Consider the following 57,063-nt stretch of genomic DNA (forward strand, 5'->3'; position numbering starts at 1 on the left):
ACGTCCTCATGGTTCAGGAGCCCGTCGACGGCCTCCTTGTCACCGTGCAACACGTTGAACACGCCATCCGGCAGACCCGCCTCCTTGAACAGGGCGGCGAGCCAGTTCGCTGCCGACGGGTCTTTCTCGCTCGGCTTCAGCACGACCGTGTTCCCCGCTGCGATCGCGATCGGGAAGAACCACATCGGCACCATGGCCGGGAAGTTGAACGGGCTGATGATGCCCACCACACCCAACGGCTGCTTCGTCGAGTACACGTCCACCCCGGTCGACACGTTCTCCGAATACTCACCCTTCAACAGGTGCGGGAACCCCGTCGCCAACTCCACCACTTCCAGGCCACGCGTGATCTCGCCCGCGGCATCCGACAGCACCTTGCCGTGCTCGCTCGTCAGAATCTCTGCGAGCTCGCCCTTGCGCGCGTTCAACAACTCCCGGAACGCGAACAGGATGCCCTGCCGCTTGGTCATCGACAGATCACGCCAGGCCGGGAAGGCCGCGTGCGCGGCCGCCACCGCCGCGTCGATCTCTGCCTGGCCGGCCAGCGCGACCTGCTTGGTCTGCACGCCCAGAGCGGGGTCGTACACCGGCGCTGTTCGCCCTCCGGTGCCGCGCAGCTGTCGTCCGTTCACCCAATGGGTGACGATCGGGAGCGTCGTCGTCGACGGTGTTTCGGGCATGGGTGATCTCCTTCGTGGTGATCGGTCTCGAGATGGGTCGGGTCGGGCGCGGTGGAAACCGCACCTCACAGGGGAGGTTCTGAGGCGACGGTCGCAACCGGCGCCTTCGAGAGCAGCACGTGATCGGCGCTGATCTGACCAGCCGCGCGAAGCAGCAGGGGGAGACATCGGTCGGTGAGCTCGGTGAGATCCATCTCCGACGCCAGGGCCGCGATGTTCACCGCGGCGAAGATCGCGCCTTCCCCGTTCCGGAGCGGGGCAGCGACGGAGCGCACGCCCGGGTGCAGCTCCTCGTCGGTGAGCGCCCACCCCCGGGCGCGGATTTCGCGGAGCTCCGCACGCAGTTCATCGTGGTCCTGCGCCCGGAACGGAGCGACCGCCGATCGGTGCGGCGTGGCCAGCGCGACGTCGAGCTCGTCGGGATTCAGGGAGGAGAGCAGCACCTTGCCGAGCGCTGTACTCTCCGCGGGAAGCCGCATCCCCACGGTCACCACCAGCGTGACCATCTTCGGCACAGCGACTCGCGCCACGTAGATGATGTCCGATCCATCGAGCTGCGCGATGGAGGCGGCCTGATTCGTGGCCTGAACGAGGTCGATCAGGTGAAGGCGTGCGAGTTCCCAGATGCCCGAGGACAGCGTGTGCGCCGTGCCCAACTCGAGCACCCTCGGCGTCACGGTGTAGCCCTCGGCGACTGCGCGAATGTAGCCCAGATGCTCGAAGGTGAGGATGATGCGGCGAGCCGTCGCCCGTGCCAGGCCGGTGGCCGTTGCGATCTCGCTGAGCGTCATCGGCGATCGGCTTTCGCCGAAGCATCGGAGCACGTCCACTCCTCGAGCGATCGCCTCGACGAAATCCGGTCCTGCGTCGTCTCGAGACACGGTCACCCCTCCTGCACGGGCAGATTGATCATCAACCTGACCATACAGAGTGCAGGCCGGATCAGCAACGGCGAAACGTTCGCATCGCGGTCATTCGCCAATCTCCTTGCGTTCGCTCGATATTTTGGGCTTGACAACCCGTCCATGGACTAAGACACTCGTACTCAACCACAGCGCTGACCGCTAGACGCCCAATCGGGCGCTAGGCGGGCACACTCGATGATGAGGAGTTGTCCACAGTGAAATCGTCCGACCCGGTAGATGTTCTCGTAATCGGAGGTGGTCCGGCCGGCGCGACCGTGGCCGCAGAAGCGGCACGAGCCGGCGCCTCGGTGATCGTTGCGGAGAAGCGCACCGGGGACTCCCCGTCGCGCGCCGGAGTCATCCAGCCTCGCGTGCTGGAGCTCCTGGATGCGCGAGGCTTGATGGGCCGGTTCCGGGCGGCCGCAGCGGAGTGGCGCCCCGACTTCGAGGTGCCGATCTACATGTACGCGGGCCTTGGTGGTCTGCGTTACGACCAGCTCGACAGCGACTTCCCCTATGCCCTGATCCTGCCGCAGACCACGACAGAGCATCTGCTGCGGGCATGGGCGGTCGAATCCGGCGCCGAGGTACGTCGCGGTGTTCGCTACGCCGGACACCGTGCTCAGGGTGATCTCACGGCCGTGGACCTCGTTGATGAGGCGGGCGTCACAGTGACGGTCGAAACCCGTTACCTCGTGGGGGCTGACGGGGCCCGGAGCCACGTGCGTGCGACGGCCGGAATCCCCTTCGAAGGGCGTGAGATCACCATGACGGCGATGTCGGTGGATGCCGACTTGAGTTTCCCCTGGGCCGCTTCGATGCAGATGAAGCGGAACGAGGCGGGCTGGATCCTGACCTATCCCTTCGGCGTGAACACCACTCGATTCATCATCGTCGCCGAAGCCAGCAGGAACGTTCCCACCTCGGTCCCGGTCACCGAAGACGAGGTGCGTGAGAGCTTGGTCGCGATCTTCGGCTCCGACCTCGGATTCACCACCGCTCATCGGATGTCTCGCTATGGCGACGCGCACAAGATGGTGCCCCGCTTCCGGGAGGGGAACGTCTTCCTTGTCGGCGAGGCGACGCGCGTGCACTACCCGGCGAGCGGCATCGGTATGAACTACTGCATCCAGGACGCCTTCAATCTGGGCTGGAAGCTCGGCGCAGTCGCCGTGGGTGCAGCCCCTGACAGCCTGCTCGACACCTACCAGACCGAGCGGTTCCCCGTCTTGCAGAAGCTGATGGACGACGTCGACACCCAGACCAGCCTGCATTTCGACTTCTCGGAAGGCGGCCTCAAGCTCAAGGACTTCCTGGAGCAGGAGATCGTTCCGATCCCGGAGGTGAACGCTGTGCTGCGAGACCGGCTGAGCGGTTTCGGCACCCGCTACCCGGTGGTCGACGGGGATCACCCTGCCGTCGGTTCCCGGGTCGGGCAGATTGTCCTCAGCGGGGGAGGCGCGTACACCCAGGTAGCGGCAGAATCCGACTTCGTGTTCGTCGAGGCCCCCGACAGCGCGGTTCCTCGGGACCTGCCTAGCGCCTTCGGGTACGGAACGAGCACCGATCTGGAGGGAGCGCTCGGCCACGCCGATGTGGTGGCCGCCTTGATCCGGCCGGATGCGTACGTGGCGCAGGCCTGGACATCGGCTCCCACCGATGCCGAGATCCGGACCGCTCGAGAACGAGCGCTCGGCTCCTCGTCGGCCGCCGTTGCATTAGAAGGAGCACGCTGATGGTGAATTCGAGGACCCTGATCCGAGGTGGTCACATCGTGACCGGTGACTCCGTGCTGGGGGAGCTGCCTGGCGGCGACATGCTCATCGAAGACGACTCGATCGTCGAGGTCGGCCGCGACATCTCAGCGCCCGAAGCAGACATCGTCGACGCGACCGGGATGATCGTGATTCCCGGTTTTGTCGACTCGCACAAGCACACCTGGCAATCGGCTATCCGTCACCGCTGCACGAACATCGACCTGAACACCTACTTCGGCGAGATGTTCGGCGCCCGCGGGTCGAGGTACACCCCCGACGACGTCTATACGGGCAATCTGCTCGGCGCGCTGTCGGCCATCGATGCCGGCACCACCACCTTGATGGACTGGTCGCACATCCAGAACTCACCGGCGCACAGCGATCGGGCGATCGATGCTCTCGAGGACTCGGGAATCCGCGCCGTCTTCGGTCACGGCTGGCCGTGCGTCGACCTGTTCGACTGGATCGCCGACAGCTCACGCGATCATAGCAACGACCTAAGGCGCATCCGAGAACAACGCTTGTCTGATGATGCGGGACGGGTCACCCTCCAACTGGCCGGCCGGGGACCGGAACTCTCGACCCGCGACGTCTCGCGGCACGACATCGAGATGGCGCGGGATCTCGGCATCCGCACGTCGATCCACATGGGGTGCGGGCGGGAGCGCGGCGCGCTCGCCGCCATCGCCGCATTGAACGAGCTGGGACTGCTCGGATCCGACCTCAACTTCGTGCACTGCAGTGAGAGCAGCGATGTCGAACTCGATCTGATGGCCGAGTACGGCGTGACGGCGTCGATCGCCCCCCAGCACGAGTTCGCCGTCGGAGGGATCGGCTACAGCCCGATCGACAGGCTGCTGCACCGGGGCATCGTCACCGGCTTGAGCACCGACACCGAGGCCTCAGGCGCTGCCGACCTGTTCGTGCAGATGCGGGCCACCCTGGCGGCGCATCGCAGCATCGTGAACGAGGGTCGCAGCCGCGTGCAGGCGGCGCCGAGCGAACTCACCTCGGCCGATGTCTTCCGGTTGGCGACAGCCGGAGGAGCGGACTCGTTGGGCCTCGGAGACCGGGTGGGAACACTGGCGCCGGGGTATCAGGCCGACATCGTGTTCATCCGGGCGACCGATGTCAACCTCTTCCCGGTCACCGATCCGACGGCTGCGATCGTCGCGGCGGCCCACCCGGGAAATGTCGACACCGTCATCGTCGGCGGCCGGATCCTCAAGCGGGATGGCCGCCTGCTCGGCGTCGATCTCGACGCCATCCGCGCCGCCGCCCAGGAATCGCACGACCGGCTGCTCGCTCCCTGACAGTCCGGCCCGACCATTCACCGCTACCGAGAAATGAGCAGAACATGCCGCTAGACCCCCAGATCATCGACCCGCAGATCAAGGGCTTCCTCGACATGCTCGAGCAAGCAGGCGCGCCATCGTCGTTCGCCGGGGCCCCCGAGGAGATGAGAAGCCGGATGGAGGCGGCCATCACGGGTCATTGGGAGCCGTCGACCTTCGCCCCCGTGGCATCGGTGGAAGAGGCCGTGGTAGGCGCTCGCTCCACCGGCGTTCAGATCGTCCGTCCCGCGGTCGATGGCATCGACTCCACGCCCACGGTGGTCTTCTTCCACCCCGGCGGCTTCCTGATGGGGCGTGCCTCTCTCTTCCTCGATGTGGCCCAGCGGATGTCGAACAGTCTCGGCGCGGTCGTGGTGTCCGTCGACTACCGGCTCGCTCCGGAGCATCCGTTTCCCGCTGCGGTACAGGATGCGATCGACGTCCTGGTGTGGGCGAACGAGAACATCGGCGAGCTCGGGGGAGACCCGTCCCGACTCGCCGTGGCGGGGGAGAGCAGTGGCGCCAACCTGGCCACCGTGGCCGCCCGTCACATGCGCGACCGGGGCGTCCCGATCGCGGCGCAGCTGCTCGCATCGCCGTTCACCGACATGACGAGAGAGTACCCCTCGGTGGAGGAGAATGCCGTGGGCCTGTTCTTCACGCGGGACGACATACGGGTCGTGCGCTCCCAGTACCTCTCGGAGCCCGGCGATGTCGAGTCGCCCGACGTGTCTCCGGCCCTGGCAGACCTTCGGGGCGTGGCGCCGGCTGTCATCGGAGTGGCCGGGTTCGATCCCCTGCGCGACGACGGCACCGCGTACGCGGCCGCGTTGCTGCGCGCCGACGTGCCGACGCAATTCCGCTCCTATCCGGCCCTGATCCATCCGTTCTTCGGCATGCCGGGCCTTTCCCCGGCTGCCGAGCGCGCGGGCGATGAACTGATGCAGTTGTTCCTCGCCGTCATCAACGCCTCAGCATCCGCCACCACCCTCAATCCCTGAACACCCCACCCGAGAAAAGGTTGAAAATGGACTCGATATCACGCTGGCGCAAAGGCGCGTCAACGCTCGTCATCCTCCTGGCCGTCGCCACACTGGCCGCCTGCAGTAGCCCCACCACCGGCAGCGGCTCCACCGCGGCGCCGTCAGGTGCCGGCGAAGTGGACCTCGGTGCCCTCGCCACAGGCGACTACGGCACCCCACCCGACTCGGCGCCAACGCCGGAGACCGGTAAGTCGGTCTGGATCGTCTCGTGCGGCCAGAGCGCGATCGGCTGTTCGGTCGGCGCGGCCGCTGCTCAGGAGGCGGCGGAGTCGCTCGGCTGGGATGCGCAGGTCTGCGATGGCAAACTCAACGACGGCGGCGCCTTCGCCGCGTGTGTCCGCCAGGGGATCGCGGCGGGCGTCGACGGGATCGTGACCGAGGCGATCGATTGCAACGCCATCAAGGAACCGCTTCAGGAAGCGAAGACCGCCGGCATCGCGACGGTCAACTTCTGGGGCTTCGACTGCGACGAGGGAGCGACGGCCGACGGCGCGGCGCTGTTCACGGCGTCGGTGCAGCCCTCGGAGGAATATCCGACCAACGAGGCCTATCAGACGGCGATCGGCAAGGCCCGGGCCGACTGGATCATCGCCCGTTCGGGTGGCGAGGCCGAGGTCATCGAGCTCGATTTCAAGGGCACTAACATCGGTGCCGCCCTCTCCGAAGGGTTCGCCGAGGGTATGTCCGCGTGCCCGGACTGCACCGTCCACACCGTCGACGTGACGCATCAGACCTTCGCCACCACCCGGCAGATCATCGAGTCGGCACTCCTGAAGTACCCGGAGGCGGAGTGGATCTCGATTCCGCTCGACTCGCTGGTGCTCTCGGGTTCGGCGCAAGCCGTGACGTCGTCGCCGAATCGCGAGAACCTCGCGTTGATCGGAGGAGAGGGCCTCGCGCCGAATCTCGATCTCGTCCGTGACGATCAGGGTCAGTCGGCTGCCATCGGCCAGCCGATCGGGTGGTACGGCTACGGCGCGATCGACACGATGAACCGTGTCTTCGCCGGTGAAGTGCCGGTGGCCCAGGGAATGAGCTTCCAGGCCGTCGACAGCGAGAACAACCTGCCCGCCGAGGGCGGCTACGTGCCTCCCGTCGACTACGTCGCCGCCTACCAGGCCGCATGGGGCAAGTGATGACGGTTCCGGACGCCCGAGTGCGAGAGATTTCCCTGCTCGTCTCGGGCGCCCGGAAGTCATACAACGGAACGCCCGCATTGCGGGGCGTGGACCTCGCCGTCGCGCGGGGCACGATCCATGCGTTGGCAGGTGGGAACGGCTCCGGCAAGTCGACCCTCATCAAGCTCCTGGCGGCCGTCGAGTCCGCCGACGACGGAACGGTCGAGGTCGACGGCGCGGCAGAGCAGCTCCACCGCCTCACCCCGAGCGGTTCACACGGCCTCGGGCTCCGTTTCGTTCACCAGAACCCGGGCATCTTCGACGATCTCACCGTTGCCGAGAACTTCGGCCTGACGCTCGGCTTCCCGCGGCGTCTCGCCGGAATCCGTTGGTCGCGGCTGAACAAGAGGGTGGCCGAGAACCTCGAACGGTTCGAGGTGGATGCTCGCCCGACGCAGCGCGCTGGAGACCTGCGCCCCGCGACCAAGACGATGGTGGCCATCGCACGAGCGCTCAGCGATCCGGATGACGCGGACGCGGCGAGCCATCGCGTGCTCGTGCTCGACGAACCAACCGCCAGCCTGCCGAGCCATGAGGTCGACATCCTCCTCGAGGCCCTGCGGCGACGAGCCGACGCCGGGCAGACGATCCTGTACGTCAGCCATCGCCTCGGCGAACTGAGGTCACTGGCCAGCGACATCACCGTGCTGAGGGACGGACTGGTGGTGGCTGCCCGCCCGCTTGCGGCCCTCTCTGAACACGAAATCGTGGAGTTGATGGCCGGCGAACCGCTGGAGGAGTTCTATCCGGTGGTGCCGCAGCGATCCGGAGTCGAGCAGCCGGCGCTCTCCGTGGCCGGGCTCTCCACCGGGCCGCTCCTCGACGTCGAGCTGACCGTCCGCCGAGGCGAGATCCTGGGCGTGGCCGGGCTCCTCGGATCGGGCAGATCGACCCTCCTGCGCTCTCTGTTCGGTGACGCGCCCGCCGAGGCGATCGTGGAGGTCGGCGGCGAGCCCGTCGAGCGCTGGTCGCTCGAGGAGGCGATGAGTCGCGGGGTGGGATTCATTCCCGAGGATCGCGGTCAGGATGCGCTCTTCGCCACGATGTCGGTGCGGGAGAACTCCACCATCGCGAATCTGCCGGCCTTCGTCGCGGGAGGCCGGCTCCGTCGGCGCAAGGAACTCTCGGAGTACGAATCGCAGGCCGGGAAGCTCCGCATCAAGTCGGCCTCGCCGGAGCTCCCCATCACGGCGCTGTCCGGCGGTAACCAGCAGAAGGTCGTGCTCACCCGGTGGCTGCAGCGCTCACCCGGCACGATCCTCCTCGACGAGCCCACCCAGGGGGTCGACGCGATGGCGCGTGCCGAGATCTACTCCGAGCTGCGCACCATCGCGGCGAACGGAACTGCTGTGGTGATCGCCTCATCCGACTTCGAGGAGCTGTCCAATCTGTGCGACCGCGTCGTCGTGCTGCGGGACGGCCGGATCGTGGCGGAACTCGCCCACGCCGAGGCCTCGATCCCCGCTCTCGTCTCGCATTGCTACGCATCCCAAGAAGGACGGCCATGACACTCTCACCATCCACCAAGACCGTCGCGGAGCCCGAAGCCACGATCGCTGCGCCACGGCACCTCGGCGACATCGGGGAACGCTTCGGTCTCGTCGCCCTGGTGGTCGTCGTCTGGCTGCTCTTCGCCGTGCTCCCCGAGAGCTCGGCCGCCTTCACCTCGGCGGCGAACGTGCAAGCGATCCTGGCCAACACGCCGGTGGTCTCGATCATCGCGATCGCGGCGATCTTCCCGCTCATCTGCGGGCATTTCGACTTCTCCGTCGGCGCTACCGCCGTCGCGAGTTCGGTGGTGTGCGCGGCAGTGCAATCCCAAGGGGCCCCGCTGGTCCTGGCGATCGTCGCGGCCGTCGTCGCGGGCGGCCTCGTCGGACTCGTCAACGCTGTACTGGTGGCGCGATTCCACTTGAACGCCTTCGTCGTGACGATCGGTATGGCGACCCTGATCCCCGGACTGGTGCAGTGGTACACCGGAGGGGTCGACATCACGAGCGGGATCGATCAGTCGCTGCGCGACTTCGGGTCGCTGCAATGGCTGGGGGTGCCGCGCGGCATCTGGCTCCTGGTCGTCGTCGCCGGGGTCTGCTGGTTCGTGCTGTCCCAGACCCCACTCGGTCGCCGGCTCTACGCGGTGGGCATCAACCCGTCGGCGGCGCGCCTGGTGGGCATCCGGGTCGACCGCACCGTCTTCATCAGCTTCCTGGCGTCGGGAACGCTGGCGGGCCTTGCCGGCGTCATCCTCACGGCCCGGAATGGGGGCGGGTTGGTGGGGTCGGGAACCGATCTGCTGTTCCCGGCACTGACCGCAGTATTCCTGGGTGCGACGGCCATCACCCCAGGGCGGTACAACGTGCTCGGCGTGATCATCGGCGTGGTGTTCGTGGCAGTCTCGGTGAGCGGGTTGCGCCTCTCCGGTGCCGCGGACTGGGTGCCGGCCGTGTTCAACGGCGCAGCGCTCATCATCGCCGTCGCGCTGTCGACCTTCCTCTCCCGCCGATCGAAGACGGAATGACTGACCTCGCGTGGCGGGAGCGGCGCGCGACCACGAGAGACAGAAGAGGGAGAAACATGGCGCACGACCTGTATGGCCGCGGTCTGACCGAAGAAGTCATCGGGAGCTTCGCGGGAACGCCCGACGCCCGGCTCAAGGAGATCCTCGAGTCGCTCACCAGGCACCTGCACGACTTCATCACCGAGATCCATCCTTCGATCGAGGAATGGGAGCTCGGCATCGACTTCCTGACCCGAACCGGGCAGACCAGCACGGCGGTGCGGCAGGAGTTCATCCTGCTCTCCGACGTGCTGGGGGTGTCCATGCTGGTCGAGACCCTGAACGGGTCGGAGACTCCGGAGGCGACCGCGTCGACAGTGCTCGGGCCGTTCCATCTGGTGGAATCCCCGGTCCGGCGGTCGGGCGATGAGATCTCCCCGCAGAGCGCTGGGGAGGCGTGTGTGGTGGAGATCCGAGTCAGATCCGTCGACGGATCGGTGGTGGGGGGCGCCACCGTCGACGTCTGGCAGGCCGACGCCGACGGGTTCTACGACGTCCAGGTTCCCGAGTCTCAGTCGGTGGGGAACGGCCGGGGACTGTTCGAAACCGATCGGGAAGGGCGGCTCTGGTTCACCACCATCGTGCCCGCCCACTATCCGATCCCGACCGACGGACCGGTGGGAGAACTCCTCGGGGCGACGCATCGCCACCCCTACCGGCCGGCGCATATCCACGTTCTCGTGTCTGCGCCCGGCTTCGAGACGCTCACCACCCATGTGTTCGTCGCGGGCAGCAGCTACATCGACTCCGACGCGGTGTTCGCGGTCAAACGCGACCTGATCGAAGAGTTCGCGGTGGTCGACGACCCCGCCCTCGCCGAAGCGTTCGGTGTGCGGTCGCCATTCCGGCACGCCGTCTTCGACGTCGTCGTCGAGCCCGCGGAAGGGGTGGCACATGCGTGACTTCTTCTACGAGGCCCTGCCGATGCGGGTTCGATTCGCGGCCGGCAGCCGCTTCGCCGCAGCGGAGGAGATCCGGGCGCTCGGACTGCAGAAGGTGATCGTGCTGTCCACCGAGTTCCAGGCGCCGTTGGCCGCGGAGATCTCCGATTCACTGGGGGAACTCAGTGTGGGGGTCTTCGATCAGGCCGAGATGCACGTGCCGGTCGAGACGGCGCGAGCGGTGCAGGAGCTGGCGCAGCGTCTGGGCGCCGACGGCTGTGTGGCGGTCGGCGGAGGATCGACGACAGGTCTCGGCAAGGCCCTTGCGTTGGAGTTCGGGATGCCGATCATCGCCGTGCCGACCACCTTCGCCGGATCGGAGATGACGCCGATCTGGGGTCTGACGGAGAACGGCCGCAAGAAGACCGGACGCGATCGGGCCGTGCTGCCCAAGAGCGTTCTCTACGACCCGGAACTGCTGCTGAGTCTTCCACTCGGTCTCTGCGTCACCAGCGGTTTCAATGCCATCGCACACGCTGTGGAAGGGCTGTACGCCCCCGACGCCTCACCGATCATCTCGCTCATCGCCGCCGAGGGCGTGGGTGCCCTCGCTTCGGCTCTCCCGGCGATCGCCGCCGATCCCGGAGGCATCGGCCCGCGATCGGAGGCCCTGTACGGCGCGTGGTTGTGCGGCGTGACTCTGGGCGCCACCACGATGTCGCTGCACCACAAGCTCTGCCATGTGCTGGGCGGCACCCTCGATCTCCCGCATGCCGAAACCCACACCGTCGTGCTCCCACACGTGATGAGATTCAACCTCCCGGCGGCGCCTGACGCCGAACGAATCCTGCGCGACCGGCTGGCGACCGACGACCCCGCCGCCGAGGTCCAGCGCCTCAGCCGGTCCCTCGGCGCTCCCGTCGGCCTCGCACAGCTCGGGATGGACCTGAAGGACGTCGAGCTGGTGGTGGAACTCGCGATGAAGGAGTCCTACGCCAATCCGCGGCCCGTCACGGCGGAGGATGTTCGCCGCATCGTCCACGGTGCCTGGCTCGGCGTGGAGGTCTCGCCGGTGGCGCGCAGCTGACGCTCACCGCAGCACGGCGACCTGCGAGTGACGGAGCAGGTCCTCGTCCAACCGCACGCCGAGACCCGGGCCGGTCGGCGCCGATACGAGGCCTTGGTCGATGGCCCACGGCTCGGCGAGCCCCCAGTTGAAAGAGTCGAGCGTGTACCGCCCGGGTGCGTCGGCCGACAGGATCTCCACCCGTCCGGCCTTCAGCGCGACGTCGCCGCGGAGTGCATCCGTGGCGCGCCCGGTGATCCACGGTGCGTAGGCGCGGAGGTCGATCGGTGACAGCCCGGTGGCGATGATCGGCAGTCGTGCCTTCTCGCAGAGCTTCGAATACGCGTAGAGATCGTGGGCGTTCAAGGGATCTTCCAGCCAGAGGAACCCGAGTTCGTGCACGGCGTCGGACACCCTCAACGCATCGGCGAAGCTGTAGGCGCCATGGGGATCGAGCATCAGGTCCATCGAATCGCCCACCGCCTCGCGAACCCGTCGCGCGAGTTCGATGCCGCGATCAGTGTCGTTGTAGTACCACGACGCGAAACCGGACTTCACCTGGGTGTGGTGGGTGCCGAGCAGACGATGGATCGGCAGCCCCGCTACCTTGCCTGCGATGTCCCAGAGAGCCACGTCGACAGCTCCGACGGCCTGCGGGTCGGCGAACCGGGTTGCGGCCGAGGAGCCCGGGATCGAGCAAGTTGGCGACCTGCGGGCCCGGAGTTCCTCCCCGGCCGATCAGTGAGCCGAACAACGATTCCCCAACGAGCCCGTCATCGGAGCGGATGCGCACCCTGCCCAGCACGGCCGGCCCAACCGCGGCTCGACGTATCTTCATGAGGTCCTTCCCCGCCGGTCCGCCAGTGGATCGGAGTGCTGCGAAGATTCTGTTGGATACACCGGCGCTCCGACCTCTACCTCGAGGCCTCGATCTGGTCACCGAGGAGAATCGCGCGCCTGCCTAGGTCATCGTCAACGACTACGGCGGCCACTACCTAGTCGTGGGGCCCGCACCAAAGCCCATCGAAGGCACGTGGGATTCGTCCGGATTCGTGGTCATCGAGTTTCCCGACGTGGATCGGATCCGGCAGGGTACGACTCTGCCGAGTACCGGCGGGCCCGTCAGATCCGAACGGACAAGGCGCGGGTGAGCATGCTGTTCGTCGAGGGCGCATCGCCTGAGGCCTTGACCCGCACGGCCTAGCCGCGCGGTGGCCGGAGGGGGCTGCCGCGATCCCCACTCCGCACGTCATGAGGCGCGCCGTCCGACTCTCCGGGTGCGTGACAGCGAACGCCTCAGCCGTGACGGGATCGCGGCCCAAGCGGGCGTCGCACCCCGCACGGTCTCCCGAATCCTGGCCCGTAACGCCCGCCCCCACCTCTCCGCGCTGGACCCCATCACAGGTCAGCTGATCCGCGCATCCAAGACCACAACAATCCGATACGAGCGAGACTTTCCGGGCGAGCTGGTCCATATGGACGTGAAGAAACTCGGTCGCATCCCCGACGGCGGAGGGTGGAAAGCCCATGGCCGCGCGAGCGGATCCATCCAGCGCGACCGGAACACCGTCGTGGGCTTCGACTACGTCCACTCCCTGATCGATGACCACTCCCGGCTTGCCTACTCCGAGGTCCTCACGGACGAGAAGGGCGTCACCTGCGCTGCGTTTCTGGCCCGCGGCATCGCCTACTTCGCCGCTCACGGGATCACCATCCACCGGCTGATCACGGACAACGCCTGGGCATACCGGCACTCACTCCGAGATGTCTGCGCCGACCATGGCATCCGCCAGAAATTCATCAAACCCCACTGCCCCTGGCAGAACGGAAAAGTCGAACGCCTGAACCGGACCCTCGCGACCGAGTGGGCCTACCGCCGGCCTTACACCAGCAACACCGACCGCACCGCTGCCCTAGCGCCCTGGCTCGAGCACTACAACAATGAACGACACCACTCAGCTCCCGGAGGCAAACCCCCAATCAGCCGACTGACACCAACCTCATGACCGGGTACATCTAGTCGCTGCCAGCTGGTGTCGATCGCCATCGCCCCGAAGAGGGAGTTGCCGTTGAGCTCAGCGCGGGGCCGTGGTGGATCCGCGCTGTAGCAGGTGGGGGTTGAGAGAGATCGTCGCCATGGACTCGCTGTCGATCGCCGCGAGCAGCCGCTCCGCAGCCCGCCGGCCCGCGAGCCGCGTCGGCACCGCGATCGTCGTCAGCGGCGGCACCAGGTACGGGGCTGCCGAGGGGTCGCCGTAGCCGATGATGGACACGTCGTCGGGCACCCGCAGACCTGCCATACGCGCGGCTCCGTAGCAACCGGCGGCCGCTCCGCCGTCGGTCACGAAGATGGCTGTGGGGCGATGGGGCCGGGTCAGTAAGCCCTGACATGCTTCGGGGGCCGACGACGGCCGCTTCGGGATGAACGTGGCGTACATCGGGGTGACGTCGCTCGGTAGGCGCTCGACTGCCGCCGCGAACGCCTCCCGGAAGCGCTGTCCGAGCGGGGTCGACGGCGGCTCGGCCAGCAGTGCCAGCCTGCGGTGGCCCAGCCGATGCAGGTGTTCGACAGCTCGCGCGACGCCGTGCGATTGATCGACGACCACGTCGAGACCCTGCTCGTGCTCGAAGCCAACGGTGACCACCGGGTGCACGAACGACGTGCGGTCGACGGCGCGCGCGTCCGAGACGAGCACGATCGACCCGTCGAGCAGACCGTTCGATGCACGGAGGAGACGGCTGTCGTCGCCGAAGTTCACGACCAGAGCCACCCCGCCCCTCCAGAGGCGGTCCTCGACCCCCTCGATGAAGTCGGTGATCTGCTCGCGGAGGGCGCGCGGTACGGAGAGGCTCACGATGTTCGAGCGCTGTCTCCGCAGCCCCTGGGCGAGTGTGTTGGGGCGATACCGCAGGGCATCGGCAGCATCGACCACGCGACGCACCGTCTCGGGCGTGAGCAGATGCCGTCGCTCTGGATCGAGGGCCCGCGACACCGTCGCCCGGTCGACATGCGCTAGCAGAGCAACATCCCGCTGGGTCGCGGTGCGCTCGGCAGCGGGGGAGTCGGATGCGCGTCCGCTGCTCTCGCTCATCTGCTCATCCTCTCCCGGATCGCGCACGGATTACGAATACGGCTTGACATCGCGGCCGGCCATCATCATTATTGTGCACACGAGTGCACGTGCACACGAGTGCAGGGTTCGTGCAGAGAGCAGTCAGGCACGACGGGCGAGAGGCGATATCAATGGAGACGAAGCAGCATTCGGGCACGCGGGGTGCCGCAGCTGCGCCGCGAACTTCTCTCATCCACGCGGCCGGCGTCACGAAGACCTTCGGTGGCGTGAAGGCCGTCTCGGGCATCGACCTCGACGTGCACGAGGGCGAGGTGGTGGGCATCATGGGCCCGAACGGCGCCGGCAAGTCGACCTTCCTGTCCCTGCTCGCGGGTGCCCAGCGCCCGACCAGCGGCGAATTGGTGGTGGCGGGGCGCAGCATGAGATCGGCCGATCGGGCCGCGATGGCACGACTCGGGGTCGGCCTCGCACACCAGATTCCCAAGCCGTTCCGCAGGCTCACCGTTCGCGAGAACGTGCGCGTCGCCGCCCAGACCGCACCGCGCGCACGGCGACGTGACCTCGTCGAGAAGGCACTCGAGATGAGCGGGATGGCGGCGAAGGCCGACAACCCCGCGGGCGAGCTCGGGCTGCTAGAGATGAAGCGACTCGAACTGGCCAGGGTGCTGGCGCTCGATCCGAAACTGGTGCTTCTCGACGAGGTGGCGGCGGGCCTCAACACCCGCGACCTCGACGAGCTGATCGCCCTGGTCGCGCTGATCCGTGACGAGGGTCGCACCCTCGTGATCGTCGAGCACGTGCAGGAGGTGTTCCATCAGCTGGCCGAGCGCATCGTCGTGCTTGAGTGGGGGCAGAAACTCACCGAGGGATCGCCGGCCGAGGTGGCGGCCGATCCGCGGGTTGTCGAGATCTACCTCGGGGAGAGCAGCGCCGCCGACGGGCCTGCGCGACGCGCGCCGAGGCCCGCCGGGGGCCCGGCCCGACTCACCGCGACCGGGCTCACAGCGGGTTACGGGCAGGCGACGGTGCTGCACGACGTCGACCTCGAGCTGCACGCCGGACAAGTGCTGGCGGTGCTCGGCGCCAACGGCGCCGGCAAGTCGACCCTCGCGAAGTCGCTCGCGGGCATGATCCCGATCCGATCCGGTACGGTGTCGCTCGACGGCGCCCCGATCGACCAGCTCAGCTCCTTCCAGCGCGTACGGAAGGGTCTCGCCCTCGTTCCCGAGGGCCGTCGGCTCTTCGCCGATCTGACCGTGCGCGAGAACCTCGAGCTCGGCGTCGGGGCGCGATCGACTCACCAGTCGCTCGACCGGATCCATGAACTCTTCCCGAAACTCACCGAGCTGTCCGGCCGAGCTGCGGGCGCGCTGTCCGGTGGGGAACAGCAGATGGTCGCCATCGGTCGCGCCCTGGCCTCCGAGCCGAAGGTCATCGTGTTCGACGAGCTCTCGCTGGGGCTTGCTCCTGTCGTCGTCGACCGTCTGCTCGAGGCCGTCGACGAGATCGCCGCCTGGGGAACGGCGGTCGTCCTGATCGAGCAGAACGTGCACCGCGCCCTCGCGCTGGCCGACGAGGCGCTCGTCCTCCGGCAGGGTCGAGTGGTCTTCCGCGGCGACCCCGCCGCATTCTCCGACGAAGCCCTACGCCTGGCCTACCTCGGCACCGATCTCTGAACCAGCCGCCCGACCCGAACCACCCGCACCGAGCATCCATGAAGCGACGAAGGAGTCCGCAGATGAAATTCACCACCAGTAGGCTCGCGATGACGACGGCCGTCGTCATGACCGCGAGTGTCGTTCTCGCCGGTTGCGCCTCCAGCGGAGGAGGCGGACAAGAAGGAGGGGGGGACCCAGTGAAGATCGGAGCGAGCCTTCCTCTCACCGGTCCTCTCCAGGCCTTCGGAACCTCACTCCAGACCGGCTACCAGAAGGCCGTCGACGAGGTGAACGATGCCGGAGGCCTCGACGTCGACGGCACGAAGCGCCCGGTGCAACTCGTGGTTCAGGACAACGCGTCGACAGGCGACACGGCCGGTTCCCAGGCGCGCGACCTCATCCTGGACGACGAGGTCGTGGCGCTGCTCGGTCCAGCCACCCCGCCGCTCAGCATCCCGGTGTCGTCGGCGGCGGAACAGGCGGGCATTCCCGCTCTGTTCACCATCACACCGCTCGAAGCCTGGAAGGGCGGCAATCCCGATGGCTGGAAGTGGGCCTGGGACGTCTTCTTCGACGAGGACCAGATGACGGACACGCAGTTCCAGACGGCCGACCTGGTCGAGACCAACAAGAAGGTGGCGCTCTTCACCGATCAGGAGGAGGACGGCATCGTCATGGGCGGACTCTGGGCCGAGAAGGCCGCGGAGTTCGGCTACGACCTCGTGTACCAGGCTCAGTTTCCGGTGGGCAACACCAACTTCTCCAGCCAGGTCGCCGAGGCGAAGGCGGCCGATGCGGACATCATCATCTCCCAGGTCATCCCACCCGACGGCATCGCGCTGTTGAAGGAGTTCAAGGCGCAGAGCTACGACCCCGAGCTGTTCTTCCTCGAGAAGGCCGGCAACACGGGTGGCTACCCGGAGCTCAGCGGGGGGCTTGCCGATGGCACGCTCGCCGCGAACTGGTTCGCCGAAGGAATGGGGCTCGACCGCGAGGGCGAGTTCATCGACGAGTTCTCGGGCGAGCTGGGAGGAGTGAACTCCGACCTCGGAACCATCGTCTACGGCTACTCGATCGCCAAGGTGCTGCTCGATGCCATCACCGCAGCGGGCAGCACCGATCCCGGCGCCATCAACCAGGCCATCGGCGCGACCGACGCCACCTACCCTGCGGGGCACATCGCTTTCGGCGACGACAACGCTGCGGCCACGATCGCCGTGCAGACCCAATGGGTCGGCAACGACGCGGTGATGGTTCTCGATGCTGACGGCAAGGCCGCGGCCGACGTGGTCGTGCCGACGCCCGGGCTCGAATAATCCTGCAGCCGATACCGTGCAACTCATCATCGACGGCCTCCTGACCGGAGGCCTCTACGCGGCGACGGCGCTGGGTCTCTCCCTGGTGTTCGGCACCCTCCGCATGGTCAACCTGGCGCACGGCGAGCTGCTCATGGTGGGGGCCTACCTCACCTCCGTGCTGGTCGTCGCGCTGGGAGCGGACCCGCTGCTCCTTGCGATTCCCGCGGCGATCGTGCTCGGGGCGCTCGCCTACCCTGTGCAGCGGTTCGTGCTCACCCCGATCATGGCCAGAAACGCGGATGCGCCGGTGACCGCCACCTTCGGCATCAGCGTCGCGGTGCAGAGCGTGCTGCTCCTGCTGTTCACCTCCAACCCCCGATCGCTGCCGGCTCCGTATGCGACGGCAAGCGTCGAGGTCTTCGGAGTGACGGTGCGCGTCGCTCTGCTGATCGCCACGGCCATCGGTGTCGCGCTCGTGATCGGCTTGCATCTGCTCCTCACACGAACCGGATTCGGCAACCGCGTGCGCGCTGCAGCGGGCGATTCGGTGGCCGCCGGTCTGGTCGGCATCGACGTCAACCGCACCTTCGCGATGGTCTTCGCCATCGCGGCCGCCGTGGCGGCCATCGGTGGTTCCCTCATCGCGGTGACCTACTCGGTCTCGCCCAGCGGTGGCACCTCCTGGCTCGTCATCGCGTTCACCGTGGTCGTGATCGGCGGTCTCGGGAGCATCCGGGGAACCCTCGCGGGCGCCCTCATCCTCGGTGTCGTGCAGACGGTCGGCGTCGCGTTCGTTGGCGCGCAGTATCGCGACATCATCGTGTTCGGGCTGCTCGTCGTCATCCTGCTCATCCGGCCCCAGGGTCTCTTCACGAAAGCGCAGCGCGTATGACGACCTCAGCCGGCTCCGGCACGAAGCCCGACGTGCTCCGGGGAGCTCCAGCGGGCGGACGCCGCCGCCGCGTCGCTCCGGCCGCGCGCTACATCATCCCGCTCGTGGTGGGGCTTGCGGCAATCCTGCTGGCCGACGCGATGGGCCGGTCGCTCGCGAACCAGGGCACGGAGTTGCTCCTCCTCGCGCTCCTCGCGCTGTCGTGGAACGTGATCGGGGGCTACGGTGGCCTGTTCTCCCTCGGGCACCAAGTGTTCGTCGGCGTGGGCGGCTACGCGCTCATCGTGATCCTGAGCCATACCGACCTGCCGCTGCCGCTCGTGCTGATCACAGCCGCGCTCCTCTCCGCTCTGACCGGGGTGGTGCTCGGATACCCCATGCTGAGGCTCCGCGGCCCTTACTTCGCCATCGGCACACTGGGTGTCGCCCTCGCCGTTCTGGCCTGGATGCTCAACTGGCCGTTCACAAAGGCCTCGCAGTCGTACCCACTGCCGATGAGCGATTCGCTCGGCTTCACCGAGCTCTTCCAGCTCACCGTCGCGATCGCCGTGCTGGCGCTCCTCGCCATCACGGCGCTCGTGTCCTCACCCCTGGGGCTCCGGCTCGTCGCGCTGCGCGACGACGAGTTCGGCGCGGCGAGTCTCGGAGTGAGACGGGTGCGCACTCTGCTGCCTGTCTGGGCCGTCAGCGGATTCCTGGCCGGACTCGTCGGGGCGCTCTTCGCGCTTCAGCAGGGCAGTCTCACCCCGACCTCGGCATTCAGCATCCAGTTCGTGCTCGACGCGATCGTGGTGTGCGTGATCGGTGGGGTGGGAACTCTCTACGGTCCGCTCATCGGCGCCGTCGTGGTGTTCGCACTTCGGCAGTACACGGCCGACTTCGGCGAGTGGGCCATGTTGATCGAGGCGCTCGTCGTGATCCTCGTGGTACGTCTCGCGCCCGAGGGGCTGTGGGGCATCTTCGGAAGACTGATCCGCGCTCTGCGTCGCGGACGACCGGCGGGCGCTGTCCCGCAGAAAGAAGGAACATCGTGAGCACGGTGTACAAGGCGGATGTCGTCGTGAACGGTCTCGGTCCGGTGGGCCTCATGGCCTGCATCCTGCTCGGCCGGCGGGGCTACACCGTCCATGCCGTCGAGCGCTGGCACGAGCAGTACGGACGACCACGTGCCGTCACTTTCGACCACGAGATCGCCCGGGTGCTCGGGATGCTGGGCATCGATGCCGACAACGACCCCGGTATCGAGCACCACGGCGACCATTACTACTGGCTGAACGCCGACGACGAGATACTGCTCGAGCCCGACTGGATCTCGACGGAGTCGAACGGCTACCACAACCGCTATTGGTTCAACCAGCCGGAACTCGAACGACGGCTGCTCGTGCTCATCGAGACCCTGCCGAACGTGCACGTGCACTACGGCCGCGAGACCGTCTCGTTCGAGCAGGACGCCGACGGCGTCACGCTGGGCTTCCGGGAGATCGTGCGAGGCACGACGGTCGTCGATTTCGCCGAGGGCGGTGAGACGGGTGAGATCAGGGCGTCGTACGCGATCGGCGCCGACGGGGCGAACAGCTTCATCCGCCGATCCGTGGGACTCGAGATGACCGACCTCGGATTCCTTTTCACCTGGCTCATCGTCGACACCCGCCCCTTCGAGTACCCGCACTACCGCACCGCCCATTTCCAGATCTGCGATCCCTCTCGGCCGACCACGGTGGTGCCGGGCGGCCCGGGGCGCAGGCGCTGGGAATGGATGCTGCTCCCAGGGGAGGACCCCGTGCAGTTCGGATCCGAGGAGAACGTCTGGAGGCTGCTCGAGCCGTGGGGCATGCGGCCGGACACCGCAGAACTCGAGCGAGCGGCGGTCACGCGCTTCGAAGCGAAATACCTCGAACGGTGGAGAGCCGGGCGGGCGCTGCTCGTGGGCGATGCCGCTCATCTCATGCCGCCCTTCGCAGGAGAGGGCATGTGCGCGGGGCTGCGCGACGTCGTCAACCTCGTCTGGCGTCTCGACCGCGTTCTCCAGGGAACCGCCGACCAGGCGCTGCTGGATGAATGGTCCAATGAGCGCCGGGAGCAGGCGAAGTGGTACATCGAGTTCTCGGTGGGGCTCGGAGAGGTGATCTGCATCTCCGACCCGGAACAGGCGGCGGCCCGCGACGCCAGGATGAAGGCGGAGTACGCGGTGCAGTCGGCGGTGGGGCCCGTACCCACCCATGACGTGCTGCTCGGAAATGGCACCTGGATCGCAGACGACCCGCTGGCCGGTACGACCTCGATCCAAGGCAGGGTCGCATTCCGCGGCCGCACCGGCCGCTTCGACGACGTGGTGGGGCGCGATGCCTGGTTCCTCCTGAGCGCGGTCGGCCACGAGACGGAACTCGACGACACGCGGCACCGGATCTTGGACGGGATCGGCGGTTCGGCGCTCACCGTCGGGCCTGCCGGAAGCGGAGCCCGGGTCATCGACATCGATGGCACCTACGCTGCCTGGTTCGCTCAGCACGACGTGAACCATCTCCTCGTGCGGCCCGACTTCTATGTCGCCTTCACCGCGCGCGGGGCGAATCAGCTCGCCGAGCGCTTCGACACCATCGCGGCCTCCGTGCTCTCGGACTCGGCCGCCGCCGACGTGGAGAGGATCTCCGCATGACCATCACGACCATCACCATCTCCAATCCCTCCGGGGAGGGCAATCTGCTGAACCCCGAGGTGATCGCACGTCTCGTGCGCGAGCTGAACGCCGCGGATGCGGACAGCGACGTCACAGGCATCGTGCTGACCGGGGCGGGCGAGGTCTTTTGCAGCGGCCTCGACATCCCGGCGATCAAGGCAGGAGGCGACCCGGTGGAGTTCGCCACGGCCCTCGCCGGGCTGCTGAAGCGGGTGCCGGTCCTCTCGACTCCGGTGGTCGCCGCGATCAACGGCGATGCGGTCGCGTCCGGCGCGTCCCTCGTCGCCATCGCCGACTACGCCGTGTGCGTTCCGGGCGCGAAGATCGGCACCCGGGAGGTGAGTCTCGGCATCTGGCCGATGGTGGCCCAGGTGCCCCTGATCCAGCGGCTCGGTGCCCGCTGGGCGATGGAGAACGTCGGGTCGGGGGAGCCGTTCACGGCGGAGCGCGCGCGGGAGGTCGGCTTGGTCAACACCATCGTGCCCGCCGATTCGCTGCAGGACGCCGCCCACGACTGGCTGCGGAAGGCTGCGCGGGCGGGAGAAGTGACGGCGACAGGGCGACCGGCCTTCTACCGGTTCGCCGAGTTGGGCTACGACGATGCCCTCGATGCCTCGGTCGAACTCTTCGCGGAGATGAACAGGCCGAAGAAATGAGTGCCGACGACCCAGCCGAGGGCGAAGGAAGTGGAATAGTCCACACGGCGTTGGCGCCACGACTTCCGGATGGAAGCCTCACCGGTGAGACGAGGAGATCCGTCATGTCAAAGCCGATCGATCACATCGACACCGAAGCGGTCAAACTCCTCCTCGGACAGCGTCTTCGTGACCTTCGCGGCTCTCAGCGGGTCAGTCTGAGACAGCTGGCAGCAATCGTCGGCTGCTCAGCCAGCGCCCTTTCCCAAATCGAGAATGGCCTTGTCTGGCCCTCGGTCGATCTCCTGATGCGGGTAGCGCACGAACTCGGCGCTTCGTTCGACGAACTCCTGGGACAGCGTGAGGGACCGGCATCGCCGACGCGAACGGATTCACCCGTTGCTTCGATCGATTCGATCGAGCTCACCTCCTCTGTCTTGGAGCCGGGCCGCGCTGCAGAGGCCGAGCCGCTGGGCGCGGATGGAGTCGGGTTCGTCTACGTCGCCGAAGGTGAGCTGACCTTGGATCTCGATTCGGTCTGCTTCGTTCTGAGTGAAGGCAGCACGATGCGGTTCAACCCGGCCCGTCGGACGAGGTACAGCAATCGAGGCAGTCATCCCGTTCGAGCATTGTGGGGGCACGTACACACGCCCGTTCCCCCACGGTCAGCAGACACGAGCAGCAATGCGCCGACCGGCGCAACCAGGAAGGAACATCGATGAAGAGCACAGGCACTACCGGAACGAACGCCGTCGACTGGGAGGCGCGCGTTGATATGGATCGGTTGCGGGATGGCAGGCTGGCGCGTGTGAAGGCTGAGCTTGATCGTTCGGATCTGGGCGCGGTGCTCGCGTTCGATTTCTCGAACATCCGGTATATGAGCGCGACCCATATCGGCACGTGGGCGATGGACAAGTTGATTCGTTTCGCTCTTCTGACGCGAAATACCGATCCTGTGGTGTGGGACTTCGGTTCGGCGGCGAAGCATCACCAGCTCTACAACCCGTGGTTGGACACGACCACGGCGGAGATGGATGCCGATCCGAACGCCCCGCACGAAGGGGCGAAGCGGCTTCGGTTGGAGTCGGGGGCGCGGGCGGGTATATCGACGTTGCGGGGCGCGTTCCCGCCGGAAGCGGAGATCGCGGCGGGGGTGGCGAAGAAGATCAAACGAGAGCTGGAGAAGTTCGGTCTCGCGGATCAGCCGCTCGGAGTCGACGTGATCGAGTTGCCGGTGTTGTTCGCGTTGCAGCAGGAGGGCATCCAGGTGGTCGATGGGCAGCAGGTGTTCCTGGAAGCGCGGCGGGTGAAGATCCCGGAGGAGATCCGTCTGCTCACTCAGGCGGCGTCGATGGTGGATGCCGCGTACGAGGACCTCTACCGGTTCCTGCGTCCCGGAGTGCGGGAGAACGAAGCGGTCGGGTTGGTCGCGAAGACCTTGTATGACCTGGGGTCGGAGTATGTGGAGGGGGTGAACGCGATCTCCGGTGAGCGGTGTTCCCCGCATCCGCACGTGTTCTCCGACCGGTTGATCCGGCCCGGGGATCCGGCGTTCTTCGATATCCTGCATTCCTTCAACGGGTACCGCACCTGTTACTACCGCACCTTCGCGGTGGGGTCGGCGAGTTCCGCTCAACGCGATGCCTACACGAGGGCGCGGGAATACATGGACCGGGCGATCGCGTTGGTGCGGCCCGGCGCGACCACGGCCGATATCGTGGCGGTGTGGCCGACGGCGCAGGAGTTCGGATTCGCCGACGAGGAGGCCGCGTTCGCGTTGCAGTACGGGCACGGGGTGGGGTTGTCGATCTGGGAGAAGCCGATCTTCTCCCGGCTGACCTCGCTCGATCATCCCGAGCTGTTGCAGGAGGGCAACGTGTTCGCGCTCGAGACGTATTGGCCCTCGGCCGACGGGTGGGGAGCAGCCCGGATCGAAGAGGAAGTGGTGGTGACCGCCGAGGGCTGTGAAGTGATCACGAAGTTCCCGGCCGAGGAACTCCTCGTCGCGGGGAAACGGTATTACACCATCGATGGGCCGTTGAACCTGGAACGCGATTCCCAGTCCCATCTGAACACCCCCTCCGGGCGTGGTCAGGCATGACGACCGTCGGATTCCTGGGCCTGGGCGCCATGGGGTCGGGCATGGCCCGGCGCCTCCTCGACGCCGGCCACGACGTGGTGGTCTGGAACCGCTCTCCCGCCGCCATCGAGACTCTCGTCGCGGCGGGAGCGCGGCGAGCACCGACATCGGCAGAGGCCCTCGCGCCCGAGCTGTCGTTCTCCATGCTCGCCAACGACGATGCCCTGCGGGCAGTGCTCGACCCGGCCGCAATCCGGTCGCTGAAAGGGCGCACGCACGTCGTGATGGGCTCGATCAGTCCATCGCTGGCAGACGGACTCGTGGCCGCCTTCGATGCTGAAGGGGCGCGCTACGTCGCCGCCCCGGTGCTCGGGCGGCCGCCGGTGGCCGCCGCCGGGGAGCTGAACATCCTCGCCGCGGGAGCCGCGGGCGTGCTCGACACGCTCGAGCCGTATTTCGCCGCACTCGGCAGGCGCACCTGGCGGCTGGGAGAGCGTCCCTCGGTCGCCAACGCTGTGAAGGCCGCCGTGAACTACAACATCATCCACGCCATGCAGGCCATCGGCGAGTCCGTCGCGATGACCGAGCGTCAGGGCGTCGACCCCGAGCTCTTCACCGAACTGCTCTCGTCGACCCTCTTCGGTGGGGTCGTGTACTCGGGATACGGGGGCATGATCGCACGCGGCGAGTACAGTCCGCCCGGCTTCCACATCGCCCTGGGCCGCAAGGATCTGCGGCTCGCCCAGGATGTCGCGGAGGCGGGCGGGGTCACCGCGGCGACCCTACCGGCTCTCGTCGCGGTCTTCGACGCGGCTCTCGCCGATCCGGATCTCAAGGACGCCGACTGGAGCGCGATCGCGGAGGTCTCACGCCGTGACCTCCTCGAGAAGCGCCCTCAGGCACGATGATGTCTGCACGCTGAGGACCGTCAGAAAGGGATGAACATGAGTATTCTGCACATCGCGAGCTTCCGGTGGAAGCCCGAGGTCGCCGAGATCGATATCGCTCGTTTGACCGACGCCCTGAACGAGATGCGTGCTGGGATTCCGGAGATCCGCTCGTATGTCGTGGGCCCCAACCTGCACTTGCGAGCGGGCGGGGCGGACTACGGCGTCGCGGCGATCCTCGACGACGGTGCCGGGCTGGACACCTACCTGGATCACGTCGACCACAAGGCGGTGTACGAGAAGTATCTCGGGTGGATGATCGCCGAGCGATCCGCGGTCCAGCTGCCGATCAGTGCAGGGGCGTTCGACGCCTAGTGTGTGTCTACCCCCGCTGGCCGGCACTCACGAGTTCACGCGAATGATCTCCTGCTGGTAGGGAGCGATGACGTCGCCGGAGATCCGCAGGTCCAGAAGCAGGAACGGTCGCTCGGCTGTCGGACGGGCCGCCCAGTCGCACAGAACGTCCAGCTCCGGGAGCGATCGGATCACGGCGCCCTGGGCTCCGAACGACGCGGCCAGGGCGGCGAAATCCACCTCGGGGATGCGCATGGGTCCTTGATCGAGACCCTTCCGCCCGTAGAGGTGGATCTCCGCGCCGTATGCCCCGTCATTCCACACCACCGCCAGACCGCGACCGCCGGCGCTGCGAATCGCGCTCTCCAGGTCGGCCAGCGCCATGAGTCCGCCGCCGTCGCCGGTGGTGAGCACGACGGTCGAGTCGGGCTTGGCCGACGCGGCACCCGGCACACTCGCGAAGCCGAATCCGATGGACTGGAAGGCCGTTCCGACCATCACCATGCGATCCGGTGAAGCGACCGGCCAGTACATGTTCGCCCAGCCGATGAAATGACCGCCGTCGGAGACGACGACCCGGTCTGCCGGCAGCAGCTCGCCGATGCGGACCGCCGCCGAACGCGGATCGAGTCGGCCGTCAGCCGCCGAGCCGTCGCCGGGATGACGGGCGCGAGCGGAGGTCAGGTCGACGGATTCCCGCCATGTGCTCGGCCCGTCTCCCATCACCGAGAGATGGCCGAGCAGCACGTCGACCACCATCGCGGCGTCGCCGCGCACGTACGCGTCGACCCGAGGATGGGTCGCGGCCGGGGCGAGGTCGACCTGGAAGACTCGAGTCGAGGGAGCGAAGAGCTCGCCGAAGCGCATCGTGAACTGGTTGAGCGAGGCGCCGAAGACGGCGACCACGTCGGCGTCTCGGACCAGCTCCATCGCCCCGTCTGCCCCGAAGCCGCCGGTCACGCCGAGGTCGTAGGTGCTGTCCGGGAACACTCCCTGGCCGAGCGCGGTGCCGGCGGTGAGCGCGCCGGTGGCCTCTGCCAGCACACCGAGGGCCGGCCCGGCGCCGGCGAGGAACGCTCCGCGCCCGGCGAGCAGCAGGGGGCGCTCGGCACCGGAGAGGGCGGCAGCGAGCGCGCGGAGGGCCTGCTCGGCGGCTCTGCCACTCGGCTCGATCGGCGACGGCGGCCGAGAAGGCGCGAGCGTCGGCACCGGTCCTGCTTCGGCATCGGCGAGGTCGTAGGGGATGGCGAGCACCGAGGGAACGCGCAGGGTCAGCGCATGCTCGATCGCCGTGGCGGTGGTGGCTGCGGCATCTGCTGGTCCGACGGTGTACGTGCGGGCGCCTACAGCGGTGGCCAATGCGATTTGATCCACGTCCCACGCTCGGGGTCCCGACGAGGGTTCGTCTCCCACCACGAGCACGAGCGGAATCCGTGCGCGGGTGGCCTCGGCCAGAGCGGTGAGGGTGTTCGTGAAGCCGGCGCCGTAGGTGGCGGTCGCCGCAGCCAGACCGCCGCCCGCCCGATGATACGCGTCGGCCGCGACCACTGCACCCGCCTCGTGCCTGACCGCCGTGTACTGCGCCTGGGTCTCCCGCGCCAGGATGTCCAGGAGATGGGCGTTCCCATTGCCCATCACTCCGAAGACGTGGTCGACGGATAGGGCGAGGGTGTGCGCGACGTGGGCGGAGACGCTGGGCATGGAGGCCTTTCGGAGGAGAGCGAGGACAGGGAGGCGGGACGTGCGGTCAGATCCGCACGCCGGCACGCTCCGGGACGAGTTGAGTCACGTGCCGCGGTTCGAGCTCGGCGAGCGAGGCGACTCCGAGGAGGAAGAGGGTGCGGCGGATCTCTGCGTGAAGAATGTCGATGGTTCTGTCGACGCCCTCGCGGCCGCCGGCCATCAGGCCGTAGAGGTAGGCTCTCCCGATCAACGCGAAGTCGGCGCCGAGGGCGACGGCGGCGACGATGTCGGCGCCGTTCATGATGCCACTGTCGATCATGATCGTCGTCTCGTCGCCGACTTCCCTGACCACGGCGGGCAAGAGGTGGAACGGGATGGGCGAGCGGTCGAGTTGACGGCCGCCATGATTGGACAGGACGATTCCGTCTGCCCCCGCGTCGACGACCCGACGCGCATCGTGCACGGTCTGCACCCCTTTGACCACGAGATTGCCGGGCCACATCTCACGGAGCACACGCAGGTCGGCGATCGAGAGAGTCGGATCCATCGCCCCCGAGACGACTTCGCCCGGCGATCCGTTCGCGCCGGCGATCGAGGCGAGTTCGAGCGGCCTGGTGGTGAGGAGGTCGAACCACCACCAGGGCCGGGGCGCGGCGTCGACGAAGGTGCGCACGCCGAGTCGAGGGGGGAAGGTGAAGCCGTTCCGGACGTCGCGCATCCGTGCACCTGCGACGGGACAGTCGATGGTGAGGAAGAGCGTGTCGAATCCCGTCTCCTGGGCCCGCTGCACGAGTTCGTAGGAGATCTCCCGGTCGCGGAACATGTACAGCTGGAACCAGTTGCGCCCTTCGGGTGCCACCGCGTGCACTCCTTCGATCGAGGTCGTGCCGAGGGTCGAGAGCGTGAAGGGGATCCCGGCGTGGGCGGCGGCGGCAGCACCGGCTTCTTCGCCCGCGCTGTGCATCAGGCGGGTGAAGCCGGTGGGCGCGATGGCGAACGGCAGCGCGCTCCGGGCGCCCAGGATGTTCGTGCTCGGGTCGACCTCGGCGACCGGCCGGAGGGCCTCGGGGTTGAACTCGACCTCCCGATACGATCGCCGCGCCCGCTCGAGCGAGATCTCGCCCTCGGCAGCACCGTCGGTGTAGTCGAACGCGCCGCGAGGAGTCCGCTTGCGCGCGATCGTGCGGAGATCGTCGATGGTGAGAGCCGACGCGAGCCGGCGCCTCTTCCCGTTCAGTTCGATCGGTTTGAACGTGACGAACCGCGCGAGTGCTCGGAGGTCGGGGATCTGTCGTGCAACCATGCTCTGTGCCTTCAGCTCTGCCGGTCGGAGGGGGCGCCGTCCACGAACGGCAGGAGAAGGTGGCTGTCGTAGGCGCCGCCCACATGGATGACGTGACGCCCGCGATTGATCGTCGGGCTCGGCGGCATGTCCGGGAACTCCGGTCGTCGCAGCAGGTCGGCGCCGTTGATGCGCAGCTGGAGCGTCTCGCCGGCGTGGAAGCGGATGCCGTAGGGCCAGAGGCCGATCTCCAGCGGCACCACCTCGCCTTCGGCGAGCTTCTGCACGAGCCGGAAGCTGTGCACCGGCTCCGAAGCGGTGGATCGCTCCTCGTCCAAGGCCCGGCGAGACGCGCGCAGGCGTCCGTTCGCCCCCGCGTGCGTGCGGTCGGGCACGACCTGGGTCAGCTGCTCCCGACCCGCGCCGTCGACCTTGGACACCGTCACGAACACATCCAGGTCGTCGGCGCCCTCGGCCGACATCCAGAGGCGCGCTTTGCTGTACCCGGTCACCTCCACGTCCTCGTCGAAGGTGTGGTGGAACACGATCCCCGTCTCGTCGGGCTCGTAGCTCAGGCTCGCCACGGCTGCCGCTGGAGAGGCGGTGAGCTGCGCTTCGTCGAGTTGCAGATAGAGCGGGTGGTGCCGCTCCCGGCTGAGCGGGAAACCGCTCTCGGGACGGTTGATCTCGTCTTCGTGTCCGGGGTCGAGGATGCTCAGCCGCACCGGCGGGGTCGCGTCCCATCCGTTGTCGACGCCCTTCACCACGTGGTCGAAGAAGCGCCGCAGCTCCTCCACCCCGCTCGGCCGGTACAGGTCGTGCCATTCGTGGGTGTTGTGCACCCGCAGCCACTTCCGCTCCGACCCCACGCGTCGCCAGGCTTCGAAGGTTCCTCGGGTGTGGATGAGGTTCGTCCACGACGCGACGATGTAGGCGGGGACCTCGATTCGTTCGAGGTCGGCCTTCTTCGATCGCCAGTAGCTGTCGAACAGCGGATTGCTGTCGATCATCGCCGCTTGATCCTCGATCAGGCCCAGCCCGACGAGACCACCGAGGATCATCGGGGAGAACACCGTCTCGGGCATGCCGCCCCGATAGGCAGACTCGGCGTAGAGATCGCTCAGCCCCTCCCAGGGGGCGATCGCGGCGAGGTGGGGCGGCCGCAGGGCGGCGACGAACCACTGGGTGATGGCCAGCCAGGAATTGCCGGCGAGAGCGACCTTTCCGTCGCACCAGGGCTGGCCACCGAGCCATTCGATGGTGTCGTATTCGTCGAGGGCGTGCTGATGACCGAACATCTGGATGTCTCCGCCCGAGAAGCCGATCCCACGTGGATCGGCGTTCACGACGGCGTACCCGTGGGCGACCCAGTAGCCCGGATTCACGCTCTCGAACATGTCGAGCCCGTCTTCCCAGGCCGATTCCACGTGCATCCGGTTCTCGAACAGGTCGTTCTTCAGCCCAGTCGTGCTCGTCTTGTCGTAGGGGCTCCACGAGAGGATGGCGGGCACCGGGCTGTCGCCCACGGGCCGGTACACGTCGACGTAGAGCACGGTGCCATCCCGGAGGACGACCTCGACGTCACGGTCGAGACGGATGTCGCAGGTCAGCGCCGCGCCGCCGTCGCGGTGCACCGACCCTGCGGCCAGGATCTCGGTGCCGGGCCGGAAGCCGGGGTGGCCCCGTTCGGCGGGTGAGATCGCGCGGCGGAACGGCACCGCGATGCGCGGGTCGACGCCGGCAAGCGTTCGGAACTCGATGGTCTCGGATGATTCGTTCATGGTTCTCAGCTTTCCTCGCGCTCAGATGAGGTCGCGAAGCCTGGGTTGACGGATGTAGCCCGCCACAGCGACGAGCAGCAGCAGGCCGAAGATGATCTGGCGATCGGCATTCGTGAACCCGAAGCCCACCAGGATGGTCTGGACGACGACGAGCAGCAGCGCCGCGAGCGCCGTACGCAGGTAGTCGCCCCGGCCGTCGAGAGTGGTGCCGCCCACGATCACGGCCGCGAGCCCGAGGAAGAGGTACGGGTCGCCGAGGGTGGTGTTGCCGCTGCCGGCGAAGCCTGCGAGCAGGATGCCCGCGAAAGCGGCCAGGACCGAGCTCAGCCCGAACACCAGCACCCATACCCAGCGCACGCTGATCAGCGCGAGCCGGGCTGCGTTGGCGCTCGCGCCCGTGGCGTAGATGCGCTTGCCGAAGGGCGTGGAGGTGAGCATGACCATCACGATCACGATGAGTGCGATCCAGATCACGACGATGGGCGGGACGGGGAGCCCGAACGTGGTCGAGACCGGCCGGCTCAGCATGCCGAGCCACTCCGGCGCCTTGACGCTGTCCGAACCGCCGCCGCTGATCACCTGCGCCAGACCCACCGCCACGAACCCGCTGCCGAGAGTGACGATCAGCGGATTGGCGCCGAAGCGCTGCCCGATGTAGCCGTTGGCCGCGCCCAGGAGGAGAGCGAAGACCAGCACGAACGAGAAGACCGCGACGTCCGGCCAGCCCAGACCGCCGTAGAGGTAGGAAGTGAGGATCGCCGACGCCGAGATGACGGCGCCGATCGACATGTCGATCCCGCCGACGAGCGCCACGAGGGTTTGCCCGGCTGCGGCGATGCCGAGGAACGAGGCGGTGATGAGGATGTTCGTGATGCTCCGGCCGGTGCCGAAGCCGTCGAGGGTGAGGACGCCGATGAGGAACACCACGACCAGCGCGGCGGCCTGCACGATCGGGTAGCGCTTCAGGCTCCGCGTGAAGCGGTGCGTTCGCGTCGGCGACGTCGTGTCCGCCGCCGCTGGGGCCGTGTCGGTCATACCGGCTGCCTCACATTCTTCTGGCTGAGCAACGACGCGCTCAGAACGACGGAGCCGACCAGCAGCAGGCCGTAGATCACGTTGATCCACACCGCGGGCACGCTCAACGCGGTGAGGAGGTTCTGGATCAGGAAGATGCAGAGTGCTCCGGCGAGAGATCCGAGGAGGCCACCGCGGCCTCCGGTGAAAGCGGTGCCGCCAAGGGCCACCGCCGCGAGGCCGATGAGGACGAGCGTCGAGGCCTGACTCGCATCCGCAGAGCGCAGGAGGGAGGTGAGCATGAGCCCGCCGATGGACGCGAACAGGCCGCCGAGCGTGTAGGACAGGAGCCGAACCGCCGAAACCGGGACGCCGGCCGATGTCGCGGCGATCGGGTCGCCGCCGGCGGCGAGCAGGTTCCTGACGAAGGACGTGCGGCGCAGCACCAGCCACACCGCGAACGGCACGGCGATGACCAGGGCCGCGATCGGGAAGAGTCCGGCGCGGCTCGTGAGGAATTCGATCCACGGCGTGCTGCCGCCGGCCGGTTGTGGGGCGAGGCGCTGCGCGATGCCGATCAGGACGAACATCACGCACAGCGTCGCGATCATCGCCGGGAATCGCAGCAATGCCACGAGCACGCCGTTGATCGTGCCGATCAGGATTCCGAGGGCGAGGACGATCGGGATGACCGCCCACGGCGAGTCGATCCCGGCCGGGAGCAGCACCATCACGATCACGATGTTCGAGAGCACCACCTGCGGACCGATCGAGAGGTCGATTCCGCCGCCGAGCACCGATGGGGTGCTCGCGATGGCGACGAAGGCGAGCGGCGCGAGGTTCGCGATCAGTCCCGGCCAGTAGCTTGCTGCGGCCGACGGCATCGCGACGACGTTCACCGCGAGCAGGATGGCGGCGAGCACCACGGCGATCAGGTACGGCCGACGCACCAGCGCCGCGCGGAAGCCGGTCATGCCGGCACCTCCTCGCCGACGCCGAAGAAGGCCGAAACCAGGTTCTCGCGGGTCAGGGAGTCGCCCGAGAACTCAGCGAACACGCTGTTCTCGCGCATGACGATCACCCGGTCCATCACGGTCAGATGTTCTTCCAGCTCGCTCGAGAGCATGGCGATCGCCGCTCCCTCGGCCGCGAGTCCGCGGAGCAGGTCGTAGATGTCGTTCTTCGCTCCATGGTCGATGCCCCGCGTCGGATCGTTCAGCAGCAACACCTCGGGCTCGGTCGCGAGCCAGCGGGCGAGGATCGCCTTCTGCTGGTTGCCACCGCTCAGCGTGGTGATCGCATCCTCCTGGCGGCCCAGCCGGATCGCCAGCCGCTCCTGGAAGCCGCGGAATCGCCGGGCGCGACGCTTCGGTGAGATCAGGCCCAGCCGGGTGTCGGCGCGAAGGGTCGTGACGGCGAAGTTCTCCACGATCGACAAAGGGGCGAAGATCGACGCCTTCCGGCGATCGCGCGGCACGTAAGCCACTCCGCTGCGAGCGGCCTGCCGTGGCGAACGGAGCCGGTCGACGCGCTTGGTGCCGTCGAGACGGGTGACCGAGCCGCTCTGCGCGCCCTCGCCCCAGAGCGCGAGGAGCAGCCGCTCCTGCCCATGCCCTTCGAGCCCCGCGACGCCGACGATCTCGCCCGCGTGCAACGCGAGGTCGATCGGGGCGGAGCTGCGCGTGAGCCGGAGGTCATCCGCCCGCAGTACGGGCCGGCCTGCAATGGCCGGGGGCTTCCGGTCGGCGGTGCGTTCGTCTCGCGTGCCGCCCGTCATGAGGCGCACGAGAGTGTCGGCTGTGGCCTGCAGTCGGTCGACGGTGGCGATCGTCCTCCCGGCCTTCATCACGGTGATTCGATCGGAGAGACCGAGCAGCTCGTCCATCCGGTGGGAGATGAAGACCGTTCCCATCCCGTCAGCGCGCAGTTCGCGGAGCAGGTCGAAGAAGCGATCCCGCGTCTGCAGGTCCAGGGCCGAGGTCGCTTCGTCGAGCACCAGCAGGTCGGGCTCGCGGACGAGGGCCCGAGCGATGCAGCAGGCCTGCTGGTCACTCAGGGACAGGCGCGCGACCGGTGCGTCGAGGTCGAGCTCGCGTCCGCACAACCGGTGGAGGATCTCGGCCGCGGCGCGGCGCTTGGCGCGCCGCGGCAGTGGGCTCCCGAAGACGCCGTCCGCGCCGAGCCACACGTTTTCGACGATGCTCTGGCCGGTCACGACGAGTACCTCCTGGAACACTGTCGCCACCGTGCGATGCGCCGGGCCGAGCGACCGGCCTCGCGGGGTGACTACCAGTGCGCCGCTGTCAGGGCGCTGCATCTGCGCGACGATCTTCACCAAGGTGCTCTTGCCCGAGCCGTTCTCGCCGAGGATCGCGTGGACCTCGCCGCCGCGCACCTCGAGTGAGGCCTCGACGAGCGCGCGGGTGGGACCGAACGACTTCGCGATCTCCGTGCAGCTCAGCAGGATCGGGGCGCCGCCCGGGTTCATGATCCCTCCCGAACGATGGGCAGCAGCAGGCTGCTCTGCCGCTGCGGGCCGGTGTGGATGACGTGCAGGCCCTTGTTGCGTGTCTCGGAGTGCCGGGGGAACATCCCGGCCCCCTGCACGATGTCGTGGCCGGCGATCTCGAGCTGCAGGCGGGATCCCTTCTCGAACAGGGTGCCCGAGTCGAGGATCGGGACCTCGACGTAGACCGGACCACGCTGGTACAGCCGCTGTTCGCTGGCGTGCCGGGGGTAGGGTCTGGCCGGTGTCGAGCGTTCCGGATCGAGCTCACGGTGCGAGACCCTCAGCCAGCCGAGCGCCACGATGCCCTCGTTCGAAAAGCCGATGTACTTGAAGTTCACCTCGTGGCCTTCGGCGTCGAATTTCCGCAGGCCGACGAAGAGGTCGGCATCGTCGGAACCGACCGCTTCGATCCACAGGCGGAGCGCTGCCGGGCCGACGATCTCGGTGTCGGTGTCGAAGGGCAGGTCGAAGAGCGCATGCCCCGTGTCGGCCGGGTAGGTGACGGTTGCCACATCGGACGGCGGCTGCGGCGACAGCCGTCCGGAGTCCGCGTCGAGATGGTACGGACGGAACTCGGTCCGGGCGAGCGGATACTCCTGTTCCCACCGCACCGAGCTCCGGTGCAGCGATTCGCGTACTTCGAGCCGCACCGGGGCCCATTCGGCCAGCTCGGTCTGCCGGTCGTGCAGGAAGTGGTCGAGGAATGCTCGCTGCCTCGCGACCGACTCCGGGGAGTAGAAGTACTCCCACTCCTTCCGGCCGTTCGCGTCGAGCCACTTCTGCTTCGAGGAGATCCGTTCCCAGGCCTCGAACGTGCCCCGGGTGTGCACGCCGTGGTTGGCCCAACTCGACACCAGGAGCATCGGCACCTCGATCCTCGTGAGATCGGCAACACGGCGCTGCCAGTAGTCGTCGTAGAGCGGATGCTCGCGAATGGCGGCCTCGAGGTCCTCCACCGCTGTGTTCGACCATGACGTCATCTGCATCCAGCCGTGCGACATGGTCAGCGAAGGGATGCCCCCGTGCAGCTTCACGTCACGGTAGAAGTCCGTCAGGGCTTCCCAGAGCACGACCGCGGTGAGGTGGGGCGGGCGGAGTTCCGCGGCCCGGTAGGCCGACATCGCGAAGTACGACACGCCGGTCGTGGCGACCCGTCCGGAGGACCAGGGCTGCACCGCCAGCCATTCGATCAGGTCGTACTCGTCCTCACCCTCCTGCAGCGTCATGAATTCGGCGATGCCCTCCGAGTAGCGGATGCCTCGGGGGTCGGCATTCACGACGACGTATCCCCATGGCACCCAGACGTGCGGATCGACCGCTTCGAACGCGGCCTCGGCGGAGTTTCCGGGCGGGATGTCCGCACCGGGGAAGTCGCGGTCCCAGTCCACGTGCGGATGCTTGCCGAAGGGCGCCCAGCCGAGCAGCACCGGGTAGTTCCCGCTGTCCGCCGGGCGGAACACGTCGACGTAGATGGTCGTGCCGTCACGGAGCTCGACGGCGACGTCGCGTTCGAAGACGATCCCGTCGTCGAACTCCGTGCGGCGGTACCCGTGCCCTGGGTAGTGCGGGTCGGTGTCAGGGTCTTTGCCGAGACGGAGGGGTCCCTGCGGGATGTTCCGCAGTCTGTCGGTGGTCATGGCGGCGATCAGGCGATGGGCGAGTTGAAGATCTCGCCGAGGTATTCGTCGGTCACGAGGGGTGCGTCATCAGGGCCCGGGGCCGTTCCGACGGTGGAGAGATCCCACGACGGGTCGGCCCAGTCGGCGAGGTTGTCGTCGGTGATGAGCGGGAGGTTCAACACGACGTCGCTGACCTTCACTCCTCCGCCAGCGAGAACTCCGAGGGCCACCTCGGCGACAGCGTTGCCTGTGGCGGCCGCGCCCTGGCCGATGCCGACTCCCTGGTAGCTGTCGCTGTGGTTGATCCAGTAGCCGAGCGAACCCTCCTGGGCGGCGATGTCGGTGACCGGCGGAACCGGGAGCCCGCTCTCCTCGAAAGCGCTGATGATGCCCGGCGCCATCAGCGCCGTCTGGAAGACTCCGTCCACGTCACCCGTGTAGGTGGAGAGGAACGAGAGAACCTCGCTCTTTGCGGCGGACGAGTCGAAATTGCCGGTCACCTCGCCGACCAGTTTGACGTCGGGGCACGCGGAAATGGCGTCTTTCAGCACGTCGAACGAGGTGACGTCGGCGGAGAAGGCGGGCACTCCGTGAACGCCGAGGATGGTGCCTTTCCCTCCCATCTCCGTCAGTACCTGGGAGATCGACTCACCCGCGATGGTGTACTGGTTGGGGTTCACGTTGATCGCATTCGGAGTGTCGACCCGCGCCTGCGCAGTCACCGACGGCACTCCGGCGGCCGCTGCCTCGTCGACGGCGGCCACGAACGCGTCTGCCGCGACGGGCTGGTAGATCATGATGTCGGCGCCCTGCTGCACGACGGACTGATACTGCTGGATCTGCGCGCTCGCGTCGTCAGAGGTCGTGGTGGACGCCACGACGTTCCCAACCAATGGGGAGGCCTTGAGATCCTCCACGAGGGTGTCGTAGATCTCCTGTTGGTGGGCGTTGCGAAGCGGGCCGAACACGACGCCGACGGTGTAAGGGCCGGGACCCTTCGGCTTCCAGTCGGCCCACTTGCTCGGGTAGATGTCGTACGGGTAACCGTTGTACAACGCCTTTGAGGCGTCGCTCAGCGAGTCGAGGGCGCCGTCGGCGTCACGCGGGGCGACGGTCTTCAGCGAACCGCAATCCGACGAGCCGGTGGCGGCCGAGCCCGAGGCGGACGTCGCCTGGTCTCCTGTGGAGCACGCGGCGAGAGCCACGCTGAGCGAGAGGACGGCTCCCGCGCCGATTGCCGTGCGAACGAAATGCTTCATGATCACTCCTCATTGAGTCGGGTCCACCACGCGTCGACGCGGAGGGGAACACTGAGGAGTCTCACAGAGCACTGCTAACGCTGAAAAGCAGGAAGTATCGACATCTGTTCTGCGGCTCAGCCTATGAAGGTGCAGCGATGGACTGCATGATCCCAACGACAGCTTCCACTCGCGGGGGCAACGGGTTCGAGCGCCAGGCGACGAGCACTCCCAATGTGGGAGTGGGAGGGGTGATGGGCAGGTAGACGACACCGTGGAGTTCGCTGGGCAACGGGAGTTGATCGAGATTCAGCTGAATCCCGTAGCCGAGGCCCCGCTGGATGAGGGATCGATGCAATTCCCGGTCGTCCGTGCGGTATGCGATCAAAGGAGTCACACCCCGGCCGCGCATGAGTTCGAAGGTGTGGAGTCGGCTCGCGGTGATATCGAGGAGAACCATCGGATGCGACGCGAGGGCCTCCAGCGAGATCGTGGGCTCCTTCGCGAGCGGGTGGTCGCGGGGAAGAAGCACCATCATCTCGGCGGCCATGAGCTTGCGCTTGGAGAATTCGGGGATGAAGTCCAAGTCATAGGTCACGATCAGATCGAGTTCCGCAGCGTCGTGTGCCTCCAACAACGTGGGCATGTCGCCGATGACATGCTCGATCGCGATGTTCGGATGCTGCGCCTGTACTTCGACCACCAGGTCGGGGAGGATGTGATTGGCGAGAGTGCCCGTGAAGCCGATGCGGACGGGCCCCGCCAGCGAGAACTTGCGGTCTCCCACGGAGCCCGTTATGAGTTCCGCCTCCGCGAGCAAACGGTAGGCGATCCTGAGGATCACGCGCCCGTCCGAGGTCAGCGTCGCGCCCTTCGATCGCCTCCGAACCAGTAACGTCGCTCCGAGTGATTGCTCGAGCGAGGAGATCGCCTCGGACACTGCGGAGCCCGATGCATGCGTGGCGATCGACGCGCCGGCGATCGACCCGGTCTCCGCGATGGCCACGAAGTACTCGAGTTGACGAAGGGAGAATGGCGTTGGCGCTCTGAAGGCCTTGCCCGCGGTGGCATGGTCCGGCTCGCTCACAGGTGTCCCCCCGTTCTTTCGTGGCCCGACGCCCGAGAACCAATCATGTCAAGTCCGGCGGCCGGATGTCGCGCGGGTTCAACAGGAGCAGGTAGGCCAGGATGACGAGAGCGCCCGCGTCAACCCGGACGAGGATGTGTCCTCCCTGTTCGAAGAACGCGCCGCCGTCCATGACACGGCGAGTAGGAATGACGCCGCCACCCTGTTGAAGCACGGTCGCCGTTTCTACGACATCCACCGTCTACGCATCGAGTCGGCATTCGACCCGGGACACTCATCAGGCGTCAGTCCGTGCGTCCTTCGGGGATGTGGGAGGTGAGCCCGCCGTCGATCACGAACTCGGAGCCGGTGGAATAGGAGGATTCGTCGCTGGCGAGGAAGAGGACCAGGTTGGAGACCTCTTCCGGCTTGGCGGCGCGACCGAGTGGGATCTGCAGTCGGGTGGCATCGATCCCGACGGTCATCGGCGTCTCGATCAGTCCGGGGTGGATCGAGTTCACTCGCACGCCGGCGGCGGCGAGTTCTACGGCGACCGACTTCGTGAGCCCGCGGACTCCGAACTTGGCGGCGACGTATCCGTGCAGGCCGGGGCTTCCGCGAAGGCCCTCGACGGAGGAGATGTTGATGATGCTGGCGTTTCCGGTGGCGGCGAGGGCGGGGGCGGCGGCGCGCATCCCGTAGAACACACCGGTGAGGTTGATTCCGATGATCGTCGACCACATCTGGTCGGTGAACTCGTGCAGGGCGGCGCCGTTGGCGATGCCGGCGTTGTTGACCAGCACGTCGAGGGAGCCGAAGGTGCTGGTCGCGTGGGCGACGGCTGCATCCCACTCATCCGGCTTGGTCACGTCCAGGTGGACGAAGGTCGCGTTCTCACCCAGCTTCGCGGCCAGCGCGGCGCCATCCGCGTCCAACAGATCGGCGATCACGACCTTCGCGCCCTCCCGAACGAGCAGGCTCGAATGAGACGCCCCCATACCGCGTGCTCCGCCGCTCACGAGCGCGACCTTGCCTTCAACCCGACCCATAGTGCTTCTCCATTCATCAGTGAAGCTCCAGTGTGCGCCCGGCCGGTGACCCGGGTCGGGCCGAAGGTCCCACGCGAAATCACCGCGAGATCCGTACCCGGTGGGCGATCAGCTGGCCAGCCGCGTCTCGAACAGGGCCAGGCGGCGCATCCACCCAGGTGCTCGATGCCCTGGCGGCGGCGCTGCGGTCGAACGACGCCGGACGCAGCTACCTCCGCGCGCTCGCCGAGGACTCCGGACACGTCGCGCCCTCCGAGCATCCCGAAACCGAATCGGTCGGATCCGGATGCGGTGGACGACCCCTATCGCCGGCCCGATGCCGGTGAGATGGTCTTCACGGACACCCACACTCGCGAACTGATCGGCCGGTTGTCGATGGCGAGCCCGGTCCTCGTGATCTGCGCCACCGAACGCAACTCCGCCTCGTCGGAAGCGATCCGGTTTCTCGCCCAGCTGGTCGGCGACCAGAGCGTCGACCTGCCGGGACGGATCGGCCGAGCCTAGAGACGCCCGAGGGCCGTCAGGAAGCGCTTGGTATAACCCAGGGCCGGCACCGTCGGCGTCGAGTTGCAGGTGTTCGAGAGTGCGGTCGAGCCGCACGGCACGTCGCGATCGAGCGACCAGTAGTGCAGGCCGGCCAGCTTGTTGGCGACCGCGTAGGCTGTCATCTCGTCGATGTCCTGCAGGGTGAAGGTCTCGTCGGCGATGTCGTTCAGCGCGATCATCGGGGTGAGCTCGATCTTGTCGAAGGGCACCGCCGGGTAGCTGTGACGCAGGTTGGCGACCGCCTTGATCGCCGATTTGCCCATGTCGCAGATCGCGCCCGACATTACGCAGACGGATGACGACGCGGGGCCGTAGTCCATCACCATGAGGTTGATCGTGTAGTTGCGCAGCGGCGATGCGAGCACCGCCTTGATCACGGCGTCGCCGGTCGTGTTGACGCCGCCGAAGCTGCCGTCGGAGGCGCCGAGCGTCGCGATGGTGAACGAGAAGCGCAGGTTCGGGTAGATGTCCTGCACTGCGGCCGCCGCCGCGACCTGGTTGCGGATGTCGGTCGTCGACTGCCCGCGCTCGATGTCGAAGTCGACACCGATGAGGTTGTCGCTGGCGTAGCGGTCGATGAAGGCGCGCATGCCCGCCGCGGAGGCGCAGGTGAAGCTGCCCGCCGCGCCACCGGTGCCGAGGATGTAGTCGTAGTCGGCGGCATCCAGTGCGGCGACGTTGTCGGCGGCGAAGTCCGTGCCCGACACGCCGGCCCAGTTCTCCGTGCCGCACTCGCCCGTGGCGAAGGCCAAGGTGATGGTGTCCAGCTGCGGCAGGGTCGACTGCAGCGTCGTGCCCGCGCCGACGAGCGGGGTGGCCGAGCCGTTGACCGCCGTGGTCCCCATCCGGTGGCCGGTGCTCCAGAACATGGCCTGCGCGATGTCTTTGTAGGGGCTGAACACCAGTCCGCTGGCTGTGCCGGTGGTGGGAGGTGTTCCGGGGTTCCCGGTGGGTGTGGGTGTCGGGGTCGCCGTGGGCGTCGGAGTCGGGGTGGGCGTCGGCGTGCTGGTGGTGCACGTGGTCTCGCTCCAGTACTGCGGCGCGGCGCTGGGTGACCACCAGTTGGGGGCGAAGGTCGAGACGTAGGCCTTGCCGTTGAAGGTGACCTTGTCGCCCTTCGCGTAGGCCGGATCGCCGGAGTACGGCTGGGCGAACGGCTGGCACGCGGTGGGCGTCGGAGTGGGGGTGGGCGTCGGAGTCGGGGTGGGAGTTGCCGTGGGAGTCGGAGTCGGGGTGGGTGTCGGTGTAGGCGTCGGCGTGCTGGTTGTGCACGTCGTCTCGCTCCAGTATTGCGGTGCGGCGCTGGGCGACCACCAATTGGGCGCGAAGGTGGAGACGTAGGCCTTGCCGTTGAAGGTGACCTTGTCGCCCTTCGCGTAGGCCGGATCGCCGGAGTACGGCTGACGGAAGGGGGTGCATCCGGTCGACTGCGCAGCGGTCGCGGCAGAGGCGGCAGCGGCCGACGACGCGGAAACCACCGACGCGCCCACGACCGACGAGCCTGCGATGATCCCGAGCGCCGCGACGATCGTCACCGCGCGGAGAGCGAGGCGCCGATTCGATGACGCTGCGCGTCTTCCGCCGCGCGCTCGGGTTCTCGTCTCGTCATCCGGTCGCATCGTCGACATCCCCGTGCCTTCCCCCGAATCGCCGATCACGGATCGACGCATCCCAGCCCGATACCCGGGTGACGCTGAGTCTAGTGGTGCGGGATTTCCTTCGAGTTTCCGTTTTCTGCGCGCGCCCCGGTGCGTGACGCTCGGGTCTGGCCCGCCGTGTGCGGGGAGACCGTGACGAACGGGGAGGTCGCCGCCCGCACCAAGGCGCTGTAGTCGAGGCCGAACGCGAGTTCGTCGCCGACCGCGACGTCGTGGTCGCCCACGTCGACGACGAGGTGGTCGCTGCTCATGCCGAGCACGGTGATGCCCTCCGGTGGCGTCAGGCCGTCGGGATCGGCATCCTGACGGCCGAGCGCGACGATGGCCTGGCGGATGGTTCCGCCGCCGCGGCGAGGTGCCTGGTGGCCGAAGGAGGCCTGGGCGATCTCACCCCACGGGCGCGCCGGTTTGGTCTTCGCCTCGATGACCTCGCCCACCAGGGTGAACGCGTCGGTGCGCAGGCCCGCGATCGGGTTCCGGTGGAGAGGCTCCGTTCCCAGCAGGATGGATTCGCCGAGGCGCAGCTCGTCGATGCGGCCGATGTCGTCGGAGCTCAGAGCCCAGGCGAGGTTGGCCGAGTTGCCACCGGAGACCACCGACAGGGTTCGTCCGCGCGCCGCCTCGACGGCCTCGACCAGGCGCGAGAGATCATCCATGTTGCGCTGATCGGGTACGACGCCGCTCTGGCAGGCGAGGTTGGTGCCGAGCCCCGCGAGCGTGAGGCCGGGCAGTCGCTCCACCGAGAGCGCGGCCGACACCACGTCGTCGGCGGCGATGCCCTCGCGCAGGTCGCCCAATTCCACCATCAGCACGACGCCGTGTGTGGTGCCGTGGTTCAGAGCGGCCGCCGACAGCGCAGCGAGCACGGCCGGTTCGGTGTTCAGACTCGTGTCGGACATCCGGATCGCCTGCTCGACCTGGCTCAGCATCGGCGAACGGATGAGGGTGAGCGGCGCAGCGACGCCGCCGGCCCGCAGCCGTTGCAGGTTCTCCACGCGCGAGTCGCCGAGACCGGTCGCCCCGCCGCGGAGCATCGCCTCGGCGACGTCCGGCAGGCCCCGCAGCGCCTTCGAGACGCCCGTGACGCGGATGCCCACCGGGGCGAGACGGTCGACGAGGATGCGGGTGTTGCCGGCGATCGCGCCGAGATCGATGTCGAGGCGGGGCGCGGTCACCGTGTGCTCGAGGCGAGCGGCGCCTCGAGCATCGGGAAGGCCTGCAGCACCATGTCGACGAGCCGGCCGAGCGGACGGGTGAGTGGATCGGTGGCGGGCAGGCCGAGAGCGAGTTCGTACTCGTCGATGACGTCGCCGATCTCGTCATCCGTCATCATCTCGTGGTTGATGGTGACACCGATCACCTTGGTGTCGGCGAAGGCCTCGATCAGGGCGATCTCGCTGGCGATGGTGGGCATGGCGACCATCGGGAAATCGCCCAGCACCGTGCGCTTGGGGGCATGCTGCACGATCACGCCCGCCGGCCGGCTGCCGCGCAGGATGTGCGCCGACGTGATGTAGGCCGGATGGCTGAGCGCGCCCTGGCCCTCGACCACGATGATGTCGGGGTTCTCGCCCTCGAATGCCGCCACGACCTGGTTCTCGACCTCGCCCGAGCAGAACTGGGGAACCAGGGCGTCGAGCGCCACACCGTACTTTCCGCCCTGGATGATGGTGGTCTGGCCTGTGCCGACCAGCACGGCCTTGATGCCCCTGGCGTTCAGAGCCTGCACCAGCAGGGTGGCCGTGGTGCGTTTGCCGATGGCGCCGTCGGTGCCGAGCACGGCGATGCGGGGGCAGGTCACGTCGAAGATGCGGCCCGAGAAGAGGTGCAGATCCTTCTTGTCCTTCGGGCGACGCACATCCGTGATCGTGACCCCGGCCAGCAGGGCGGCGGCCACGAACTCCGCGTCGTCGTTCAGGAACTCGTGCAGGCCGTTGATGACGTGCATGCCGCGCGAGATGCCGTCGAGCAGCACGACCCGCTGCGCGGCCGAGAGCAGGCCGTCGGCCGGGGCGACACCGCAGATGAGGTAGTCGGGCACGCGGCCGGCGTGAGCGATGGCGGCGGACAAGCTGTCGAGCACGGGGATGCCGTTGGTCGTGCCGTCGAGGAACAGACCGGCATCGACGCCGACGATCCGGCTGTCGATGACGCTCAGCACCTCGTACTTCTCGGAGTGGCGCACCAGGCCGTTGGCGGTCTTGCCGTCCTGCTCGCCGAACTGGCCTTCGCAGTAGACGACGGCGGTCGTGCCGCGGGGGAGAGAGGCCGTGAACGAATCGGAGACGGATGAATCAGAACGGTGGACAGACAAGAGCGTGACATTCCTCTGAATAATTCAGAGGAGGCGACGGAATCGTGGCGGGGCCGGACGGCCCAACGGTCAACGAGAAGTCTTCCCTGATACCGGCGGACGCCGGCCCCAGAACCATAGCAGCCGCGCCTGGGCGCGGGGCGGCATCACCGAGTTCGGCACTTGACCACGGGGTTGCGGCTCCGCCAGCATGAGCACCATGTATCTGGTGATGATCCTGGGGTTGATGATCGTCGCCCCCCTCGTGTCCATCGTGAGCGAGTACTCGGCCGGCGGCGGCACCAACGATCTGCTGCTGCTCGTCGGCAAGTGGTTCGTGTTCTGGGCGGTGGGCATCCGGCTGTTCACGGCCGGGCTCTCGCAGAGCTTCCGGCCCGAGTTCACGGCCGGCAACATCCTCGGGTCGAAGTCGGCCGACCGCTCGGTGCTGCAGATCGTGCAGGAGCTCGGGTTCGCCAACCTGGGGTTCGGCGTGATCGGCATCCTCTCGCTGGTCTTCCCGACCTGGATCGTGCCGGCCGCCGTCGCGGGCGGTCTCTTCCTCGGCCTCGCCGGCATCCGTCACATCGGCAAGGCCGGCAAGAACACGAAGGAGTGGATCGCCACCCTCACCGACCTGCTCGTGTTCGTGGTGCTGGCGGTGTTCGTGGTCTACGTCTGGACCACCGGCGCCGCGTAAGCCCGCCTACCAGCTCCGCAGCACGGTGGCCTTCGGGCCCGCCACCAGGCTCGACGGCGGCACGTCGTCGGCCACGATCGCGCCTGCCGCGATCACCGCGTCACGCCCGATGGTGACGCCCGGCAGGATGGTGGCGCCGGCGCCGATCCACACGTTCTCGGCCACGTCGATCGGCGCACCGGTGAGGTACTGGCGGCGCTCGACGGGGTCGACCGGATGCCCCATCGTGATGAACGTGGCCTTCGGGCCGATCATCACGCCCTCGCCCAGCCGGATGCCGGCGAAGTCGAGGAAGGTGCAGCCCTGGTTGATGAAGACCCGCTCGGCCAGCTCGAGGCCCCGTCCGTGATCGGTGTAGAACGGCGGATAGATCGTGACCCGCTGGGGCAGTGGGCGCCCCAGAATCTCGGCGAACAGCGTCGCCTTGCCCGCCTCGTCGTCGAAGGGCAGCAGGTTCAGGCGCGAGGTGAGCGCCGTGACCTCCCGCACCCGCTCGTTCATCGCCCGGAACTCGGGGCCTAGCACGCGTTCGCCTCGCGCCAGCAGCTCGGGGTCGTGGATGGGGAGGAAGCGGTCGGCGCTCATGCCTCCATCGTGTCAGCGCGAGCCGCCGCAGCGGAGCCGGGCGCTCCGCCTGTCGAGCCGGCCGGATGCGTCGTCGCCGCGTGCCCACGCCGGCGGAACAGCAACGCCGAGAGCACCGCGCCGAACGCGAAGAACCCGGCGCCCCACCAGTACGCCGTGGCATAGCTGGCCACCGCGGCATCCGCCGTCACCTGATCGGTGACCGGCAGATGCGCGGCCACGTAGTCGGCGGCCGCCGTGGCGGCGAGCGTGTTGAGCAGAGCGGTGCCGATCGAGCCGCCGACCTGCTGGCTCGTGTTGACCAGGGCCGAACCCACGCCCGCGAAGTGGCCGTCGATGCCGAGCGTCGCCGTCTGGATCGACGCCGGCATGATCGACCCGATGCCGAAGCCCAGGATGATGAAGGCCGGCAGCAGGTCGGCCGCGTAACTGCTCTGCAGCGTGAGCCGGGTGAACATCAGCATTCCGACGGTGGCGAGGATCATGCCGCCCGGCACCATCAATTTCGGCCCGAGCCGAGGTAGCAGCAGGTTCGTCGACAGCTGTGCCGCGACGACCAGCGACGCGATCATCGGCAGGAAGGCGACGCCCGTCTCGATCGGGGTGTAGCCGAGCGATTTCTCGAGGTAGAAGGTGACGAACAGGAACACGCCGAACAGGCCGGCACCGGCGATGAACACCGAGCTGAAGGAGGCGCCGCGGTTGCGGTCGACCACGATCGACAGGGGGAGCAACGGATGCGCGGCCCTGCGTTGCCACCACACGAACGCGACGAGCAGGATGCCGCTCGCGATCAGCATGCCCCAGCTCCAGGGGGAGTCCCAGCCGTCGGTCTCGGCGTTCGACAGGCCGTAGACCAGGGCGAAGAGGGCGGCCGAGACGAGCACCGTGCCCGGCACGTCGAGCTTCGGCCGCTCGCCGTCGCGCTCGACGCTGGCCACGAACACCGCTCCGCCGATGACGGCCGCCACCGCGATGAAGACGTTGATGTAGAGGTTCCAGCGCCAGTCGAAGTACTCGGTGAGGAATCCACCGAGGAGGAGACCGATGGCTCCGCCCGCTCCGGCGATCGCGCCGAAGACGCCGAACGCCCGGGCTCGTTCCTTCGGGACGGTGAAGGTGGTGGTCAACACCGCCAGTGCCGTGGGCGCGAGCAAGGCGGCGAAGGCGCCCTGCACGGCGCGGGCCGCGACCAGGGTGCCGAACCCGGGCGCCGCTCCACCCACGGCCGATGCCACGGCGAAACCGATCAGGCCGATGATGAAGGTGCGCTTGCGGCCGATCAGGTCGGAGAGCCGGCCGCCGAGCAGCAGCAGGCTGCCGAAGGCGAGCGAATAGGCCGTGATCACCCACTGCCGCTCCCCGTCGGAGAAGCCGAGGTCGGCCTGGGCCGCCGGCAGCGCGATGTTCACGACGGTGGAGTCGAGCACCACCATGAGCTGGGCGAGCGCGACGGTGGAGAGCACCCACCAGCGGCGGGCGGCGGTGCGAGGTGCGGACGGTGTCGAGACGGACATGGTTCTACCTATCGGTCGGATGGGTCGGAGAGCGAGACCGGCAGCGGGAGCGTCGTCACGAGCGTGTCGAGGTTGCGCACGTTCTGGTCGTCGACCAGTCGTGTCGTGCCTGCCGCACAGCCGAGGGCCATCACGAAGGAGGCGGAGAGCGGCGCCGTTGCGATCGGGAGTGGCATGCCGCCTCCTGACCGGGTGGTCGCGATGGATGTGGGCCAAGGTAGCAGCCATCCGGCTGCGGCACCAGGCTCTGCGGGCGACCGCTTTGCTCCCGCAACGGCAGGCCCGGGCGGCGCCGCGAAGCGCCACCCGGGCCGGCCGTCAGAGCGGGTCACTCACCCGACAGACCCGATGCGCGGCGGCGACGCACGAGAACCAGCACGACGATGCCGAGGAGTGCGAGCAGGATCGCCCCGCCGACGGCTCCCGCGGGCAGCTCGGCACCGGTGTTGGCCAGCGCCGTGCTCCCGTCGGCGCCGTCGATCGGGATGGTGGGAGTCGTTCCGCCGGGGGTCGGAGCCGCGGCGCCTTCGATCGTGAAGTCGAAGCCGAGCGGCGCCGACTCGCGAGTGCCGAGGGCCTGCACGACCGACGCCTCGTAGGCTCCGGCGGCGAGCGCTCGAGGGAGCACGATCGACCAGCGTCCGTTCTCATCGATCACGTCGGTTCCTGCGATGCTTCCCGACATCCGCACCTCGGCTCCGGGCAGCCCGGTGCCGGAGAACGTGGTCAGTTTCGTGGCGGCGGGCAGCGACCCTTCGGGGGCGTCCGTGATCGTGAGACCGGTGAGGTCGGCGCGGGCGGTCAGCCACTCGCCCTGGTCGAGCACGTGGTCGACGATCCGGGTCTCCCCGATGCAGCCGTTCCAGCCGGCGCCCGGCTGGTTGTGGTCCATGCCCGCACCCATCAGCCACGGAGCATCCGGCACGAAGCTCTGGCCCACGTTGTCGCTCGCGTTGCGGAGCACGGGTGCGCCGTTCACGTACATGGTCGTCGTCCGGGTCGCCGGGTCGTTGACGATCGCGACGTGCATCCAGGTGTCGAGCTGGATCTCTCCCGACCAGTTGACCCGGTCGCCGAGTCCGGGCTCATTGGGGATGACACTCCACTGGAACTCCTTGAGGTTCGACAGGCCAAGCACGACCGGTCCACCGTTGCCCCAGCGGTCGTACGGCACGCCGGGCATCTCGTTGCGGTTGCCCGCCCGGATCAGCGCCATCATCCACTGGTTCGTGCTCGCGGTCCACGACTTGTCGATCTTCAGGAAGGACTCGATCGTGTACCCGTTGTCGAAGGACTCGTTGTTGACAGGGGCGTCACTCGCGGTCTGGAAGTAGCTGTAACGCGAGTTGTTGCGGTCGGCGTTCGCGAAGCAGACGCTGGCGTCGTCGGACGACAGGTAGGCGTGGTCGCCCCCGATCGTGACGTCGTCGACCTGGGCGTTCGTCGCGCCGGACTCGGCGATGCCGACCCGCGTGAGGTCGTTGTCGCCGGCGACGTCGGGGACGCTCTGGCCCTCAGCCACGACGCCGGAGTTTCCGGTGAATCGCCAGTGCGCCAGCGTGCCGGCGACGTCGACATAGTCATCCGAGTTGCCGGGCGCCTCGGTCGACACCGGGTCGGGTCCGGTGAAGCCATCGAGCAGGATGTCGCGAGCCTTCTGCGACAGCGACGGCTGGGTGGCGGGGCCCACCGCGAAGGCGGGGTCGAAGGAAGCGAATCGTTCGGCGAAGTCGATCGGCACGTCGAATTGCTGGTTCACGCCTTCGAGGAAGGGCTGGTCGTAGCTCGTGAGCTTCTCCTGAGGCTTCCAGGTGACCCACGGTGAGGCCGTCTGCACGGCGATGACGTTGTTGCTGAGATCGAACTCGAACAGGCCGAGGTAGCCGTCGCCGCCTTCGTAGGCCATCTGGTAGTCGATGACGATCTGGGTGACCGAGTGGCCGAAGTCGTTCATCTTCACCAGGTGGGACTCGCCGTGGAAATGCCCGTTGATGGTGAGGAAGATCTGATCGTTGCTGCGGATGAGCTTGTCCCAGAGCTCGAGGCCGTACTCGGTCTCCTTCGGGGAGACGGCATCCGAATCGATGTCGATCACCTGATGCGTCGTCAGGATGACCGGGAGCGTGGGGTGGGCGTCGATCACCGAATCCGCCCACGCGATCGTCGCGTCGGACACCCGCCAGCTGAGGGCCAGCACGAGATACTGCTGGCCTTCGGCCTCGAAGACGTGGTACTGGCTGAGGCCGGTCGGATCGCTGTCCTCATACGTGGAGACGTTCTTCGCGCGGTCCGGTCCGAACCAGCGGAGGAACGGCTCCTGGCTGAGGTCGTACTCGGTATCGTCGAGGTCGTCGTTCGAGTCTCGGACGTCATGGTTGCCCGGCGCCGTCGAGTACGGCAGCTTCGCGTCATCGAGCGTCTTCATCGCGTCGTCGGCTGCGACCCATTCGCGCTCCTGCCACGACTGGTCGACGATGTCGCCCAGTTGGGTGACGAACGGGATGTTGAGGGCGTCGCGGTTCGCGGCGAGCCATTCGGTCTGCACCTGGTAGGGGTCTTTGCCGTACCGCGGCTGGAACTGGTCGGCCGAGTAGCGCGAGTAGAACTGGGTGTCGGGGAGGACCGCGAGCGTGAAGCGCGACCCGAGGTCGTCGGCGGGCGCGGCTTGCGTCGCCGGAACTGCCGCGAACAGGGACAGAGCGATCGCTCCGGCTGCGGCTACCGCGCCGGCACGGACGAATCGGAGGCGGGATGGTGGACGAGGAGTTGCGGGTGGCACGTATCTTCCTTACGGATCGACGTCGACGGTTCGCTCTCGAGCGAGAGCGCTCCCACGCTCCCTTCTCAATCGGTCGCCGAGGTTGCGGGCGCGTGAACGACGCGATGACCGGGTCGTAACGTCGCAGGGCGCCGTTGCCACCGGCACGACAGGGAGCGGGTGTGCTCGGCCTACAATCGTCTGTGCCCTCCGCCTCTCCTGAGATCCCGTCGACCGGCGCCATCGCGCCTGCGGATCTCGCGACCACCCTCGAGGTGCTCGCCCGCATGGCCGAACTCGACGAGAGTCATCCCGACTTCGTCGCCGTGCGGCACGCCACCGCCCTGATGTTCAAGGCGGTGAAGAAGCAGCGCCGCCGCGAGATCCGCGCAGCCGTGGCCGACGCCGATCGCAGCGTGATCGCCGCCACCGCCACCGGGGCGCCCGATCGCATCGACGACGAGACCCGCGGCATCCCGATCGCCACCTCCACCACCACGCCCACCGCGGGAACGCTGCTGAAGGCGCGCAACTGCTACATCTGCAAGCAGCCCTACACGCTGGTCGACGCCTTCTACCACCAGCTCTGCCCCGACTGCGCGGCCATGAGCCACGCCAAGCGCGACGCCCGCACCGACCTCACCGGCACCCGGGCGCTGCTCACCGGAGGGCGCGCGAAGATCGGCATGTACATCGCGCTGCGGTTGCTGCGCGACGGCGCCCACACCACCATCACCACCCGGTTCCCGCGCGACGCCGTGCGCCGCTTCAGCAGCCTGCCCGACTCCGCCGACTGGCTGCACCGGCTGAAGATCGTGGGCATCGACCTGCGCGATCCGGCGCAGGTGATCGCGCTCGCCGACGAGGTCGCCACCGCCGGTCCGCTCGACATCCTGATCAACAACGCCGCACAGACGGTGCGTCGCTCGCCCGGCGCTTATCAGGCTCTCGTGGATGCCGAACTCGCGCCGCTGCCCGACGGGCCGCTTCCCGAGTTGGTCACCTTCGGCCACACCAACGACGCGCATCCGCACGCGCTCGCCGATTCGGTGAACACGCATCCGATCCTCGCGGCGGCCGCGTCACGGGCCGACGAGCTCACCGAGCAGGCGATGGCGCCCGGGTCGAGCTCGCTCGAGCGACTGGCCGCCGGCACCGCGATCGACGCCGGGGGACTGGTGCCCGACCTCCATGACGTGAACTCCTGGACCCAGCACGTCGACGAGGTCGACCCGCTCGAGATGCTCGAGGTGCAACTGGCCAACACGACCGCACCGTTCCTGCTGATCTCGAGGCTCCGCGCCGCGATGCGCGCCACAGGGTCCCGCCGCAGCTACGTCGTGAACGTCAGCGCCATGGAGGGGGTGTTCGGCCGCGGATACAAGGGGCCCGGACATCCGCACACCAACATGGCCAAGGCCGCTCTGAACATGCTCACCCGCACGAGTGCCCGCGAGATGTTCGAGACCGACAACATCCTGATGACCAGCGTCGACACCGGCTGGATCACGGATGAGCGCCCGCACCCCACCAAGGTGCGACTCGCCGAAGAGGGCTTCCATGCCCCGCTCGACCTCGTCGACGGCGCCGCGCGGGTCTACGACCCGATCGTGCGCGGCCAGGCCGGCGAAGACCTGTTCGGCGTCTTCCTCAAGGACTACGCCCCGAGCGCGTGGTGACTCGGCCCTACATCACCGCGCCGATGTAGGAGTACTTCACGAAGACGTCGGAGGCCAGCCCCGCCTCCTCGAGCACGCCCTGCACCGCGGTGAGCATGTACTTCGAATCCCAGCCCATGTAGAGGTAGTTCGACTCGTCGAGGGCGTCCCAGTGCCCGTTCCACGACTGCGCTTCGTAGATCGGGCCCCCGCGGCGGGCGCTGAAGGCCACCACGCTCTCGCGAGAGTCGGCCCAGAGACGCTTGAAGATGCGGTTGAAGAGGTATTTGACGTCGTAGACCTCCCAGTGCTCGCCCCGGTACTCCACGTATTCGAACTCGCGCTCCCAGCCGCGCGGCCAGCCCCGGCGGCGCACCGCGTCGAGGATGGGGGTGAGGCCGTCGTCGTCGATCGACACCACGGCCGGCCGCTTCCAGACCTCCAGGAAGATCTCGGTGAGGCGCACCGTGCGGTCGGCGATCGCGGCCGTGCCCCAGGCGGCGACCTCGGCGAGTTCTCGAGTGGTCGGCACCGCGCTCTGCGCGTAGAGCCCGCGCTTCTCGGGGAACGAGCCGCCGAAGGCGCGCTCGGCCAGACCCTGCTCGAGCAACGTGAGATTGCCGAGGGTGGGGGCGAGCGCACGATGGCTGTTCTGCTCGTCATCCGTGTACTCCGCCCACTCCCGGATGCCGTCACCGCTCCAGTCGTCGGAAGGGGCGAGCGGCACCACGTGGTCGACCTCCAGGCCCGCCGGGCTCCCGACGCCGGCGATGCGGCCGAGCACGTAGGCGGTGTGGGGGAGTTCGCTGTACTTCAGCGCCACCCGCACCCGCTCGTCGGAGGGTGTCACCCGGGCGATCGCGCGCACCACTTCGTCGGTTCCGGCCGCGCGGGCGCGGCAGAGTCGCGCCACCAGGCGGTCGTTGCTCACGCCCACCACCGTGCGGCGGAGCAGGAGCGACTGCACATGCTCCAGGAGGGCGATCAGCTCCTCCTTCGCGACCTCGTCGTGCGTGTAGTCGACGTAGGCGCGCATCACGAGGGGGTACATCCCACGCCCGAAGGTGTTGACATAGCCGAGTTGCTGCGCGATCTCCGGATCGGCTTCCTGGGCCGGATCGAGCAGCACACGGTAGGCGTCCGAATACTCCCGCCACTCGGTCGCGTGCGCCCGCAGCGTCGCGAGGTCGAGCCGGGGGAACTCGTGCCGGAAGGCGTCGTACACGCCGCGCTCACCGGCGATGGCCACCTCGCGCCCGGTGGTCATCACCAGGTAGTGGCGCCAGAAGCTGCCGATGACCTCGCCGGTGTTCTGCTCGATCGGCAGCCAGAAGGTGTCTTCGATCTCGCTCTGCTCGGCGTGCGAGAGCCCCATCAGCACGTAGTTGTGGATGAGCTCGTGATCGCGCAGCGGCTCGCCCGTGGAATTGAGGCTCTCGAAGATCTGCTGCGCGTTCGCATCCGGTCCCAGCGTGATGGCGACGTGCTCGAGCTTCTGCAGGCCGCGCCAGATGCGGGCCACCTCCTCGGGGCGCACCTGGCTGCGGAAGAAGGCGTAGTTGTCGTCGAAGCGGGAGTCGCGCAGGCCCTCCTCGGCCGAGCGGTGGTCGAGCACGACGCTCTCGAAGATCTCGGCCCAGCCGCGGTGCGGGCGCAGTTTGGTGCGCGTGGGGTCTCCCGCGCGCACGAGCACCTTCGCGAGCTCGGCCGCCAGCTCGGCGTCGTCGTTCTTCACCGTGTGGTGCAGGGCCGCGACGAGCAGCATGAGCGTGGTGATGCGTTGCTGCCCGTCGATGAGGACGAGCTCGGCGTCGTCGTCATCGTCGTCGGCCGCGGTGGAGAGGATGGAGCCGATGAAATGGCGGTGCCGGTCGTCGCCGAAATCCGCGACGGCACGGATGTCGCCGAGCAGCTGCTCGCAGCCGCCGATGTCCCAGCGGTACTGACGCTGGTAGACCGGGACCACGATGGTGGTGGACGCCTCGGAGAGCCAGGCGATGGTGTTGACGGCGGTGGCTTCGACGTTGGTGGCGGTGACGAGAGCGGTGACCATAGGGAGCGAGTTTACGGGATGTTTATGTCGTGGTCCCGTGGCGCACCGCGCACGCAGGGGGTGGATGTTAGGCTGACCTAACCTGGGCCTGTTAAAACGTGCTGGCCCAAGACGAAAGGGAATGAAACTCGCATGGGTTACATCAAGTCCGCCGCTCTCGAAGAGACCGGCTACGTCGTGCTCGACCGCTACCAGCAGGAGCTCGACCCCAAGGAATGGCTCGACATCGAGTACGTCGACTGGAAGTCATCCGGTGACACCCGGTTCGCTCCTCTCGCTTCGGCGAAGGGCGAGATCGAGTGCAACGGGTTCTGGAACCACGTGCCGCCGCGCACCGACAAGGACGGTGTGTGGATCGACTCGCAGACCGCCCTCGCCCCCAACCTGACGCGCCGCGCGCAGGAGCCGGGTGCCAACGTCGGCCGCTGTCGCGTGATCGAGCTGCAGCCGAACACCTACGCCGACACGCTGTACAACCTGCACCAGGACGACAACAACCGCCTGAACCCGGATGGCACCGGCTGGGTCGTGCGCGGGTTCTTCAACCTGACCGACGACAAGGACAGCTTCTTCGTGCTGCGCGACAACCGCACCGACCCGAGCGTGGAGTACCGCATCGCTCTGCCGGCCGGTGCGCAGCTGATCGTCGACACGCAGCGCCTGTGGCACGCCGCGACCCACCCCGGTCCCGACCCGCGCTACTGCCTCATCACCTCGTGGACCTCGGGCCCTGAGCTCGACGCCTACATCGAGAAGTACAACGGCCGCACCAACGTGCCCAACGTCGAGGTGTCGCAGGACGTGCTCGACGCCGGCCAGGCCGAGCAGGCCCGCCGCGACGCCGCCCGCGCCGCGTACTACGCCGCCAAGGGCCAGGCGGAGAAGACCGCGATGAGCGAGGCTTGATCCTCAGCCCCCTCTGAGACGACGGATGCCCCGGTCAGGTGACCGGGGCATCCGTGCGTCATCGGCGCGCGAGCGCCGGCGGTATCGTGAGGGCATGCCGATGCTCGATCTCGCCTCTGCAAGCTGGACCGACGTGCGCGAGCACATCGCCGCGGGAAACACGATCGCCTTCCTCCCGTTCGGAGCCCTCGAACAGCACGGCCCGCACCTGCCGCTCTCGACCGACACCATCCAGTGCGCCGGCATCGCGGCCCGGGTCGCCGAACACTTCTCGGGCTTGCTGCTGCCGCCGGTGCCCTACGGGGAGACCTGGGACAACGGCGGTTTCCCGGGCACGATCTCGCTCTCGGCGTCGACCGTCACCGCCATCTGCCTCGACATCGCCACCTCGGCGACCTCATTCGGGGTGACGACCTTGGTGATCGTCAACGGCGACTACGGCAACCGGGCCCCGGTGCACGCCGCCGCACGTCAGCTGTCGATCGCCGGCTCCGACGCGATCGTGCTCGACTACCCGGGCCTCGTCGAGGTGGGCGATGCGATCAAGGAGAGCCCGTGGGCGGCACCCGGATTGTGTCATGCCGATGAGCTCGAGACGTCGATGGTGCTCGCTCTGAGGCCGGAGCTCGTGCATCCGGAGCGCTACGCCGCGGCCTACCCCGAGCTCCCCGCCGACTTCGGAAGGCGGCCGATCCGGTTCGACACGCTCTCGCCGAGCGGGGTGTTCGGCGACCCGCGGCCCTCATCCGCCCTGAAGGGCGAGGCGATCCTCTCCTTCGTCGTGGAGCGGTCGATCGCCGAGGTCGACGCCCATCTCGGTGCGATCGGAGCCCGGTAGGGCCGGTTCCCGGCCGCGCCCCAGCGCGTGCGGGTGCGGGTGCAGGATGGTCGACGGCATCAGGATGCGTCGAACGTGAGCGTCGCCAGACCGCGTGCGCGGTCGTTCGGCCGGCGTGACAGCACGGGGGAGACGATCTCGGTGATGATCACCTCGGTCGGGTACTGGACCGTGCCGGCGAGCACGTGTCCTGCCGTGGCCCGGGCGGAGTCGCCCTTCGCGCCCACCGTCACGTGCAGGTGCACCAGAGGCCCTTCCGGTCCGCGCGCGACCGTGCCAGAACCGAGTCCCTCGCAGTTGCGCACGACGACGGATGTCTGCAGCGGTTCGTCTTCATCAGGCGGCGGATGCTCGGCGCCGATGACGGTGATCTCGGCGAAGGCTCCCAAGAACACCGGAATGTAGGCGTTGTCGACTCCGAATCGTGCGCAGACGCCCGCCAATGAGTCGAGCACGTCGTCGCCGGGTTCGAGCACGGCGACGAACGTGCGGCCGACGACGACTTGGCTGGCGAACATCCATCGATCCTCTCAGGCAGAAGCGCGTCAGTTCCAGAATCCGGCGTGCGCTTCGGCGGCTTCGTCTTCGAGATGGGGCCCGGACACCGCGATGGCCCGCTGGCCGCGGGCGAACACCTCGCGACAGGGCAGGGAGAACGTCGGGTTGTCGGGGTGGTCGCCCGTGAGTTCGAGAAGGCGACGCTCGGACAGCGCATAGACGACGCGGTCGATGCCCGTCCAGTAGGCGGCGCCCGAGCACATCGCGCACGGTTCGGCGCTCGTGTACAGGGTGCTGCCGACCATACCGCCGGCCCCCAGGGCGCGGAACGCGGCGGCCACGGCGCGCAGCTCGGCGTGCTGCGTGGGATCACCGGACGGCGGTACGGAGTCGTTGCCGAACGACGCGACGACCGTTCCGCCGGCATCGACCACGATCGCCCCGAACGGGTGCTTGCCGTCGGCGCGAGAGCGCTCCGCGACGACGAGGCTTTCGCGCAGGAGCGCCTTGTCAGCGGGCAGCAGATTGTCGGGCATGGTTTTCTCCACATGTGTACAAGATCAGTTCCAATGGTTATGACGATTCCATGAAACCCCGTAATTACGGCGTTTTGTTACGTCGACGTTACGGTCTCAAGACGTCTTTCGTGCAACCTGTCAACAAGCTTTGATTCGCGGTTAGCCTGCTGATCGCAGCGCTTCCGCGCACCGTGCGCTTCCGAAAGGCCCCGAATGTCCGCTCCAGCCTCCGCAACCGCCGCCGTCCGTTTCGATGAGCAGGACATCCGGATGCTCCCGAAGGCCGAGGTGCACGTGCACCTCGAGGGCACGTTCGCGCTCGTCGACATCCTGCGGCTCGCGAAGGAGAACGGCGCTGCGCTCCCGGGGCCCGCCGCGACCATCTTCGACGTCAGCACCCACGACGCCTTCACCATGCCGGAGATCACCACCGGCGGAACCCGGCCCGGTGTCGGAGGGGCGGGATTGAGCGGCTTCCTCCGTTTCCTCGACTGGCAGTGCGGTCTGGTGCGCACGCGGGAACAGGCGGCCCGGATCGCCTACGCGTTCGCCGCGCGGCAGACGGCTTCAGGCGTCCGCTACTCCGACGTCATCGTGAATCCGACCCACTGGAATGCCTGGCACGGTCGCGAGATCGAGCTGATGGAGGCGCTCGCCGCGGGCCTGGACGAAGCCGAGGAGGACGGCCTCTGCGTCGCGAACATCGCCTATTCGCTGCTGCGGTCGCAGTCGGCGGGGGAGGCGGAACACGCCGTCGCGACGCTCGCGGATCGGCGCCCGAGCCGCGTCGTCGCCCTCAGCGTCGACGGCGATGAGAAGTCGAGCGGTCGCACCGGAGAGAAGTTCCGCAGCGCATTTCGCGCCGCCGAGTCCGCGGGCTTCCGCCGCACCGTGCACGCCGGCGAATCGAGTGGACCGGAAGGAGTGTGGGATGCGCTCGACCACCTCCACGCCGATCGGATCGACCACGGAGTGCGCTCCATCGAAGACGACGTGCTTGTCCGACGGCTCGTCGACGAGTCGATTCCGCTCGGAGTCTGCCCGCGTTCGAACGTCACGCTCGGGCTCTATGCCGACTGGGCGTCGCATCCGCTGCCCCGGCTGGTCGACGCCGGGGTGCGAGTCACGCTCAACACCGACGACCCGGCGCCGCTGGCCTGCAGTCTCGACGAGGACTGGGCGGTCGCCGCAGCCACCTATGGCTTCGACCGCGCCGACCTGGTGCGATTCGCCGCCGAGTCGATCCGGGCGTCGTTCGCCGATGACGACCTCAAGCGCGATCTTCTCGCCGAGTTGGCCGGTGTCGCCGATCCGGGGGCGCCCTCATGAGCCCCCGTACGACCGAGCGGCCGCGGTGGCTCGTCGCGAGCGCCCTCGGCCTCGCGGCTTTCGCGGCGGCGATCGTGGTGGTGGGCGTCGTCGGCGGGGCGGCAGCATCGCAGGTGGAATCGCCGATCGCCGACGGCTCCGAGATCGCACTCGCTCCGATCGTCGCTGCGTGGCCTGACGGCTACTCGGTGACCGGCACGAAGTCCGAACCGCTCTACGTCGAGCACATCACCTCGACCCGCGACGGGAACCGCTTCTCCCTCGTCATCGACGTCGTCGCGCAGGGCGACAGCCCGCTGGGCGTGCAGCACTCCGAGGTGCGGCTGCAGCCCGACGGGGCGGTGCGCTGGACCGGCGGATGCACGAAGACAGCCGCCGAGTGCCTCGACGACCCCGGTCTCCGCGGCTTCCTGTCGCAAGCGGCGGTGCTCGGAGCGATTCGGCGCGGCGTGCTCTCGGCCGATGCCACCGGCACCGCGCGAACGCTGCACGGCCATCCGGTCGTGTGCGTCTCGGATGCGGCGCTGCATCCGGATGCTCCGCCCGTGGTCGACGGCCTCGACCCCTGCTTCTCGATCTCGACGGGTGCCCTCCTCGGGCACTGGTCGACCCCCAGTGCGGCCTTCGTCGGCCCGACCCTCGCCGAGGGTCTGGTCGACGAGCCGCGCTGATCTCCCCACCGCACCATCCCAGCACCCGTCCCGCACCACTCCCGAAAGGAACATCATGAAGAGAATCGGAACCGTCCTCACGGCAGCCGTCGTCACCACGGTCGCCGCGATCGGCCTCGCCGGCTGCAGCACCGGGTCGTCGGCGTCGAGCGACAGCACGGCACCGGCGGTCGACAAGGTCATCAAAGTCGGCGCCCTGACCCCGGGGAACACCAACGACGGCGCCTTCAACCAAGCGCTGGCCGATGCCCTGGAGAAGCTCAAAGACGAAGGGCTCATCGACTACGAGCTGCGCGACCAGATGTCCGACCCTGCCGAGAGCGAGCCGGTGATCGCCG

53 protein-coding genes (1 of these 53 only partly in view) are annotated in these 57,063 nt (G+C 67.9%); 28 read left to right on the forward strand and 25 right to left on the reverse strand.

Translation table 11 applies throughout. The features are described from left to right. Both BLW00_RS21235 and BLW00_RS21240 read right to left on the reverse strand, forming a co-directional pair. Positions 1 to 680: aldehyde dehydrogenase family protein (locus tag BLW00_RS21235; protein ID WP_139256836.1), on the reverse strand; the 680-nt coding region annotated here is incomplete at its 3' end. 65 nt (positions 681 to 745) lie between these two features. After that, positions 746 to 1,567: an IclR family transcriptional regulator domain-containing protein gene (locus tag BLW00_RS21240; protein WP_322788353.1), complete on the reverse strand. Its 822-nt coding sequence runs from the start codon at positions 1,565 to 1,567 to the stop codon at positions 746 to 748. Positions 1,568 to 1,800: 233 nt separating this feature from the next. On the opposite strand from BLW00_RS21240, the gene BLW00_RS21245 reads away from it, so the two are divergent. From BLW00_RS21245 to BLW00_RS21280, 8 genes are read left to right on the forward strand one after another with little or no spacing between them, the layout of a single operon-like run. Beyond that, positions 1,801 to 3,321 carry an FAD-dependent oxidoreductase gene (locus tag BLW00_RS21245; protein WP_175494512.1) on the forward strand — a complete coding sequence of 507 codons (1,521 nt, stop codon included), beginning with the start codon at positions 1,801 to 1,803 and terminating at the stop codon, positions 3,319 to 3,321. Next, positions 3,321 to 4,655, forward strand: coding sequence for an amidohydrolase family protein (locus BLW00_RS21250; protein WP_092558050.1), 1,335 nt, complete (start codon positions 3,321 to 3,323; stop codon positions 4,653 to 4,655). Before BLW00_RS21245 ends, BLW00_RS21250 begins: the two co-directional genes overlap by 1 nt. Positions 4,656 to 4,699: 44 nt before the next feature. Then, positions 4,700 to 5,677, forward strand: coding sequence for an alpha/beta hydrolase (locus BLW00_RS21255; protein ID WP_092558052.1), 978 nt, complete (start codon positions 4,700 to 4,702; stop codon positions 5,675 to 5,677). A gap of 26 nt (positions 5,678 to 5,703) precedes the next feature. Next, the gene (locus BLW00_RS21260) at positions 5,704 to 6,855 is read left to right on the forward strand and encodes a sugar ABC transporter substrate-binding protein (protein ID WP_092558054.1); all 1,152 of its coding nucleotides are present in this window, start codon (positions 5,704 to 5,706) and stop codon (positions 6,853 to 6,855) included. Positions 6,856 to 6,875: 20 nt separating this feature from the next. Further along, a complete protein-coding gene (locus BLW00_RS21265; protein WP_175494513.1) occupies positions 6,876 to 8,405 on the forward strand; it encodes a sugar ABC transporter ATP-binding protein in 1,530 nt (509 codons plus the stop codon). Then, the gene (locus BLW00_RS21270) at positions 8,402 to 9,415 is read left to right on the forward strand and encodes an ABC transporter permease (RefSeq protein ID WP_092558058.1); all 1,014 of its coding nucleotides are present in this window, start codon (positions 8,402 to 8,404) and stop codon (positions 9,413 to 9,415) included. The genes BLW00_RS21265 and BLW00_RS21270 overlap by 4 nt, the downstream gene beginning before the upstream one ends. A gap of 56 nt (positions 9,416 to 9,471) precedes the next feature. Then, the gene (locus tag BLW00_RS21275; RefSeq protein ID WP_092558060.1) at positions 9,472 to 10,356 is read left to right on the forward strand and encodes a dioxygenase family protein; all 885 of its coding nucleotides are present in this window, start codon (positions 9,472 to 9,474) and stop codon (positions 10,354 to 10,356) included. Next, positions 10,349 to 11,422: a maleylacetate reductase gene (locus tag BLW00_RS21280; protein ID WP_092558062.1), complete on the forward strand. Its 1,074-nt coding sequence runs from the start codon at positions 10,349 to 10,351 to the stop codon at positions 11,420 to 11,422. Before BLW00_RS21275 ends, BLW00_RS21280 begins: the two co-directional genes overlap by 8 nt. Before the next feature lie 3 nt (positions 11,423 to 11,425). Here the strand turns inward: BLW00_RS21280 and BLW00_RS21285 are convergent, their stop codons facing one another. Beyond that, complete coding sequence (locus BLW00_RS21285) at positions 11,426 to 12,094, reverse strand: enolase C-terminal domain-like protein (RefSeq protein WP_139256837.1); 669 nt, start codon at positions 12,092 to 12,094, stop codon at positions 11,426 to 11,428. Positions 12,095 to 12,369: 275 nt separating this feature from the next. Between BLW00_RS21285 and BLW00_RS24470 the strand changes: the two genes are divergently transcribed. Then, the gene (locus BLW00_RS24470; protein ID WP_407650989.1) at positions 12,370 to 12,552 is read left to right on the forward strand and encodes a DUF1330 domain-containing protein; all 183 of its coding nucleotides are present in this window, start codon (positions 12,370 to 12,372) and stop codon (positions 12,550 to 12,552) included. A 60-nt stretch (positions 12,553 to 12,612) separates the two neighbouring features. Further along, entirely contained in the window at positions 12,613 to 13,407 is a 795-nt protein-coding gene (locus BLW00_RS21295; RefSeq protein ID WP_281242441.1) for an IS481 family transposase, read from the forward strand. A gap of 69 nt (positions 13,408 to 13,476) precedes the next feature. Here the strand turns inward: BLW00_RS21295 and BLW00_RS21300 are convergent, their stop codons facing one another. Then, the gene (locus tag BLW00_RS21300) at positions 13,477 to 14,493 is read right to left on the reverse strand and encodes a LacI family DNA-binding transcriptional regulator (RefSeq protein ID WP_092558066.1); all 1,017 of its coding nucleotides are present in this window, start codon (positions 14,491 to 14,493) and stop codon (positions 13,477 to 13,479) included. A 152-nt stretch (positions 14,494 to 14,645) separates the two neighbouring features. Here BLW00_RS21300 and BLW00_RS21305 point away from each other — a divergent pair, with 152 nt between their 5' ends. The 10 genes from BLW00_RS21305 (at position 14,646) to BLW00_RS21350 (ending at position 24,977) form a co-directional block, all read left to right on the forward strand. Next, complete coding sequence (locus BLW00_RS21305; RefSeq protein ID WP_092558068.1) at positions 14,646 to 16,151, forward strand: ATP-binding cassette domain-containing protein; 1,506 nt, start codon at positions 14,646 to 14,648, stop codon at positions 16,149 to 16,151. Between the two features lie 62 nt (positions 16,152 to 16,213). Further along, positions 16,214 to 17,449 carry an ABC transporter substrate-binding protein gene (locus BLW00_RS21310; RefSeq protein ID WP_217634467.1) on the forward strand — a complete coding sequence of 412 codons (1,236 nt, stop codon included), beginning with the start codon at positions 16,214 to 16,216 and terminating at the stop codon, positions 17,447 to 17,449. Positions 17,450 to 17,465: 16 nt separating this feature from the next. Beyond that, positions 17,466 to 18,323, forward strand: a complete 858-nt coding sequence (locus BLW00_RS21315) for a branched-chain amino acid ABC transporter permease (RefSeq protein WP_175494517.1) — start codon at positions 17,466 to 17,468, stop codon at positions 18,321 to 18,323. Beyond that, on the forward strand, positions 18,320 to 19,357 hold the full coding sequence (locus BLW00_RS21320) for a branched-chain amino acid ABC transporter permease (protein WP_092558072.1): 1,038 nt from the start codon (positions 18,320 to 18,322) through the stop codon (positions 19,355 to 19,357). The genes BLW00_RS21315 and BLW00_RS21320 overlap by 4 nt, the downstream gene beginning before the upstream one ends. Next, positions 19,354 to 20,979, forward strand: a complete 1,626-nt coding sequence (gene mhpA, locus BLW00_RS21325; protein WP_217634468.1) for a bifunctional 3-(3-hydroxy-phenyl)propionate/3-hydroxycinnamic acid hydroxylase MhpA — start codon at positions 19,354 to 19,356, stop codon at positions 20,977 to 20,979. Before BLW00_RS21320 ends, mhpA begins: the two co-directional genes overlap by 4 nt. Beyond that, entirely contained in the window at positions 20,976 to 21,656 is a 681-nt protein-coding gene (locus tag BLW00_RS21330; protein ID WP_092558074.1) for an enoyl-CoA hydratase/isomerase family protein, read from the forward strand. The genes mhpA and BLW00_RS21330 overlap by 4 nt, the downstream gene beginning before the upstream one ends. 104 nt (positions 21,657 to 21,760) lie before the next feature. After that, on the forward strand, positions 21,761 to 22,357 hold the full coding sequence (locus BLW00_RS21335; protein WP_175494519.1) for a helix-turn-helix domain-containing protein: 597 nt from the start codon (positions 21,761 to 21,763) through the stop codon (positions 22,355 to 22,357). 155 nt (positions 22,358 to 22,512) lie between these two features. Next, on the forward strand, positions 22,513 to 23,736 hold the full coding sequence (locus BLW00_RS21340) for a M24 family metallopeptidase (RefSeq protein WP_245741733.1): 1,224 nt from the start codon (positions 22,513 to 22,515) through the stop codon (positions 23,734 to 23,736). Continuing rightward, the gene (locus BLW00_RS21345; RefSeq protein WP_092558080.1) at positions 23,733 to 24,623 is read left to right on the forward strand and encodes an NAD(P)-dependent oxidoreductase; all 891 of its coding nucleotides are present in this window, start codon (positions 23,733 to 23,735) and stop codon (positions 24,621 to 24,623) included. Before BLW00_RS21340 ends, BLW00_RS21345 begins: the two co-directional genes overlap by 4 nt. A 36-nt stretch (positions 24,624 to 24,659) precedes the next feature. Continuing rightward, the gene (locus tag BLW00_RS21350) at positions 24,660 to 24,977 is read left to right on the forward strand and encodes a Dabb family protein (RefSeq protein ID WP_175494521.1); all 318 of its coding nucleotides are present in this window, start codon (positions 24,660 to 24,662) and stop codon (positions 24,975 to 24,977) included. A 27-nt stretch (positions 24,978 to 25,004) separates the two neighbouring features. Here the strand turns inward: BLW00_RS21350 and BLW00_RS21355 are convergent, their stop codons facing one another. The 11 genes from BLW00_RS21355 to BLW00_RS21405 all read right to left on the reverse strand — a co-directional run bounded on the left by BLW00_RS21355 (position 25,005) and on the right by BLW00_RS21405 (position 38,197). Further along, a complete protein-coding gene (locus BLW00_RS21355) occupies positions 25,005 to 26,657 on the reverse strand; it encodes a thiamine pyrophosphate-binding protein (RefSeq protein WP_092558084.1) in 1,653 nt (550 codons plus the stop codon). A 46-nt stretch (positions 26,658 to 26,703) separates the two neighbouring features. Further along, positions 26,704 to 27,942 (reverse strand): alpha-hydroxy acid oxidase, encoded by a 1,239-nt coding sequence (locus tag BLW00_RS21360; RefSeq protein ID WP_092558086.1) that lies wholly within the window; start codon positions 27,940 to 27,942, stop codon positions 26,704 to 26,706. Positions 27,943 to 27,953: 11 nt separating this feature from the next. Next, entirely contained in the window at positions 27,954 to 29,702 is a 1,749-nt protein-coding gene (locus BLW00_RS21365) for a CocE/NonD family hydrolase (RefSeq protein ID WP_092558088.1), read from the reverse strand. A gap of 21 nt (positions 29,703 to 29,723) precedes the next feature. Continuing rightward, positions 29,724 to 30,737 (reverse strand): ABC transporter permease, encoded by a 1,014-nt coding sequence (locus BLW00_RS21370; protein ID WP_092558090.1) that lies wholly within the window; start codon positions 30,735 to 30,737, stop codon positions 29,724 to 29,726. Next, positions 30,734 to 31,690 (reverse strand): ABC transporter permease, encoded by a 957-nt coding sequence (locus BLW00_RS21375; protein ID WP_092558092.1) that lies wholly within the window; start codon positions 31,688 to 31,690, stop codon positions 30,734 to 30,736. Before BLW00_RS21375 ends, BLW00_RS21370 begins: the two co-directional genes overlap by 4 nt. After that, positions 31,687 to 33,204, reverse strand: a complete 1,518-nt coding sequence (locus BLW00_RS21380) for a sugar ABC transporter ATP-binding protein (RefSeq protein ID WP_092558094.1) — start codon at positions 33,202 to 33,204, stop codon at positions 31,687 to 31,689. Before BLW00_RS21380 ends, BLW00_RS21375 begins: the two co-directional genes overlap by 4 nt. Beyond that, the gene (locus BLW00_RS21385; protein WP_092558096.1) at positions 33,201 to 34,862 is read right to left on the reverse strand and encodes a CocE/NonD family hydrolase; all 1,662 of its coding nucleotides are present in this window, start codon (positions 34,860 to 34,862) and stop codon (positions 33,201 to 33,203) included. Before BLW00_RS21385 ends, BLW00_RS21380 begins: the two co-directional genes overlap by 4 nt. 8 nt (positions 34,863 to 34,870) lie before the next feature. Next, the gene (locus BLW00_RS21390; RefSeq protein WP_092558098.1) at positions 34,871 to 36,103 is read right to left on the reverse strand and encodes a substrate-binding domain-containing protein; all 1,233 of its coding nucleotides are present in this window, start codon (positions 36,101 to 36,103) and stop codon (positions 34,871 to 34,873) included. A gap of 121 nt (positions 36,104 to 36,224) precedes the next feature. Continuing rightward, on the reverse strand, positions 36,225 to 37,169 hold the full coding sequence (locus BLW00_RS21395; protein ID WP_092558100.1) for a LysR family transcriptional regulator: 945 nt from the start codon (positions 37,167 to 37,169) through the stop codon (positions 36,225 to 36,227). 43 nt (positions 37,170 to 37,212) lie between these two features. Next, positions 37,213 to 37,383, reverse strand: a complete 171-nt coding sequence (locus tag BLW00_RS21400) for a hypothetical protein (RefSeq protein WP_217634469.1) — start codon at positions 37,381 to 37,383, stop codon at positions 37,213 to 37,215. Between the two features lie 70 nt (positions 37,384 to 37,453). Next, positions 37,454 to 38,197 (reverse strand): SDR family oxidoreductase, encoded by a 744-nt coding sequence (locus tag BLW00_RS21405; protein ID WP_092558104.1) that lies wholly within the window; start codon positions 38,195 to 38,197, stop codon positions 37,454 to 37,456. Between the two features lie 291 nt (positions 38,198 to 38,488). Between BLW00_RS21405 and BLW00_RS21410 the strand changes: the two genes are divergently transcribed. Next, positions 38,489 to 38,701, forward strand: a complete 213-nt coding sequence (locus BLW00_RS21410; protein ID WP_092558106.1) for a hypothetical protein — start codon at positions 38,489 to 38,491, stop codon at positions 38,699 to 38,701. On the opposite strand, the gene BLW00_RS23650 is transcribed toward BLW00_RS21410, so the two are convergent. The 3 genes from BLW00_RS23650 to BLW00_RS21430 form a co-directional block, all read right to left on the reverse strand. Then, complete coding sequence (locus tag BLW00_RS23650; RefSeq protein WP_175494523.1) at positions 38,698 to 40,278, reverse strand: carbohydrate-binding protein; 1,581 nt, start codon at positions 40,276 to 40,278, stop codon at positions 38,698 to 38,700. The genes BLW00_RS21410 and BLW00_RS23650 overlap by 4 nt on opposite strands. 164 nt (positions 40,279 to 40,442) lie before the next feature. Beyond that, the gene (locus BLW00_RS21425; RefSeq protein WP_092558110.1) at positions 40,443 to 41,576 is read right to left on the reverse strand and encodes an alanine/ornithine racemase family PLP-dependent enzyme; all 1,134 of its coding nucleotides are present in this window, start codon (positions 41,574 to 41,576) and stop codon (positions 40,443 to 40,445) included. Beyond that, on the reverse strand, positions 41,573 to 42,715 hold the full coding sequence (locus BLW00_RS21430) for a DUF1611 domain-containing protein (RefSeq protein ID WP_092558112.1): 1,143 nt from the start codon (positions 42,713 to 42,715) through the stop codon (positions 41,573 to 41,575). The genes BLW00_RS21425 and BLW00_RS21430 overlap by 4 nt, the downstream gene beginning before the upstream one ends. Positions 42,716 to 42,905: 190 nt before the next feature. On the opposite strand from BLW00_RS21430, the gene BLW00_RS21435 reads away from it, so the two are divergent. Next, positions 42,906 to 43,394 carry a DUF6790 family protein gene (locus BLW00_RS21435; RefSeq protein ID WP_092558114.1) on the forward strand — a complete coding sequence of 163 codons (489 nt, stop codon included), beginning with the start codon at positions 42,906 to 42,908 and terminating at the stop codon, positions 43,392 to 43,394. A gap of 6 nt (positions 43,395 to 43,400) precedes the next feature. On the opposite strand, the gene BLW00_RS21440 is transcribed toward BLW00_RS21435, so the two are convergent. From BLW00_RS21440 to BLW00_RS21450, 4 genes are all read right to left on the reverse strand, one after another. Then, positions 43,401 to 43,979 (reverse strand): DapH/DapD/GlmU-related protein, encoded by a 579-nt coding sequence (locus BLW00_RS21440; protein ID WP_092558116.1) that lies wholly within the window; start codon positions 43,977 to 43,979, stop codon positions 43,401 to 43,403. Beyond that, on the reverse strand, positions 43,976 to 45,496 hold the full coding sequence (locus tag BLW00_RS21445; protein WP_092558118.1) for an MFS transporter: 1,521 nt from the start codon (positions 45,494 to 45,496) through the stop codon (positions 43,976 to 43,978). Before BLW00_RS21445 ends, BLW00_RS21440 begins: the two co-directional genes overlap by 4 nt. Before the next feature lie 8 nt (positions 45,497 to 45,504). After that, positions 45,505 to 45,672: a hypothetical protein gene (locus BLW00_RS23655; RefSeq protein ID WP_175494525.1), complete on the reverse strand. Its 168-nt coding sequence runs from the start codon at positions 45,670 to 45,672 to the stop codon at positions 45,505 to 45,507. Positions 45,673 to 45,824: 152 nt separating this feature from the next. After that, positions 45,825 to 48,275, reverse strand: coding sequence for a LamG-like jellyroll fold domain-containing protein (locus tag BLW00_RS21450; RefSeq protein WP_092558120.1), 2,451 nt, complete (start codon positions 48,273 to 48,275; stop codon positions 45,825 to 45,827). 182 nt (positions 48,276 to 48,457) lie between these two features. On the opposite strand from BLW00_RS21450, the gene BLW00_RS21455 reads away from it, so the two are divergent. After that, complete coding sequence (locus BLW00_RS21455; RefSeq protein WP_245741734.1) at positions 48,458 to 49,933, forward strand: SDR family oxidoreductase; 1,476 nt, start codon at positions 48,458 to 48,460, stop codon at positions 49,931 to 49,933. 7 nt (positions 49,934 to 49,940) lie between these two features. On the opposite strand, the gene BLW00_RS21460 is transcribed toward BLW00_RS21455, so the two are convergent. Further along, positions 49,941 to 51,965: a DUF262 domain-containing protein gene (locus tag BLW00_RS21460; protein WP_092558122.1), complete on the reverse strand. Its 2,025-nt coding sequence runs from the start codon at positions 51,963 to 51,965 to the stop codon at positions 49,941 to 49,943. Positions 51,966 to 52,097: 132 nt separating this feature from the next. Between BLW00_RS21460 and BLW00_RS21465 the strand changes: the two genes are divergently transcribed. Continuing rightward, the gene (locus tag BLW00_RS21465; RefSeq protein ID WP_092558124.1) at positions 52,098 to 52,871 is read left to right on the forward strand and encodes a hypothetical protein; all 774 of its coding nucleotides are present in this window, start codon (positions 52,098 to 52,100) and stop codon (positions 52,869 to 52,871) included. Between the two features lie 94 nt (positions 52,872 to 52,965). Then, the gene (locus tag BLW00_RS21470; protein ID WP_175494527.1) at positions 52,966 to 53,709 is read left to right on the forward strand and encodes a creatininase family protein; all 744 of its coding nucleotides are present in this window, start codon (positions 52,966 to 52,968) and stop codon (positions 53,707 to 53,709) included. 59 nt (positions 53,710 to 53,768) lie between these two features. On the opposite strand, the gene BLW00_RS21475 is transcribed toward BLW00_RS21470, so the two are convergent. Together BLW00_RS21475 and BLW00_RS21480 are read right to left on the reverse strand one after the other, a co-directional pair. Beyond that, complete coding sequence (locus tag BLW00_RS21475) at positions 53,769 to 54,227, reverse strand: PPC domain-containing DNA-binding protein (protein WP_092558128.1); 459 nt, start codon at positions 54,225 to 54,227, stop codon at positions 53,769 to 53,771. Positions 54,228 to 54,254: 27 nt separating this feature from the next. Then, positions 54,255 to 54,743 carry a nucleoside deaminase gene (locus BLW00_RS21480; protein ID WP_092558130.1) on the reverse strand — a complete coding sequence of 163 codons (489 nt, stop codon included), beginning with the start codon at positions 54,741 to 54,743 and terminating at the stop codon, positions 54,255 to 54,257. A 195-nt stretch (positions 54,744 to 54,938) separates the two neighbouring features. On the opposite strand from BLW00_RS21480, the gene add reads away from it, so the two are divergent. The 3 genes in view from add to BLW00_RS21490 are tightly spaced (at most 55 nt apart) and all read left to right on the forward strand, a layout consistent with a single transcriptional unit that may run on beyond the window. Beyond that, a complete protein-coding gene (add, locus tag BLW00_RS21485) occupies positions 54,939 to 56,054 on the forward strand; it encodes an adenosine deaminase (protein WP_092558132.1) in 1,116 nt (371 codons plus the stop codon). Further along, complete coding sequence (locus tag BLW00_RS23660; RefSeq protein WP_175494529.1) at positions 56,051 to 56,725, forward strand: hypothetical protein; 675 nt, start codon at positions 56,051 to 56,053, stop codon at positions 56,723 to 56,725. Before add ends, BLW00_RS23660 begins: the two co-directional genes overlap by 4 nt. 55 nt (positions 56,726 to 56,780) lie before the next feature. Continuing rightward, a protein-coding gene (locus tag BLW00_RS21490; protein WP_175494531.1) for a BMP family lipoprotein crosses the window boundary here: on the forward strand, positions 56,781 to 57,063 show its beginning. It continues 740 nt past the right edge of the window; 283 of the gene's 1,023 nt are visible here — the first part of the coding sequence; the start codon lies at positions 56,781 to 56,783; its stop codon lies off the right edge, out of view.

Origin of the sequence: Herbiconiux ginsengi (assembly GCF_900107435.1) — a bacterium.
Lineage (GTDB): Bacteria > Actinomycetota > Actinomycetes > Actinomycetales > Microbacteriaceae > Herbiconiux > Herbiconiux ginsengi.

Bases quoted from the DNA above. Each gene is read 5' to 3' on its own strand.
- BLW00_RS21320 (WP_092558072.1), top strand. From the start codon at position 18,320: ATGACGACCTCAGCCGGCTCCGGCACGAAGCCCGACGTGCTCCGGGGA.
- BLW00_RS21365 (WP_092558088.1), bottom strand. From the start codon at position 29,702: ATGAACGAATCATCCGAGACCATCGAGTTCCGAACGCTTGCCGGCGTC.
- BLW00_RS21480 (WP_092558130.1), bottom strand. From the start codon at position 54,743: ATGCCCGACAATCTGCTGCCCGCTGACAAGGCGCTCCTGCGCGAAAGC.
- BLW00_RS21370 (WP_092558090.1), bottom strand. From the start codon at position 30,737: ATGACCGACACGGCCCCAGCGGCGGCGGACACGACGTCGCCGACGCGA.
- BLW00_RS21470 (WP_175494527.1), top strand. From the start codon at position 52,966: ATGCCGATGCTCGATCTCGCCTCTGCAAGCTGGACCGACGTGCGCGAG.
- BLW00_RS21435 (WP_092558114.1), top strand. From the start codon at position 42,906: ATGAGCACCATGTATCTGGTGATGATCCTGGGGTTGATGATCGTCGCC.
- BLW00_RS23660 (WP_175494529.1), top strand. From the start codon at position 56,051: ATGAGCCCCCGTACGACCGAGCGGCCGCGGTGGCTCGTCGCGAGCGCC.
- BLW00_RS21300 (WP_092558066.1), bottom strand. From the start codon at position 14,493: ATGAGCGAGAGCAGCGGACGCGCATCCGACTCCCCCGCTGCCGAGCGC.
- BLW00_RS21350 (WP_175494521.1), top strand. From the start codon at position 24,660: ATGAGTATTCTGCACATCGCGAGCTTCCGGTGGAAGCCCGAGGTCGCC.
- BLW00_RS21445 (WP_092558118.1), bottom strand. From the start codon at position 45,496: ATGTCCGTCTCGACACCGTCCGCACCTCGCACCGCCGCCCGCCGCTGG.
- BLW00_RS21385 (WP_092558096.1), bottom strand. From the start codon at position 34,862: ATGACCACCGACAGACTGCGGAACATCCCGCAGGGACCCCTCCGTCTC.
- BLW00_RS21330 (WP_092558074.1), top strand. From the start codon at position 20,976: ATGACCATCACGACCATCACCATCTCCAATCCCTCCGGGGAGGGCAAT.
- BLW00_RS21345 (WP_092558080.1), top strand. From the start codon at position 23,733: ATGACGACCGTCGGATTCCTGGGCCTGGGCGCCATGGGGTCGGGCATG.
- BLW00_RS21335 (WP_175494519.1), top strand. From the start codon at position 21,761: ATGTCAAAGCCGATCGATCACATCGACACCGAAGCGGTCAAACTCCTC.
- BLW00_RS21280 (WP_092558062.1), top strand. From the start codon at position 10,349: ATGCGTGACTTCTTCTACGAGGCCCTGCCGATGCGGGTTCGATTCGCG.
- BLW00_RS21250 (WP_092558050.1), top strand. From the start codon at position 3,321: ATGGTGAATTCGAGGACCCTGATCCGAGGTGGTCACATCGTGACCGGT.
- BLW00_RS21440 (WP_092558116.1), bottom strand. From the start codon at position 43,979: ATGAGCGCCGACCGCTTCCTCCCCATCCACGACCCCGAGCTGCTGGCG.
- BLW00_RS21380 (WP_092558094.1), bottom strand. From the start codon at position 33,204: ATGAACCCGGGCGGCGCCCCGATCCTGCTGAGCTGCACGGAGATCGCG.
- BLW00_RS21390 (WP_092558098.1), bottom strand. From the start codon at position 36,103: ATGAAGCATTTCGTTCGCACGGCAATCGGCGCGGGAGCCGTCCTCTCG.
- BLW00_RS21460 (WP_092558122.1), bottom strand. From the start codon at position 51,965: ATGGTCACCGCTCTCGTCACCGCCACCAACGTCGAAGCCACCGCCGTC.
- BLW00_RS21355 (WP_092558084.1), bottom strand. From the start codon at position 26,657: ATGCCCAGCGTCTCCGCCCACGTCGCGCACACCCTCGCCCTATCCGTC.
- BLW00_RS21260 (WP_092558054.1), top strand. From the start codon at position 5,704: ATGGACTCGATATCACGCTGGCGCAAAGGCGCGTCAACGCTCGTCATC.
- BLW00_RS21310 (WP_217634467.1), top strand. From the start codon at position 16,214: ATGAAATTCACCACCAGTAGGCTCGCGATGACGACGGCCGTCGTCATG.
- add (WP_092558132.1), top strand. From the start codon at position 54,939: ATGTCCGCTCCAGCCTCCGCAACCGCCGCCGTCCGTTTCGATGAGCAG.
- BLW00_RS21255 (WP_092558052.1), top strand. From the start codon at position 4,700: ATGCCGCTAGACCCCCAGATCATCGACCCGCAGATCAAGGGCTTCCTC.
- BLW00_RS21305 (WP_092558068.1), top strand. From the start codon at position 14,646: ATGGAGACGAAGCAGCATTCGGGCACGCGGGGTGCCGCAGCTGCGCCG.
- BLW00_RS21340 (WP_245741733.1), top strand. From the start codon at position 22,513: ATGAGCGCGACCCATATCGGCACGTGGGCGATGGACAAGTTGATTCGT.
- BLW00_RS21465 (WP_092558124.1), top strand. From the start codon at position 52,098: ATGGGTTACATCAAGTCCGCCGCTCTCGAAGAGACCGGCTACGTCGTG.
- BLW00_RS21275 (WP_092558060.1), top strand. From the start codon at position 9,472: ATGGCGCACGACCTGTATGGCCGCGGTCTGACCGAAGAAGTCATCGGG.
- BLW00_RS21375 (WP_092558092.1), bottom strand. From the start codon at position 31,690: ATGACCGGCTTCCGCGCGGCGCTGGTGCGTCGGCCGTACCTGATCGCC.
- BLW00_RS21360 (WP_092558086.1), bottom strand. From the start codon at position 27,942: ATGGTTGCACGACAGATCCCCGACCTCCGAGCACTCGCGCGGTTCGTC.
- BLW00_RS21475 (WP_092558128.1), bottom strand. From the start codon at position 54,227: ATGTTCGCCAGCCAAGTCGTCGTCGGCCGCACGTTCGTCGCCGTGCTC.
- BLW00_RS23655 (WP_175494525.1), bottom strand. From the start codon at position 45,672: ATGCCACTCCCGATCGCAACGGCGCCGCTCTCCGCCTCCTTCGTGATG.
- BLW00_RS21270 (WP_092558058.1), top strand. From the start codon at position 8,402: ATGACACTCTCACCATCCACCAAGACCGTCGCGGAGCCCGAAGCCACG.
- BLW00_RS21405 (WP_092558104.1), bottom strand. From the start codon at position 38,197: ATGGGTCGGGTTGAAGGCAAGGTCGCGCTCGTGAGCGGCGGAGCACGC.